The sequence below is a fragment of the Candidatus Planktophila sp. genome (assembly GCF_044232745.1).
Taxonomy (GTDB): Bacteria; Actinomycetota; Actinomycetes; order Nanopelagicales; family Nanopelagicaceae; genus Planktophila.
On record NZ_JBIILI010000003.1, the window covers coordinates 57,672 to 115,342 of the forward strand.

General features: G+C 46.1%; 54 protein-coding genes and 2 tRNA genes (2 of these 56 cut by a window edge). 40 read left to right on the forward strand and 16 right to left on the reverse strand.

The features are described 5' to 3' along the window. Positions 1-1,614, forward strand: the 3' portion of a protein-coding gene (locus AC9UGD_RS03005) for a bifunctional copper resistance protein CopD/cytochrome c oxidase assembly protein (RefSeq protein ID WP_509569355.1). 234 nt of this gene lie to the left of the window's left edge; 1,614 of the gene's 1,848 nt are visible here — the last part of the coding sequence; its start codon lies beyond the left edge, outside the window; the stop codon is at positions 1,612-1,614. After that, positions 1,614-2,759 carry an acyl-CoA dehydrogenase family protein gene (locus AC9UGD_RS03010; RefSeq protein WP_509569358.1) on the forward strand — a complete coding sequence of 382 codons (1,146 nt, stop codon included), beginning with the start codon at positions 1,614-1,616 and terminating at the stop codon, positions 2,757-2,759. Before AC9UGD_RS03005 ends, AC9UGD_RS03010 begins: the two co-directional genes overlap by 1 nt. On the opposite strand, the gene AC9UGD_RS03015 is transcribed toward AC9UGD_RS03010, so the two are convergent. After that, positions 2,749-3,291, reverse strand: coding sequence for a 5-formyltetrahydrofolate cyclo-ligase (locus tag AC9UGD_RS03015; protein ID WP_509569360.1), 543 nt, complete (start codon positions 3,289-3,291; stop codon positions 2,749-2,751). The genes AC9UGD_RS03010 and AC9UGD_RS03015 overlap by 11 nt on opposite strands. A 55-nt stretch (positions 3,292-3,346) precedes the next feature. Between AC9UGD_RS03015 and AC9UGD_RS03020 the strand changes: the two genes are divergently transcribed. From AC9UGD_RS03020 to AC9UGD_RS03030, 3 genes are read left to right on the forward strand one after another with little or no spacing between them, the layout of a single operon-like run. Further along, a complete protein-coding gene (locus AC9UGD_RS03020; RefSeq protein WP_509569363.1) occupies positions 3,347-4,261 on the forward strand; it encodes a molybdopterin-binding protein in 915 nt (304 codons plus the stop codon). A 4-nt stretch (positions 4,262-4,265) separates the two neighbouring features. After that, positions 4,266-4,835, forward strand: a complete 570-nt coding sequence (locus AC9UGD_RS03025; protein WP_509569365.1) for a GNAT family N-acetyltransferase — start codon at positions 4,266-4,268, stop codon at positions 4,833-4,835. 48 nt (positions 4,836-4,883) lie between these two features. Beyond that, complete coding sequence (locus AC9UGD_RS03030; protein WP_509569368.1) at positions 4,884-5,660, forward strand: SepX/GlpR family protein; 777 nt, start codon at positions 4,884-4,886, stop codon at positions 5,658-5,660. Here AC9UGD_RS03030 and AC9UGD_RS03035 read toward each other — a convergent pair whose 3' ends face one another. Next, complete coding sequence (locus AC9UGD_RS03035) at positions 5,661-6,932, reverse strand: dolichyl-phosphate-mannose--protein mannosyltransferase (RefSeq protein ID WP_509569371.1); 1,272 nt, start codon at positions 6,930-6,932, stop codon at positions 5,661-5,663. A 48-nt stretch (positions 6,933-6,980) separates the two neighbouring features. Between AC9UGD_RS03035 and rsmI the strand changes: the two genes are divergently transcribed. The 10 genes from rsmI to pth all read left to right on the forward strand — a co-directional run bounded on the left by rsmI (position 6,981) and on the right by pth (position 15,956). Continuing rightward, positions 6,981-7,823 carry a 16S rRNA (cytidine(1402)-2'-O)-methyltransferase gene (gene rsmI / locus AC9UGD_RS03040; RefSeq protein ID WP_509569373.1) on the forward strand — a complete coding sequence of 281 codons (843 nt, stop codon included), beginning with the start codon at positions 6,981-6,983 and terminating at the stop codon, positions 7,821-7,823. Then, on the forward strand, positions 7,820-9,388 hold the full coding sequence (gene metG / locus AC9UGD_RS03045; RefSeq protein WP_509569376.1) for a methionine--tRNA ligase: 1,569 nt from the start codon (positions 7,820-7,822) through the stop codon (positions 9,386-9,388). Before rsmI ends, metG begins: the two co-directional genes overlap by 4 nt. Positions 9,389-9,391: 3 nt before the next feature. Next, positions 9,392-10,252, forward strand: coding sequence for a TatD family hydrolase (locus AC9UGD_RS03050; protein WP_509569379.1), 861 nt, complete (start codon positions 9,392-9,394; stop codon positions 10,250-10,252). After that, positions 10,249-11,091: a 16S rRNA (adenine(1518)-N(6)/adenine(1519)-N(6))-dimethyltransferase RsmA gene (gene rsmA / locus AC9UGD_RS03055; RefSeq protein ID WP_509569382.1), complete on the forward strand. Its 843-nt coding sequence runs from the start codon at positions 10,249-10,251 to the stop codon at positions 11,089-11,091. The genes AC9UGD_RS03050 and rsmA overlap by 4 nt, the downstream gene beginning before the upstream one ends. Positions 11,092-11,112: 21 nt before the next feature. Continuing rightward, entirely contained in the window at positions 11,113-12,027 is a 915-nt protein-coding gene (locus AC9UGD_RS03060) for a 4-(cytidine 5'-diphospho)-2-C-methyl-D-erythritol kinase (protein WP_509569384.1), read from the forward strand. Positions 12,028-12,078: 51 nt separating this feature from the next. Continuing rightward, positions 12,079-12,153 (forward strand) — tRNA-Gln (locus AC9UGD_RS03065). 39 nt (positions 12,154-12,192) lie between these two features. Then, entirely contained in the window at positions 12,193-13,611 is a 1,419-nt protein-coding gene (gene glmU, locus AC9UGD_RS03070; RefSeq protein ID WP_509569387.1) for a bifunctional UDP-N-acetylglucosamine diphosphorylase/glucosamine-1-phosphate N-acetyltransferase GlmU, read from the forward strand. 4 nt (positions 13,612-13,615) lie between these two features. Continuing rightward, complete coding sequence (locus AC9UGD_RS03075) at positions 13,616-14,596, forward strand: ribose-phosphate diphosphokinase (RefSeq protein WP_509569390.1); 981 nt, start codon at positions 13,616-13,618, stop codon at positions 14,594-14,596. 154 nt (positions 14,597-14,750) lie between these two features. Beyond that, a complete protein-coding gene (locus AC9UGD_RS03080) occupies positions 14,751-15,368 on the forward strand; it encodes a 50S ribosomal protein L25/general stress protein Ctc (protein ID WP_509569393.1) in 618 nt (205 codons plus the stop codon). A gap of 18 nt (positions 15,369-15,386) precedes the next feature. Continuing rightward, positions 15,387-15,956: an aminoacyl-tRNA hydrolase gene (gene pth / locus AC9UGD_RS03085; RefSeq protein ID WP_509569396.1), complete on the forward strand. Its 570-nt coding sequence runs from the start codon at positions 15,387-15,389 to the stop codon at positions 15,954-15,956. A gap of 16 nt (positions 15,957-15,972) precedes the next feature. On the opposite strand, the gene ppc is transcribed toward pth, so the two are convergent. Further along, entirely contained in the window at positions 15,973-18,681 is a 2,709-nt protein-coding gene (gene ppc / locus AC9UGD_RS03090; RefSeq protein ID WP_509569399.1) for a phosphoenolpyruvate carboxylase, read from the reverse strand. A 118-nt stretch (positions 18,682-18,799) separates the two neighbouring features. Here ppc and mfd point away from each other — a divergent pair, with 118 nt between their 5' ends. The 8 genes from mfd (at position 18,800) to AC9UGD_RS03130 (ending at position 27,379) form a co-directional block, all read left to right on the forward strand. Continuing rightward, positions 18,800-22,270, forward strand: coding sequence for a transcription-repair coupling factor (mfd, locus tag AC9UGD_RS03095; RefSeq protein ID WP_509569401.1), 3,471 nt, complete (start codon positions 18,800-18,802; stop codon positions 22,268-22,270). After that, on the forward strand, positions 22,270-22,872 hold the full coding sequence (locus AC9UGD_RS03100) for a putative periplasmic lipoprotein (protein ID WP_509569404.1): 603 nt from the start codon (positions 22,270-22,272) through the stop codon (positions 22,870-22,872). The genes mfd and AC9UGD_RS03100 overlap by 1 nt, the downstream gene beginning before the upstream one ends. A 14-nt stretch (positions 22,873-22,886) precedes the next feature. After that, positions 22,887-23,525 (forward strand): nucleoside triphosphate pyrophosphohydrolase, encoded by a 639-nt coding sequence (locus AC9UGD_RS03105; protein ID WP_509569407.1) that lies wholly within the window; start codon positions 22,887-22,889, stop codon positions 23,523-23,525. 84 nt (positions 23,526-23,609) lie between these two features. Then, positions 23,610-24,887, forward strand: a complete 1,278-nt coding sequence (gene eno / locus AC9UGD_RS03110; RefSeq protein WP_509569410.1) for a phosphopyruvate hydratase — start codon at positions 23,610-23,612, stop codon at positions 24,885-24,887. Positions 24,888-24,896: 9 nt separating this feature from the next. Further along, a complete protein-coding gene (locus tag AC9UGD_RS03115; protein WP_509569413.1) occupies positions 24,897-25,298 on the forward strand; it encodes an FtsB family cell division protein in 402 nt (133 codons plus the stop codon). Next, entirely contained in the window at positions 25,298-25,786 is a 489-nt protein-coding gene (locus AC9UGD_RS03120; RefSeq protein ID WP_509569416.1) for a DUF501 domain-containing protein, read from the forward strand. The genes AC9UGD_RS03115 and AC9UGD_RS03120 overlap by 1 nt, the downstream gene beginning before the upstream one ends. After that, positions 25,777-26,691 carry a Ppx/GppA phosphatase family protein gene (locus AC9UGD_RS03125; RefSeq protein WP_509569418.1) on the forward strand — a complete coding sequence of 305 codons (915 nt, stop codon included), beginning with the start codon at positions 25,777-25,779 and terminating at the stop codon, positions 26,689-26,691. Before AC9UGD_RS03120 ends, AC9UGD_RS03125 begins: the two co-directional genes overlap by 10 nt. Then, entirely contained in the window at positions 26,660-27,379 is a 720-nt protein-coding gene (locus AC9UGD_RS03130) for a uracil-DNA glycosylase (RefSeq protein ID WP_509569421.1), read from the forward strand. The genes AC9UGD_RS03125 and AC9UGD_RS03130 overlap by 32 nt, the downstream gene beginning before the upstream one ends. On the opposite strand, the gene AC9UGD_RS03135 is transcribed toward AC9UGD_RS03130, so the two are convergent. After that, positions 27,372-27,824, reverse strand: coding sequence for a DinB family protein (locus AC9UGD_RS03135; protein ID WP_509569424.1), 453 nt, complete (start codon positions 27,822-27,824; stop codon positions 27,372-27,374). The genes AC9UGD_RS03130 and AC9UGD_RS03135 overlap by 8 nt on opposite strands. Before the next feature lie 84 nt (positions 27,825-27,908). On the opposite strand from AC9UGD_RS03135, the gene AC9UGD_RS03140 reads away from it, so the two are divergent. From AC9UGD_RS03140 to AC9UGD_RS03150, 3 genes are all read left to right on the forward strand, one after another. Continuing rightward, positions 27,909-27,981 (forward strand) — tRNA-Leu (locus AC9UGD_RS03140). A gap of 35 nt (positions 27,982-28,016) precedes the next feature. Then, positions 28,017-29,405: a trypsin-like serine protease gene (locus tag AC9UGD_RS03145; protein WP_509569427.1), complete on the forward strand. Its 1,389-nt coding sequence runs from the start codon at positions 28,017-28,019 to the stop codon at positions 29,403-29,405. 193 nt (positions 29,406-29,598) lie between these two features. Then, positions 29,599-30,387, forward strand: coding sequence for a Bax inhibitor-1/YccA family protein (locus AC9UGD_RS03150; protein ID WP_509569429.1), 789 nt, complete (start codon positions 29,599-29,601; stop codon positions 30,385-30,387). Between the two features lie 14 nt (positions 30,388-30,401). On the opposite strand, the gene AC9UGD_RS03155 is transcribed toward AC9UGD_RS03150, so the two are convergent. Both AC9UGD_RS03155 and AC9UGD_RS03160 read right to left on the reverse strand, forming a co-directional pair. Then, the gene (locus AC9UGD_RS03155; RefSeq protein ID WP_509569432.1) at positions 30,402-31,628 is read right to left on the reverse strand and encodes an MFS transporter; all 1,227 of its coding nucleotides are present in this window, start codon (positions 31,626-31,628) and stop codon (positions 30,402-30,404) included. Continuing rightward, positions 31,625-33,238 carry an MDR family MFS transporter gene (locus AC9UGD_RS03160; protein ID WP_509569435.1) on the reverse strand — a complete coding sequence of 538 codons (1,614 nt, stop codon included), beginning with the start codon at positions 33,236-33,238 and terminating at the stop codon, positions 31,625-31,627. Before AC9UGD_RS03160 ends, AC9UGD_RS03155 begins: the two co-directional genes overlap by 4 nt. Positions 33,239-33,255: 17 nt before the next feature. Between AC9UGD_RS03160 and AC9UGD_RS03165 the strand changes: the two genes are divergently transcribed. Together AC9UGD_RS03165 and AC9UGD_RS03170 are read left to right on the forward strand one after the other, a co-directional pair. Beyond that, positions 33,256-34,236: an ATP-binding cassette domain-containing protein gene (locus AC9UGD_RS03165; protein ID WP_509569438.1), complete on the forward strand. Its 981-nt coding sequence runs from the start codon at positions 33,256-33,258 to the stop codon at positions 34,234-34,236. Beyond that, positions 34,233-35,027 carry an ABC transporter permease gene (locus tag AC9UGD_RS03170; protein ID WP_509569441.1) on the forward strand — a complete coding sequence of 265 codons (795 nt, stop codon included), beginning with the start codon at positions 34,233-34,235 and terminating at the stop codon, positions 35,025-35,027. Before AC9UGD_RS03165 ends, AC9UGD_RS03170 begins: the two co-directional genes overlap by 4 nt. A gap of 11 nt (positions 35,028-35,038) precedes the next feature. Here the strand turns inward: AC9UGD_RS03170 and AC9UGD_RS03175 are convergent, their stop codons facing one another. Continuing rightward, positions 35,039-35,398, reverse strand: coding sequence for an NIPSNAP family protein (locus tag AC9UGD_RS03175; RefSeq protein WP_509569443.1), 360 nt, complete (start codon positions 35,396-35,398; stop codon positions 35,039-35,041). Positions 35,399-35,441: 43 nt separating this feature from the next. On the opposite strand from AC9UGD_RS03175, the gene AC9UGD_RS03180 reads away from it, so the two are divergent. Continuing rightward, positions 35,442-36,494 carry a cytochrome P450 gene (locus tag AC9UGD_RS03180; protein ID WP_509569446.1) on the forward strand — a complete coding sequence of 351 codons (1,053 nt, stop codon included), beginning with the start codon at positions 35,442-35,444 and terminating at the stop codon, positions 36,492-36,494. Here AC9UGD_RS03180 and AC9UGD_RS03185 read toward each other — a convergent pair whose 3' ends face one another. From AC9UGD_RS03185 to AC9UGD_RS03195, 3 genes are read right to left on the reverse strand one after another with little or no spacing between them, the layout of a single operon-like run. Continuing rightward, positions 36,495-37,712, reverse strand: a complete 1,218-nt coding sequence (locus AC9UGD_RS03185) for a glycoside hydrolase family 125 protein (RefSeq protein WP_509569449.1) — start codon at positions 37,710-37,712, stop codon at positions 36,495-36,497. A gap of 18 nt (positions 37,713-37,730) precedes the next feature. Beyond that, positions 37,731-38,204 (reverse strand): transcription elongation factor GreA, encoded by a 474-nt coding sequence (gene greA / locus AC9UGD_RS03190; RefSeq protein WP_509569452.1) that lies wholly within the window; start codon positions 38,202-38,204, stop codon positions 37,731-37,733. Positions 38,205-38,227: 23 nt separating this feature from the next. Next, positions 38,228-38,617 carry a DUF4307 domain-containing protein gene (locus tag AC9UGD_RS03195; RefSeq protein ID WP_509569455.1) on the reverse strand — a complete coding sequence of 130 codons (390 nt, stop codon included), beginning with the start codon at positions 38,615-38,617 and terminating at the stop codon, positions 38,228-38,230. Positions 38,618-38,631: 14 nt separating this feature from the next. Here AC9UGD_RS03195 and AC9UGD_RS03200 point away from each other — a divergent pair, with 14 nt between their 5' ends. The 6 genes from AC9UGD_RS03200 to AC9UGD_RS03225 all read left to right on the forward strand — a co-directional run bounded on the left by AC9UGD_RS03200 (position 38,632) and on the right by AC9UGD_RS03225 (position 42,869). Next, on the forward strand, positions 38,632-38,766 hold the full coding sequence (locus AC9UGD_RS03200; RefSeq protein ID WP_509569458.1) for a hypothetical protein: 135 nt from the start codon (positions 38,632-38,634) through the stop codon (positions 38,764-38,766). Further along, entirely contained in the window at positions 38,750-39,460 is a 711-nt protein-coding gene (locus tag AC9UGD_RS03205) for an SURF1 family protein (protein WP_509569461.1), read from the forward strand. The genes AC9UGD_RS03200 and AC9UGD_RS03205 overlap by 17 nt, the downstream gene beginning before the upstream one ends. Then, positions 39,457-39,756: a DUF3817 domain-containing protein gene (locus AC9UGD_RS03210; protein WP_509569464.1), complete on the forward strand. Its 300-nt coding sequence runs from the start codon at positions 39,457-39,459 to the stop codon at positions 39,754-39,756. Before AC9UGD_RS03205 ends, AC9UGD_RS03210 begins: the two co-directional genes overlap by 4 nt. Then, complete coding sequence (locus tag AC9UGD_RS03215) at positions 39,737-40,513, forward strand: isoprenyl transferase (RefSeq protein ID WP_509569467.1); 777 nt, start codon at positions 39,737-39,739, stop codon at positions 40,511-40,513. Before AC9UGD_RS03210 ends, AC9UGD_RS03215 begins: the two co-directional genes overlap by 20 nt. Before the next feature lie 120 nt (positions 40,514-40,633). Further along, positions 40,634-41,950, forward strand: a complete 1,317-nt coding sequence (gene phoH2, locus AC9UGD_RS03220) for an RNA 5'-3' helicase PhoH2 (protein WP_509569470.1) — start codon at positions 40,634-40,636, stop codon at positions 41,948-41,950. A gap of 322 nt (positions 41,951-42,272) precedes the next feature. Beyond that, a complete protein-coding gene (locus AC9UGD_RS03225; protein ID WP_509569473.1) occupies positions 42,273-42,869 on the forward strand; it encodes an aggregation-promoting factor C-terminal-like domain-containing protein in 597 nt (198 codons plus the stop codon). A 7-nt stretch (positions 42,870-42,876) separates the two neighbouring features. Here AC9UGD_RS03225 and AC9UGD_RS03230 read toward each other — a convergent pair whose 3' ends face one another. The 3 genes from AC9UGD_RS03230 to xseA are packed head-to-tail and all read right to left on the reverse strand — an operon-like array spanning position 42,877 to position 45,971. Then, on the reverse strand, positions 42,877-44,532 hold the full coding sequence (locus AC9UGD_RS03230) for a fumarate hydratase (RefSeq protein ID WP_509569476.1): 1,656 nt from the start codon (positions 44,530-44,532) through the stop codon (positions 42,877-42,879). 12 nt (positions 44,533-44,544) lie between these two features. Then, a complete protein-coding gene (locus AC9UGD_RS03235; RefSeq protein ID WP_509569479.1) occupies positions 44,545-44,748 on the reverse strand; it encodes an exodeoxyribonuclease VII small subunit in 204 nt (67 codons plus the stop codon). Positions 44,749-44,768: 20 nt separating this feature from the next. Next, complete coding sequence (xseA, locus tag AC9UGD_RS03240; protein WP_509569481.1) at positions 44,769-45,971, reverse strand: exodeoxyribonuclease VII large subunit; 1,203 nt, start codon at positions 45,969-45,971, stop codon at positions 44,769-44,771. Positions 45,972-45,996: 25 nt separating this feature from the next. On the opposite strand from xseA, the gene AC9UGD_RS03245 reads away from it, so the two are divergent. After that, positions 45,997-46,953, forward strand: coding sequence for a 4-hydroxy-3-methylbut-2-enyl diphosphate reductase (locus AC9UGD_RS03245; protein ID WP_509569484.1), 957 nt, complete (start codon positions 45,997-45,999; stop codon positions 46,951-46,953). Here the strand turns inward: AC9UGD_RS03245 and AC9UGD_RS03250 are convergent. After that, complete coding sequence (locus AC9UGD_RS03250; protein WP_509569487.1) at positions 46,950-47,372, reverse strand: hypothetical protein; 423 nt, start codon at positions 47,370-47,372, stop codon at positions 46,950-46,952. The two genes, AC9UGD_RS03245 and AC9UGD_RS03250, sit on opposite strands and share 4 nt — an antisense overlap. Continuing rightward, positions 47,372-48,517 carry a DNA recombination protein RmuC gene (locus AC9UGD_RS03255; RefSeq protein ID WP_509569490.1) on the reverse strand — a complete coding sequence of 382 codons (1,146 nt, stop codon included), beginning with the start codon at positions 48,515-48,517 and terminating at the stop codon, positions 47,372-47,374. Before AC9UGD_RS03255 ends, AC9UGD_RS03250 begins: the two co-directional genes overlap by 1 nt. 49 nt (positions 48,518-48,566) lie before the next feature. Here AC9UGD_RS03255 and ychF point away from each other — a divergent pair, with 49 nt between their 5' ends. Continuing rightward, a complete protein-coding gene (ychF, locus tag AC9UGD_RS03260; RefSeq protein WP_509569493.1) occupies positions 48,567-49,640 on the forward strand; it encodes a redox-regulated ATPase YchF in 1,074 nt (357 codons plus the stop codon). On the opposite strand, the gene AC9UGD_RS03265 is transcribed toward ychF, so the two are convergent. Next, complete coding sequence (locus tag AC9UGD_RS03265) at positions 49,637-50,989, reverse strand: aspartate aminotransferase family protein (protein WP_509569496.1); 1,353 nt, start codon at positions 50,987-50,989, stop codon at positions 49,637-49,639. The genes ychF and AC9UGD_RS03265 overlap by 4 nt on opposite strands. A gap of 63 nt (positions 50,990-51,052) precedes the next feature. Between AC9UGD_RS03265 and AC9UGD_RS03270 the strand changes: the two genes are divergently transcribed. The 3 genes from AC9UGD_RS03270 to AC9UGD_RS03280 form a co-directional block, all read left to right on the forward strand. Next, entirely contained in the window at positions 51,053-52,537 is a 1,485-nt protein-coding gene (locus AC9UGD_RS03270; protein WP_509569498.1) for a CoA-acylating methylmalonate-semialdehyde dehydrogenase, read from the forward strand. A 151-nt stretch (positions 52,538-52,688) separates the two neighbouring features. After that, positions 52,689-54,593 carry a translational GTPase TypA gene (gene typA, locus AC9UGD_RS03275; RefSeq protein WP_509569501.1) on the forward strand — a complete coding sequence of 635 codons (1,905 nt, stop codon included), beginning with the start codon at positions 52,689-52,691 and terminating at the stop codon, positions 54,591-54,593. A gap of 105 nt (positions 54,594-54,698) precedes the next feature. Next, positions 54,699-57,671, forward strand: the 5' portion of a protein-coding gene (locus AC9UGD_RS03280) for an ATP-dependent helicase (RefSeq protein ID WP_509569503.1). The gene runs 129 nt beyond the window's last position; only the first 2,973 of its 3,102 coding nucleotides appear in the window; its start codon is at positions 54,699-54,701; the stop codon falls past the right edge of the window.

Consider the following 57,671-nt stretch of genomic DNA (forward strand, 5'->3'; position numbering starts at 1 on the left):
CTCGATCTAACGACAATTAGGTCATTTATTACTCAAATAACTTTGGGACAGTATCTGGCCTTCGAAGCAGTAATTGCATTGTTTGTTTTTGCTTGTACCTTCCAAGCAAAGAAGATTCTGAGCCTTATTGTCCTATTGCTACTTTCGATTGTTGGATTGATTGCGCCGGTCTTTCAAAGTCATGCCGCATCCGGAGGTTCGCACTCTTTAGTCATTGGGTCGCTTGTAATTCATGTAATCGCCTTATCGATGTGGGTTGGCGGAATTCTCGCAATTGCATTGCTTTCACCATCTGATCGCGCAATTGCTGTCCCACGCTTTAGCCAGTTGGCATTGTGGTCAGCTATTGCCGTAGTCACGAGTGGAGCAATAAATGCATGGGCCAGGCTCAATTTTGCCTCTGCCTGGAATTCACAATATGCCTACATAGTCATAGCAAAAACAGTTGCAACGATTGCTTTAGTGGGACTTGGCTATTTACATCGCAAAAATCTTGAAGGTAAGGAATCAATCAACTGGGCTGGTTTTGCAAAGTTGCTTACTGTTGAAGCAATCATCATGGTTGTTACCGTTGCAATGGGAGCCTGGCTATCAAATACAAGTTCACCTGATCGTCCGGGCACTCAGAAATTTGATCCAGGCCTTTCAATTGTAGGTATTGCGACTCCGCCAAATCCAACTTGGTCACGCATTTTCTTAAGCTACGAACCAGATGCGCTGATGATTGGAATATTAGTTGTGATAGTGGCGCTGTATATAAAGGGCGTAATTGTTTTGACAAAGCGTGGCGATAAGTGGCCAATAGGTCGCACCATTGCATTCGCACTTGGAATTTCAGTCATTGATTTTGCTACAAGCGGTGGTTTAGGTCTTTACGCACAATTCTCTTTTTCATATCACATGCTCGCTCACATGATGCTTGCAATGGTTGCACCAATCGGCTTAGTCCTTGGAGCACCAATGACATTGGCTTTACGGACCCTGCCCCAAGGACGAACTCCATCTGAACGTGGTGTTCGTGGCTCACTTTTGGCTGCACTACATTCTAAAGTTGGAGTTTTTTACACCAACCCTGTCGTTGCATTACTAATTTTTGATGGATCACTATTTGCTTTGTATTTCACTGATTTGTTTGCAGGAATGATGCAAAGCCATCTGGGCCACTTGGTTATGAACCTACACTTTTTGGCAGCAGGATTCCTATTCTTCTTTGTCGTAATTGGAATTGATCCAAACCCACGCAAAATTCCGCATTTGGTCCAGATTGTTATTTTGTTTGCTGCTATGAGTATCCATGCCTTCTTCTCGATTGCACTGATGTCCATGACCACTTTGATTGATAAAGGTTATTTTGCATCGCTTCAGACGCCATGGCTTACAGATGTTTTAGCCGACCAAAAGCTGGGCGCTTCAATTGGTTGGGCTATGGGCGAAATTCCAATTTTGATGGCTCTAGTGGCAACTTTTATCAATTGGCGACGGGAAGACGCCCGCGAAGCCAAGAGAATTGATCGCAATACTGTGCGTCAAGCAGCTATGGGTCAGCCAGATGATCTTGCAAACTATAATCAGTACCTACAAAAGCTGGCACAACGCGATAAGAATGAGTCCTAATGGAAAACCTATTTGATCTACCGTCAGAGTACAAAGAGCTACGCGCCAGCGTTCGAGCATTGTCTGAAAAAGAGATTGCACCGCATGCTCAAGCTGTTGATGAAGACCATCGCTTTCCGCAAGAGGCTAAGAATGCTCTGATCAAAAGTGGATTATATGCAGCGCATGTTCCAACTGAATTTGGTGGCGATGGAGCAGATGCCCTAGCAACTGTTTTGATCATCGAAGAAGTAGCTCGTGCATGTGGTTCTTCATCATTGATTCCGGCGGTTAACAAACTTGGTTCTATGCCTTTAATTTTGGGTGGCAATGACGAGCAGAAAAAGCGTTGGTTGCCTCGTTTAGTAAAGGGTGAAGGATTCTCTTACTGCTTATCGGAATCAGAAGCTGGTTCAGATGCATCTGCCATGCGAACCAAGGTCGAACGCTCAGGTGATGGCTGGATACTAAACGGTAGCAAGAAGTGGATTACAAATGCAGGTGAATCAGATTTGTATTCTGTAGTCGCACAGAGTGATCCATCCCTTGGAACAAAGGGGATAACCGCCTTTATCGTTGAGAAGTCAGATCCTGGAGTTTCATTTGGTGCACCCGAAAAGAAAATGGGAATGCGTGGCTCTCCGACTCGAGAAGTTTATTTTGACAACGTTCAATTAAGCGATGATCGCCGGATCAGCGAAGTAGGACAAGGATTTGCTTTAGCAATGAACACGCTTGATCACACTCGCATCACAATTGCTGCACAAGCAATCGGACTCGCACAGGGTGCATTTGATGTCGCAACTAAATATGCACACGAGCGACATCAATTTGGTAAGCCAATCTTTGATTTTCAGGCGATTCAATTTATGTTGGCCGATATGGCGATGAATATCGAAGCGGCGCGACTGCTTACATATTCGGCCGCGATTAAAAGTGAAAATAACGAGAAAGATCTTCGCTTCTTTTCAGCAGCCAGTAAGTGTTTTGCAAGTGACATGGCCATGAAGGTAACTGAAGATGCAATTCAGGTTTTGGGTGGATATGGATATGTCACTGATTACCCAGTAGAGCGAATGATGCGCGATACAAAGTTAACTCAGATATATGAGGGCACAAATCAGATTCAGCGCATTGTTATGGCGCGCAACTTACCTAACGGTTAAAGCGCACAACTATCGAAGGCGACGCAGCTGCATCCAATGGGATGTCATGCGCTTCATGTGGAAGTTCTTCGCTGTTTAATTCACCTGCATATACCAAACCAATTTTCCAGGCAGTTAAATGTGGCAGGGCGCGATCGTAGTAACCTCCACCTTGTCCTAATCGAAATCCAGCTTGATCAATGCGAAGTGCCGGAACAATAACCACTGATATCTGTGAAAGATCTTTTAACGCATCACCAAGAGGTTCTACGATCTTCTTTTTCTTGATCAACTGATTGGGATCACCATTCCATGTGACCCAGTCCAATTGATCGCCATTGATACGTGGCAGAAGGAGTGTCTTTCCAGCTCTCAGGAATGCTTCATTGATTTCAATGGTACTTGGTTCGAACTCGTAGGAAAGATACGAGGCCACTGTTGAGGCTGCGACAATTTCTGGTGCTTTCAAGATGACATTAAAGTTGCAAGGGGTAAATTTCTGAGAACGTTCGCGACGGGCTCTTTCACGTAACGCGATTTTCTGATCTGTCATTTAAATCTCCCGTTAAATCCCAAGGATTAATCTGTTCAACAAGTAGGGTTCGATTATGTCAGAACACACACGGGTAGATGAGTTTCTAACCTCCTTACTCGCCATCTGCAAACCACTTGAACCATTTGAAATGCCGTTGCTGGATGCGCACGGGGCAACTCTTGCGGAAGATATCTATGCAGGTGAGCGATTAGTTTTGCGCTCCGGTACTCGTATTCGTTCTACGCAGATTGGATTAGCCGCTTCGATTGGTCGTGATCATCTGCCAACTCGTCCGCACCCACGTGTTGTAGTTCTATCTGCAGGCCCCGACTTAGTTGAGCCAGGTCAGCCGCTGAAAAATACTAGCGATGAGTATGAAACAAACTCTTGGCTGCTAACGACTGCAGTTCGCGAAGTAGGTGCAGTTGCATATCGAGTTCATTCAATTCCAGATGATGAAGCACAATTGCAAAAGGTCATTGAGGATCAATTAGTGCGTGCAGACCTAATCATCATTAGTGGAGAACGTAATGATGATTCATTTGATTTGATCTCACGCACACTTGCTGGCCTTGGGGCAATCACCACCGTAGATTTGGCGATCGAAGCAAGCGGTCGCCATAACTTTGGAACAATTGGTCCCGATAACACACCCGTTGTGACTCTGCCAGGCGATCCAATTGCGGCATACATTTCATTTGAACTTTTTGTTCGCCCGATGATTCGGACAATGTTGGGGGCGGCAACAATTCACCGTCCATCGGTGAAAGCAGCACTTGAAAAACCAATCGAGTCAGCATTAGGAATGCGTTCTTATATTCGAGCTATTTTGGCAGACGACGGAAAATCTGTCACGCCCCTTGCCGATCAAGATGAACAATCAACTTTGTCGGATGCAAATGCATTTATTGCAGTTGCTGAAAATGACACAAAAATGAAAACTGGCGTCCAGGTAACTGTTGTAGTTCTTGAGCGCCGATATATCTAGTCTCATGAGCACCAGCTGGCCTGCACTCTTAGAAAACGAAGAAATTTTCTTGCGGCCATTACGTTTTCGTGATCGCTTGGTGTGGAATAAAGTACGAGCAGAAAATCGTGATTGGCTTTCGCCCTGGGAGGCAACAATCCCTGCAATCAGCCAAGAAAGCTATAAAGAGCTACCTTCATACTTTGAAATGGTGAGAATTCTTAATCGCGAAGCACGCAATGGTCGCTCATTTTCCTTTGCAATCTGGCATGGCAAGAACTTGATTGGCCAAATTTCCCTGGGTGGTGTGATTTATGGAGCAATGCGCGGGGGGCACATTGGCTATTGGATAGATCGTAATTTCGCCAATCGAGGTTATACAACTGCGGCGGTTACAATGATTACTCAGTATGCCTTTGAGCTCCTGAAACTTCACCGGGTTGAGATAAATCTGAGACCAGAGAATGCTTCTAGTCGACGGGTAGCTGAAAAAGCCGGCTTCATTTACGAAGGTGACCGTCCTAGGTACCTGCATATCGATGGCCAGTGGCGAGATCACATCTGTTTTGTTAAGGAAAATTCTGAGATTAAGTAGTACTTAAATCCCATAAAAGCGCCACCCCTTCCTTTAGATTAATCCATCATGACTTCGGGACTTATCTATATTGCGATCATCGGTATGTGGGTCGCTTATTTTGCACCTCGTTGGATACATGACCGTAATGAATTTTCTGGAAAATCAGTTGAACGCTTCAAAAGCGCCTTAAGGGTCGTTGCAAATCAATCTCCACAAACTTTCACAGCTGGTGGAGCAATTCATATAGATCTTGATCGTGAAGCAAAGATTCGCCAGAGTCTTTTGCGTCGAAGAATCATTTTTGCGCTAATCGCTTTTTCACTCATCACAACATTGGTAGGTGGAGTTATGAATACGATGCCATTTATTTACGCCGCGGTTCCATTGTCTGCAATGTTAATTTATGTCGCAAATGTTCGTCGACATGTGATTGCAGATCAATTGCATAAACGCCGTGTAACTCAGCTTCACCGCCGCAGCTCTGGTGTTTCGGCAACCAACTTAGCCGAAGTTGTGCAGCCAAAGCCAAGTACAGAACATTGGATTCCATTATCTGAACGCGAACTAAAAGGTGTTGTTATTTTGCCTAAGGGATCCGCAGTAGTTCGAAATGCTTGGGAACCAACTGAAGTTCCCGTTCCAACATATGTGAATGCTCCGAAGGCCGTAACCGCAAAGCGCGTAATTGATCTGACAACTCCGGGTCAATGGAGCGAAGAGCAAGAACGTCTTGAGCGTGAAGCACTTGCCGCAGCCTCGCCATCGCGTGATCAAATCTTTGATCAACAATTAGCTGATGAAGCAGTAGAACGCTTAAATAATTCTCGCGCTGTCAACGAATAATTAAATCCACGATTCAAACCACATGCGAAGGCGCCAATCTTCGTAGGTAATAACTTGCGCCGTAAATAATGGGAGAAAATACAGGAAACACAGCACAATCAGGGCAAACAAGCCCCCCACAATTGATTGTGAGACCACTGGTTTTAAACCACTACCCAATAATAATTTAGCGCAGTAAACAATTGCTAAAATCAAAAATGGTTGAATAACGATCGCATAGAAAGCAAATACTGTGCGCTGCTGCATCGCAAACCACGGTAGATAACCTGCTGCAAGGCCAATAACAACAATGGTTGCTGCAGCATCAATTCGATGATGTATCAGTGACTTGATCCAATAACCAACTACTACTGCCACTGCAATAGTTCCTACCCACCACAAAATTGGTGTACCTAACGCTAGAACTTCTTGAGCGCAATCCTTTGCACCACATTCTTTTGGAGAGGCATAGAAAAAGGAGGTTGGTCTTCCCATTATTAACCAGCTCCAGGGATTTGCTTGGTATGGATGCGTTTGCGTTAATCCAGTATGGAAGTTAAGCATTTCGGAGTGATAGTGAAGCCATGACAAAAATGGATTTGTTGACCACTGTCGACTCCAACCACGATCAGAAATAAACCATCCAGCCCAAGCTAGTGTGTAAACAAATATAGGTAATAGACCGTATTGTGCAATCTTTGCAGCAATTGGCTTAAAAGATTTCCTGATGTCATGTGCAATCAGTATTCGATATACCGCTATTAAACCAACTATGGCCACGAAATAGACGGCGCTCCATTTGCATCCAATTGCCAATCCAAAGACGATGCCTGCCCAAATGTGCCGATTACGATGCCACAACAAAACACCCATCAGAGTGAAAAATGTTAAGAACAAATCTAATAGTGCAGTGCGTGAATGCACTAGCAATAATCCATCCAGCGCCATCAAACCTGCACCTAACGCTGTTAACAAGGGCGAATAAAACAGAACATGAACCAATCGCGCAAATAGCAGAATCAACAGGGTTCCAAAAACAGCAGAAGCAAAACGCCAGCCAAATTCATTGTCACCAAACAACTTAATTCCGCTTGCTATGAGCCATTTACCAACAGGGGGATGAACAATGAATTCGGGGTTGGTGCCATCAATCTCAACTCCATATTTCAGAAGATCTCGTGCGCCATCTACGTAATAAACCTCGTCAAAGACAAAACCTTTCGGCAATCCCAGATTGATAACCCGAAGCACAAAAGATGCAAGAGCAATCAGGATCGGAGCAATAACGGCCATAGGACAAGAGTATGGGCGTTTGCTCATAATTACTGAGAGGATTAGCCCATGACGCTCATCTTGGCAGCTACTCCATTGGGAAATCCTGGAGACGCAAGCCCTCGACTAAAAAGTGCAATAGAAAGCGCTTCAATTATTGCGGCGGAGGATTCTCGTCGCTTTCATCGCTTATGTGCCGATATTGAAGTCACTTTTACCGCACGGGTACTTTCCTTCTTTGAAGGTAATGAGGAAGATCGCACCCGTGAACTAATCTCCGAACTAAAGAGTGGTGCAACAGTGCTGGTTGTTTCAGATGCAGGAATGCCAACAATTAGCGATCCGGGTTTCCGTTTAATGCGAGATGCAATCGCCGAAGGTATTGAAGTTTCAGTTATCCCAGGCCCAAGTGCGGTCACAATGTCTGTTGCGTTATCAGGTCTTCCTACAGATCGTTTTTCATTTGAAGGCTTCCCGCCACGTACAGCCGGGGCACGATTGGCAACATTTGAAAAACTTAGATTTGAAGAGCGCACTATGGTTTTCTTTGAAGCACCACATCGTTTAGCTGATTCATTAATTGATGCTGCTAACACCTTTGGTGCAGAACGACTGGGTGCGATCTGCCGTGAAATGACAAAACGATATGAAGAAACCATCAGAGGCACCCTTGCTGACCTTTCCGCATGGGCAACAAGCAATGAAGTCCTTGGCGAAATTACGGTTGTCATTGCTGGTGCAGTTGCTGATTCGGCAGCTTTGACCGCTGCAGATATGGTGGGTCGAGTTCGCGAGTTTGAGGCTGTAGGCATGGATCGAAAGTCGGCGATCGCGACGGTTGCTGAAGAGTTTGGCATCGCAAAGCGTCTAGTTTATGCCGCGGTCGTTGATGCCAATAAGATGAGCCAGTGACTAAGTCTTTCTATCTAACGACGCCGATTTATTACGTCAACGATGCCCCTCATATTGGGCATGCGTACACAACCGTTGCAGGCGATGTTTTGACCCGTTGGCATAGACAAAAGGGCGATTCAGTTTGGTTTTTAACTGGAACAGATGAGCATGGCCAGAAAGTTATGCGCACCGCTGAACACAATAATGTCGCTCCTCAAGCATGGGTCGACAAGTTGGTTCAAGAGGCGTGGAAGCCAAATTGGGAACACCTAAATATTGCCAATGATGATTTCATCCGCACCACTGAAAAGCGTCACACCGAACGAGTACAAAAGTTTTTGCAGTCACTGAAAGACTCTGGCCATATTTATGCAGGTAAATATGAAGGCCCTTATTGTGTTGGTTGCGAAGAGTTCAAACTTCCCGGCGACCTAATTGATATTGATGGAGCTAAGTGCTGTCCGATCCACAGCAAACCAATCGAGCTAGTAAATGAGAATAATTGGTTCTTCAAATTATCTGCTTTTGTAGAACCACTTCTTGCTCATTACAGAGATAATCCTGATGCCTGCCAACCAGAAAGTGCACGCAACGAGGTTGTATCTTTTCTAGAAGGTGGCGTTTCCGATCTCTCAATTTCACGTTCTACTTTTGACTGGGGAATCCCTGTCCCGTGGGATACCGATCAAGTTGTCTATGTTTGGTTTGATGCATTACTTAACTACGCAACTGCCGTTGGATTAACAGATGCACCAGATTCTGAAGGCGGCAAAAAGTTTGCCCAAACCTGGCCAGCAGATGTTCATCTTGTTGGAAAAGATATTTTGCGTTTCCATGCAGTTATTTGGCCGGCGATGTTGATGGCTGCAGGTCTTGCTGTGCCAAAGAAAGTTTTTGCACACGGCTGGTTATTAGTCGGTGGCGAAAAAATGAGTAAAAGCAAGTTGACTGGTATTGCTCCGAAGGACATCACTGATCACTTTGGAATCGACGCCTTCCGTTATTACTTCTTGCGCGCAATTCCATTTGGAACAGATGGATCCTTTTCCTGGGAAGATATGAGTGCCCGCTACACATCTGAGTTAGCAAATGACTTCGGAAACCTCGCATCTCGCAGCGCAGCAATGGTTGAAAAGTACTGCGCAGGCTCACTTCCAGCGGTTAGTCATGATGCAGGATTAGAAGCGGCGTTGAAGGAAACAGTTGCAAAGGCTGATGCTGCAATGTGCGCACTTGATTTCCAAGGCGGAATTTTGGCGATCATGGATTTTTGTAAGCAAGTAAATGGTTACGTAACAATTAAAGAGCCGTGGATTCTTGCAAAGGATCCTGCAAATCAAGCGGTGCTCGAAGAGGTTTTGTATAACACCGCTGAATCTCTGCGTGCTCTTGCGATATTGCTACACCCAGTAATGCCACAAACCTGCGAGATCTTGTGGCAGAGCCTTGGTGCACAAGCAACGCTCGGAGATTTGTCCGCACAAAAGATTTCAGCGGTTGCAACATGGGGACAGCTACCAGCTGGTGCAACAGTCACAAAGACAACGGTTTTGTTCCCACGTTTAGAAACTCCAGCCACATAAAAAATGGCTGATCGCCACAATCGCGATATCGACAGACCTCGCGCGCCATTGCCAGAACCTTTGCCGGTTCCAACAGTAGATGCACATGCGCATATGGAAATCGTCACTGATGCAGAATTTGATTCACAAGAGGTAGCAGATGTCATTGCCGAAGCGCGATCAGTCAATGTTGATCGAATTGTGCAAGTTGGCTATTCAGCAGAACAATCTAAATGGTGCGTACAAGCGGCCGATAAATGGAACACAACTGTTTTAGCTGCGGTTGCACTACATCCAAATGAAGCTCCAGTTGTTGCAGATCTTGACGCGGATTTGAAAATCATCGAAGAGCTTGCTCAGCACCCACGGGTACGAGCAATTGGCGAAACAGGATTAGATTATTTCCGCACCCCACCCGAGCTTCGAAAGCGCCAACAGGATTCATTTAAGTGGCACATTGAATTAGCTAAGAAGACGAACAAAGCCTTAGTTATCCATGATCGTGATTCGCATGATGATGTTCTATCTGTGCTGCTAGAAGTTGGGGCCCCGGAAAAGACTGTCTTTCACTGCTTTTCAGGCGATGTCGATATGGCTAAAACCTGTATTGAGCGCGGCTACATCCTGTCTTTTGCAGGGACCTTGACCTTTAAGAATGCACCTGCTTTGCGCGATGCGGTAAAGCTTGTGCCGCTTGATCAATTATTAGTAGAAACTGATTCACCATTCTTATCCCCAGCTCCTCATCGAGGCGCAAGCAATACCCCTGCTCAAATTGCCACGATTGTGCGAGCGATGGCAGCAGAACGAAATCAAGATCTAGCAGAGCTAGCATCAGCACTTGGCGATAATGCCGAACGTATCTTTGGTTCCTTCGCACCATGACCTTGCTAGGTGCGGCACAAATCCGCGAACTTGCAGCACAGTTAGATTTAAAGCCATCTAAGTCACTTGGGCAAAACTTTGTAATTGATTCAAATGTTTGTACCAAGATTGTTCGTACCGCAGGTGTAACAAGTGCTGACATTGCCCTAGAAATTGGACCGGGTCTTGGATCCTTAACGCTTGCGATGTTAGAGGTAGCGAAATCCGTTATTGCGGTAGAAATTGATCCCCGTCTGGCACAACAGCTGCCAATCACGGTTGCACAACATTTTGATCATCCAGAAAACTTAACTGTTATAAACAAGGATGCACTGGCCGTTAATGATTTGCCAGTTGCGCCAACGGTTTTAGTTGCAAATTTGCCATACAACGTTTCGGTCCCCGTGTTGCTTCACCTGCTAGAGAAGTTTCCATCGGTACGCACAGGTGTTGTCATGGTGCAGGCCGAAGTTGCAGATCGGTTAGCAGCAAAACCTGGTGGCAAGGAGTACGGAATCCCAAGTGTTAAAGCGGCATGGTGGGCTGATGTAAAAAATGTTGGAACGGTGTCTCGATCAATCTTTTGGCCAGCCCCTAATGTGGATTCAAAGTTAGTCGGATTTACCCGTCGCGAAACAGCAGGAAGTGAAGAATCGCGGGAAAAAGTCTTCACGATTATTGATGCCGCCTTTGCGCAACGTCGAAAGATGCTGAGATCAGCCCTTTCTAGCCTTTATGGATCATCTTCCGCCGCTGAAGCGATTTTGATTAAGGCCGGAATCGATCCAACACTTCGGGGTGAAGCTTTACAGGTTGAATCTTTTTGCAAGATTGCAGCCGTTGCACCTGACATTTTCTAATTGCAGTTATAGGGTCACCGCATGCCAGTAAAAAGTGTGACCGTGCGCGTGCCTGCAAAGGTCAACCTTCAATTATCTGTTGGACCAAAAGAAGCCGATGGCTATCACAACTTGGTTTCAGTTTTTCAGGCAATTTCAATTTTTGATGATGTAACAATTAAATTAGCCGAACCTGGTGCCGGATTAACGATTGCAATATCAGGCGAGCAAACCCATGGGGTTCCGGCGGATGCAAATAATCTGGCGGCAAAAGCTGTTGCTCTGATTTCAAAAGAGTACGACTTAACTGTTGATGCACATATCGAGATCAAGAAATCGATTCCGGTTGCTGGCGGAATGGCGGGCGGTAGCGCAGATGCTGCAGCAACAATTGTTGGTATCGATTACCTCTACTCACTCGGAATGTCTCGAGAAGAAATGGTTGAGATTGCTGCACAACTGGGAAGCGATGTTCCATTTATGTTAAGTGGTGGAACTGCAATTGGCACAGGCCGTGGCGATCAATTAACCGCAGCATTATCACGCGGTACCTATCACTGGGTGCTTGCGCTATCGACACACGGATTATCAACACCAGCCGTCTATGCCGAATGTGATCGCTTGCGAGCTGAATTGGAAATTGTCGAACCGCAAACTCATGAAGGATTAATGCAAGCGCTATTGGCCGCCGATTCTCCAGCCGTTGGCAAATCTTTGGTCAATGATCTGCAAGCTGCTGCATGTTCATTGCGCCCTGCACTGCGGTTAGTTTTAGATGTTGGACAGGAATACGGGGCGCTAGGTGCAATAGTTTCTGGTTCTGGCCCAACAGTTGCATTTTTGGTTGCTGACGTTGAAGCAGGCCTTGATTTAACGGTCGCATTAACCGCCAGTGGGGTAGTGGGCAGCGTTGTGCGGGCATATGGCCCTGTGGCGGGAGCGAAAGTAATCTCCTAATCGGGGCGCAGTTGGTCACAAGCACCACCATTTATGAGGGAGAATATGCGTTCCGCCATTGTGTAGTGGCTAGCACATGGGCCTTTGAAGCCCAGGGTCCAGGATCGATACCTGGTGGCGGAGCCACTCGCCGCTCTTAACAAAGCATCCCGATAGACTTCACTCGTGACCGTACAAACCGTGATTGTCCTAGCCGCAGGCGAAGGCACACGCATGAAGTCGGCAACTCCCAAGGTTCTTCACAGCGTTGCAGGGCGTTCGCTACTTGGACATGTTCTGCACGCAGTAGATCACCTACATCCAACTGAACTTCGAATCGTTGTCGGTTCGGGCCGCGAAGCAGTGGAAGCACACATCGCACATATTTCTCCAAAAGCAACAACTGTCTTCCAGGAACACCGCGGTGGCACAGGACATGCTGCGCAGTTAGCGCTCGCAGGTAATGCCCCGAAAGGCACAGTCTTAGTTTTAGCTGGAGATACACCGTTGCTTTCAGGTGATTCATTGGCACGGTTTGTCGCAGCACATGCAGCAGGAAAATTTGCCGCATCTGTCTTAACTGCCGAACATCCAGAACCAACAGGCTATGGACGAATAATTCGTGATGACAGCGATGAATTACTGCGCATTGTTGAAGAAAAAGATGCAACGGATGACGAAAAATTCATCTACGAAATTAACAGTGGCGTGTACGCATTTGATGGAGAAAAGCTTGCGGCATCTATTGGGCAGTTAACAAATGCAAACGCTCAGGGCGAACTGTATTTAACTGATGTAATCGGAATTTTAAAATCTGCCGGTGAATCAATTGCTGCAATCATGATTGATGATTTCACTGAAACCCTTGGCGTCAATGATCGGGTGCAGTTAGCAGAAAGTGCGGCAATGCTGCGTGATCGCATCAATGATCAATGGATGCGGGCAGGTGTCACAATAATTGACCCAACAACAACCTGGATTGATTCAACTGTTCAAATTGCAAATGATGTGACTCTGCATCCAGGTACCACCCTTCTTGGATCCACAAAGATTGCATCAGGGGCCGTGATTGGACCGCGCACCACATTGACAGATTGTGTTGTTAAAGAAGGTGCTGCCGTACTTGAATCAATCGCTACCCAAACCGTGATTGGCGAGGGCGCAACGGTAGGCCCATTTACTTATTTGCGAGCAGGAACCCAGCTGGGTGATGCAACAAAAGCTGGTGCATTTGTTGAAATGAAAAATGCAGTCGTTGGTAACGGATCAAAGGTGCCACATCTGTCCTATGTTGGCGATGCAACAATCGGTGAGGGCAGCAACATTGGAGCGGCAACAATTTTCGTTAATTACGACGGAGTTGAAAAGCATCACACCACAGTTGGCGATCAGGTCCGAATTGGTAGCGACACAATGCTTGTTGCGCCAGTTTCAATCGGAGATGGTGCATATACAGCAGCTGGATCAGTGATTACCGAAGATGTTCCGGCCGGCGCAATTGGTGTTGGCCGAGCAAAGCAAAGAAATGTATTAGATTGGGTTCTGCGCAAGCGCGCAGGAAGTAAATCCGCACAAGCCGCCGAAGCACGTCAGAAGAAAGGCTAGATACATGAGCGAGATCCGTTTATCTTCTGAAAAGAGATTGCGCCTATTTGCAGGCCGCGGATTTCCCGAATTAGCTGATGAAGTAGCCGCCGAGCTTGGCATTCCATTAACACCAATGTCTGCCTATGATTTTGCAAACGGTGAAATTTTTGTTCGTTTCGAAGAATCAGTTCGTGGTTGCGACGCATTTGTTATTCAAAGTCACACAGATCCAGTTAACAAGCAGATCATGGAACAGTTGATCATGATTGATGCTTTGAAGCGCGCATCTGCAAAACGCATCACAGTAGTTACTCCTTTTTATGGCTACGCACGTCAAGACAAGAAGAGCCGCGGACGCGAACCAATCACAGCTCGCTTGATTGCCGATCTTTTCAAAACCGCAGGTGCTGATCGTTTGATGGCTGTTGACCTGCACACTTCACAGATTCAAGGGTTCTTTGATGGCCCCGTAGATCACTTGTTTGCATTGCCGATGCTTGCTAATTATGTTGGCAGCAAAGTTGATCGAACTCGTTTAACAATTGTTTCCCCTGACTCAGGCCGAGTACGTGTTGCAGAGCGTTGGTCAGATCTTCTTGGTGGCTGCCCGATTGCATTTATTCATAAGACACGTGATCCACGCGTTCCTAATGAGTCAATCACTGGCCGTGTGGTTGGTGATGTTGTAGGACAAACATGCGTAGTTATCGATGACATGATTGATACAGCTGGCACAATCACAAAAGCAGTAGATGCGTTATTTGATGCAGGTGCTGCAGATGTAATCATTGCTGCAACTCACGCAGTCTTTAGCGGTCCTGCAGTAGATCGCTTAAAGAACAGCCGTGCATCTGAAGTTGTCATCACTAATACTTTGCCAATTACAGAGGATCAAAAATTCGATAATTTGACCGTACTTTCAATTGCTCCACTTCTGGGCCGCGCAATCCGCGAGGTCTTTGAGGATGGATCAGTTACCAGCCTGTTTGATGGTCATTCCTAAGCCTCAATTTGCTTCAATGCAGGCCCAAAAGATACTGTTCGACCTGTTCCGGCGAGGGTAGCGAATAGCTTTCCGTGATCGACGGGTAAGGGATTTTTCTCCTGCTGGAACTTTGTGTACGCACCGAAGAACCAGAAAAACAGGGAGATAAAAAATGGCAGAAGTAAAGATGGTCGGAACCACTCGTACAGAATTTGGTAAGGGCGCATCACGTCGTGCACGCCGCGATGGTTTAGTTCCTGCTGTTATCTACGGTCACGGAGAAAAGCCGCTACACATCACTCTTCCTGCAAAGGAACTTGGCGTTGCGCTAAAGCAGTCAAACGTTCTTTTGGACATCACAATTGATGGCAAGAGTGAGCTAACTCTTCCAAAGGTAATTGTTCGCGATTTCCTCAAGCAGATTCTCGAGCACGTTGACCTAGTGTTGGTCCGTCGTGGAGAAAAGGTTGTTGTTTCAGTTCCTGTTCACACAGTTGGTGAGCATGATCGTGACGGAATCCTTGAGCATGTAAATAACACAATCGATGTACGTGTTGATGCATCATCTATTCCAAGCTTCCTAGAAGTTGATATCCAAGGTCTTATGTCAGGTGCTTCAAAATACGCATCAGATGTTGTGCTTCCTGCAGGCGTCGAACTCGAATCAGATCCAAAGACAATCGTTGTTCACTTGTCTGAGAAGTCAACTGCAGCTGCAGAAGAAGTAGCAGCACCAGCAGCAACAGATGCTGCAGCACCTGCTGCAGATGCCGAGAAGAAGGACGCTTAACCCTTAGGCTTTGTTGTTATGACGTGGTTGGTAGTTGGACTGGGTAATCCAGGAGATCAATACGCTGCCACACGTCATAACATCGGCCAGATGGTGATCGATGAGTTAGCTCGTCGCCATTCGATCAAGTTTTCATCACATAAATCCCGCACAGATATCGCAGCATACAAATTAGATGCCGGCACACATTCAATAATTCTTGCTAAATCTAAAAGCTACATGAATGAAACTGGCGGACCAATCAAAGCGTTGGCTAACTTCTATTCAGTAGAGCCTGAAAATATTATTGCGTTGCACGATGAGTTAGATATTCCCTTTGCTGCTATTCGTACAAAATTCGCTGGTGGCGATAATGGCCATAACGGTTTGAAATCCATGACATCCTCATTTGATGGCCCTGATTACTATCGCGTTCGTTTAGGTATTGGTCGCCCCATGGGCCAGCAAGATCCAGCTGATTTTGTCTTAAAAGCATTCTCAAAGGTTGAGCACAAAGATTTGGCAGAGTTTATTGATCGTGGCGCAGATGTTGTTGAATCCTTAATCACTAAAGGTTTAGAAGCAACACAATCTGCCTTCAACAGCTAAAAATAGATTGGCTAAATCAGCCAGTATTGCGAAGTCCTGCAGCAACACCATTAATTGTTAGTAGCAGCGCACGGCGTAAAACCGGATCTACAGTTTCACCCGCGTCACGTACCCGCTTCAACAGGTTGATTTGCAACAAATGAATTGGTGAAAGATAGGCATCACGAACCTGCAATGTTCTAGCTAAAATCTCTTGATCTCCAAGCAAACTCTTTTTCCCTGTCAGCTTTAATATTTCTGCAATAGTTAAATCAAACTCAGCCTGGATTTCATCCAAGAAATGATGAAGGTGAGCAGGTACAAGAGTTTCTACATAACGTTTAGCAAGTACTAAATCCGTCTTTGCAAGTGTCATTTCAACATTGCTAATAAATGTTGTGAAGAAATGCCAATCTTTTAACATCTGAGATAAAAGATCAGAATGTCCCGCTTCGCGTGCCGCCTTTAGCCCAGAGCCCACACCAAACCAACCAGGCACAATCTGACGTGATTGAGTCCAGCCAAATACCCAAGGAATTGCGCGCAATGAATCCAGTCCGCCTGCCGCATCTGGGCGACGAGATGGACGCGAACCCAAAAACAAATTACCAAGTTGTTCTACAGGTGTTGATGAATAGAAGTAGGCAGGTAAATCTGGTTGATCAATTAATGATCGGTATTGCTTAAAGGATGCATCGCTGAGCAACTGCATGCAATCGCCCCAAGACTTTAATTCTGTTGGAGTCTGACGTGGACCACGATTTAGAACCGTTGCCTCTAAAGATGCCGCCAATGTTAATTCAACATTTTCGCGAGCAAGTGATGGCAAAGCGTACTTATCGCTAATCACTTCACCTTGTTCTGTCATTTTTATCTGACCATCAACAGATCCCCAAGGCAATGCGATCAAAGCATCATATGTTGGGCCGCCACCGCGACCAACAGAACCACCACGACCATGGAACAAGCGAAGCTTGACGCCGTGCTTGATTGCAACATCACGCAAAGAACGTTGCGCACGGTGGATTTCCCACTGGCTGGTCGCAATTCCGGCATCTTTATTAGAATCTGAATACCCAAGCATTACCTCTTGCACATCACCCCGCAGAGAAACAACTTCTCGATACGCGGGATTACTCAGTAGCTTTTCAAGAATTTCGCCAGCAGCACGAAGTTCTGCAACAGTTTCAAGCAACGGTGCAAATCCCACAATTGCCTTTTTCTCACTTAGTGAAACTAACCCAGCATGCTGCGCGATAACTACTGCGGCAACCAAATCATCTGCACCCTTAGTCATTGAAACGATATAGGTCTCAATTGCTTCTGGTCCAAAGCGGTCAATCAAATCATTGATGGCTACAAAAGTATCCAATGTCTTTTTGCCTGATGCATCCAGTACCGAGGTATCAAAAGTTGTTGTATCAGCTAAAAGCTTGGTTAGTAGTTCGAACTTCTCATCATGTGACTTTGCGAGATATCCATCCACACCGGTGATTTGCTTCAAAACATTGTGGTGCGCATCTGAATGCTCTCGAATATCCATAGTGGCGTGATTAATGCCAAAGGCGGCTACTGTGCGAATTGTGCGCTCAAGCAAGCCTGTAGCGATTAATTCGCCACGGTGTGCCAACAACGAATCACGCATCAACACAAGATCCGCCAGCAGTTCTGCCGTGTTCGCGTAATCGCGATGGGGCACATGTGCCGCACCTTTTGCATGACGATCACGTGTAGCGGCCAATCGGTGCACGATCGCAGTTGCCTTTAAGCGATATGGCTCTTCTGCATTCAGTCGTAAAAAGCGTGGCTCAAACTCTGGAATGTTCGCAAGATCATCTGCAACTGATGCCGAGAGTTCTGGTGTTGCTCCTACAATTTTAGTCGAAACCGACAGCATCTGACGCAAGTCATTCATTGCGGCAATAGTTACACGAATCGCATGTCCAACCTGCAGCACCATGGCATCAGTTGTTACCTGCGCAGTAATATTTGGATTTCCATCGCGGTCTCCACCGATCCAGTTACCAAAAGATAATGGCTTAGCAGTTATCGGGACTTCAACGTCGATGCGCTTCATTTCCTTCGCAAAGTCATTGAGAACTTCCGGAACTGTCTTTGTGAAAAGGTCATCTAAGTAATACAAGGCATTAAGTGCTTCATCCAAAGGTTCTGGTTGGCCTAAACGAAGCTCATCGGTTTGCCACAGCAAATCAATTGTTTCCGCCAAACGATCTTGCTGCGAAGGATTTCGTGGATCATCTAATAATTCTGCAATGCTTCCTAATTTATTTAAGACCGAACGTCGTGCAGCCTCAGTTGGGTGCGCCGTGAAAACAGGTCGCACAGACATCGCGCCTACCCATTGTTCGATATCTTCTTTGCTTAATTCATGTCCAGGTGTTTGGGCCTTTAGCGCAATTTCAATTTGATCAACTGCGCGCGCTAACCACGAACCACCAGTTGCACGAGCATCAGCCAGAATACGAGCACGGTGCACTTGTTCAGCAACATTTGCTAAGTGAAAGTAAGTACTAAAAGCGCGCACCAACTGGACCGAGTCTTCGACCGACAGTTTGGCAAGAATTTCTGCGCCATTGCCTTCGCGCACAGATTTACGAACCTCTTCTACCAATGCTAAAAGTTCGGGCCCTTCTTGGCGGACAAGAGTTTGACCCAACAAATCGCCCAGTCGGCGCACATCGCTACGTAACCCTGCATCATCTGCAGCGATTGGACTCTGGCTCATTGGGCAATCCTCTCAGGTAACAGGGTCTGCTCAAAACAAATTACAATTGGGTCATCAAGCCCCTCCATTTGGACCCCCCTCCAAAAGGAAATGGGGCCTTAAGGCATTGGAGGCAGGCATGCGCGGACTTATTCCCGTCCTACCAACCTCGCCCGATGCATCTCATATTGTGGCACCGCATTCTACGTATTCGTTTTTGTTGGCCGCGCGGGCATCATCACATCCGTTGTTAGTTGTCACTAGCTCAAGTCGCAGTAGCGAAGATCTTGTTAACGAATTACGCGAACTCTACGACGATGTCTTGGAATTTCCTGCTTGGGAAACCTTGCCTCATGAGCGTTTAAGTCCTCGCAGTGACACAGTGGCAAAGAGAATTCAAACTCTGTACGCATTGAAAAGCATGCCTTCAATAAATCCAATAGTTGTAACGCCGGTACGGGGTGCAATACATCGAATCATTAGCAACCTTGGCTCTATGCCATTGATGAAATTAGAAAAAGGTATAGAGCAATCACTTGATCTTTTAGTTCGCCATTTATCATCGCTTGCATATTCCCGCACCGATTTAGTCGAACGTCGTGGTGAGTTTGCCGTTCGAGGTGGAATCGTGGACCTTTTCCTACCTTTAAGCAATCATCCAATCAGAATTGACTTCTTTGGTGATGAAATTGAAGATTTAAGTTATTTTGAGGTTGCAGATCAGCGCACCTTCGCGCCAGTTGTCGGCAGTTTAGAAATTTATCCTTGTCGTGAAATGTTATTGACGCCAGAAATTAAACACCGCGCAATTGAGGTAAAAGATCAATACCCAGCTGCTGCAGAAATGCTAGAAAAAATAAGCGAAGGTATCGCCTTTGAAGGCATGGAGTCCTTGATTCCATTGCTCATTGACGAGACAGAAACTTTGTTGTCGCGGATGCCAGCAAATACCCAGATAGTCTTTATCGACGAGCAACGAATTCGATCACGTGCTGCTGATTTGTTAGCTACCAACGAAGAGTTCTTGAATGCGTCATGGTCCAACGCTGCGTTAGGTGGGATTGCACCATTACATGATGGAATCGGAACATATATTTCATGGGACGAATTGAATAATGAAATTATTTCATGCGGTGTCACACGATCTGAATTGAGTCCATTCGGAAGCGATTTAGAAGAGGACACTGTGTTTTTGGATTACTCACCAATTGACCCAATGCGCGGAGACCTCGAACGCACAGTTGAAGTGTTGCGCGATGCACTAGAAGCACATCACACCGTTGTCTTTGCAACTCATGGACATGGAATGCTCGAGCGGTATGCCGGAATCTTTAGAGGCGCAGATCTGCCAGTTCAGATAATCGAAAAGTTAGTTGCTGCTCCCGCAAAGGGCAGCATTGCTTTAACAACTTCAATCATCACTCATGGCTTTGAAAGTGCTGAAGATCAAATCTTCTTCATGACCGAACGTGATTTAACAGGAAGCAAGGGAAGCGTAAAAGATGGCGAGCGAATGCCATCTAAGCGAAAGCAAGCAATTGATCCGTTAGAACTAAAGAGTGGTGATTATGTTGTTCACGAACAACACGGAATCGGTCGTTACGTTGAATTATTGGAGCGCACAGTTGCTGGTGTGACCAGAGAGTATTTAATTATTGAATACGCACCTGCAAAGCGTGGTCAACCAGGAGATCGAGTATTTGTTCCTACAGATGCACTTGAACAAGTTTCGAAATATGTTGGTGGCGAAGCCCCAACAGTTCATCGTATTGGCAGTGGAGAATGGCAGAAAGCAAAGGGCCGTGCGCGTAAAGCGGTTCGTCAGATTGCCGGCGAATTAATCAGATTGTATGCAGCCCGCACTAGTTCCCCTGGCTTTGCATTTTCGGCAGACACCCCGTGGCAACGCGAACTAGAAGACTCGTTTTCATACATAGAAACCCCTGATCAACTGTCAACAATTAATGATGTCAAGCAAGACATGGAACGCCCATACCCAATGGATCGCATTATTTGTGGAGACGTTGGGTATGGAAAGACTGAGATTGCAATTCGTGCAGCGTTTAAGGCGGTTCAAGATGGCAAGCAAGTTGCTGTCCTTGTTCCAACCACTTTGCTTGTGCAACAACACTCAAAGACTTTTGCAGAACGTTATGCAGGTTTCCCACTAAAAGTTGCTGGCTTGTCTAGGTTTAATACCGTTAAAGAGAGCAAAGAGATTTTGGCTAATCTGGCGTCAGGATCTGTCGATGTTGTTATTGGCACACACCGAATACTGTCCAATGATGTGCTGTTTAAAGATTTGGGATTAGTCATTGTTGACGAAGAACAACGCTTTGGAGTTGAGCAAAAAGAGTCATTGAAGAAATTGCGCACAACAGTGGATGTTTTAGCTATGTCTGCTACACCGATTCCACGCACACTTGAAATGGCTGTTACTGGTATTCGCGAAATGTCCACGATCACAACACCGCCTGAAGAGCGCCATCCAATCCTTACTTATGTTGGCCCCGCCGAAGAAGCCCAGATTGCCGCTGCGATACATCGAGAATTACTGCGCGATGGTCAAATCTTCTATTTGCATAACCGTGTAGAAAGTATTGATCGTAAAGCGATGCACTTAAAAGAACTTGTTCCAGAAGCTCGTATTCGTGTGGCACATGGGCAAATGTCTGAGGGGGAACTTGAGGATGTAATTCTTGCTTTTTGGAACCGAGACTTTGATGTTTTGGTCTGTACGACAATTGTCGAAAGCGGGTTGGATATTCAAAACGCAAACACATTGATTGTTGAACGCGCAGATCGCTTTGGGCTTTCTCAGTTGCATCAGATTCGTGGACGCGTAGGTCGTGGTCGTGAGCGTGCTTATGCCTATTTCCTATATTCAGCGGATGAACCACTTTCTGAATTAGCTCATGAGCGCTTAACAACAATTGCTACAAACACTGACTTGGGCTCTGGAATGCGGGTTGCCTTAAAGGATCTTGAAATCCGTGGTGCCGGAAACTTGTTAGGTGGCGAACAATCAGGTCACATTGCCGATGTTGGTTTTGATTTATACATGCGCATGGTGGGTGAAGCTGTTCAGGAATACAAATCTGGAATTATTGAGACAGAAGAAAAGATTTCTGAATGCAAAGTCGAACTTCCGATCAACGCCCATTTATCGTCAGAGTATGTTCCTGGAGAAAGATTGCGCCTTGATTTGTATCGTCGCTTGGCTGATGTGAAATCACCAACAGATGTTTCATCAATCGAAGCAGAGTTAATTGATCGCTTCGGAGAATTGCCTGTAGAAGCACATGCTCTACTTGGAGTTGCTGCATTGCGTGCACAAGCAAAGGCTGTGAAATTGACGGAAGTTGTAGTGCAGGGCAAATATCTGCGATTAGCGCCATTAGTTTTACCCGAATCTCGTCAGTTACGTTTAACACGTTTGTATCCAGGATCGCTCTACAAGGGTGCAGCAAGCACGGTTTTAGTGGCGTTACCCAAGGCAGCCTCATGGAATCCGTCCCAGAATGCACCCGAAATAGTGGATACTTCTCTTCTGGCCTGGGTCGTTGAGGCCGTTACCCAACTAAGCGAATTACCGAAAGCGAGCTCATAGTGAAGAAGATTCTGGCCATGTTTGCAGTAGCAGCGATTTTGCTGACCGGGTGTTCACAAGTTGGAGCAGCAGCGACTGTTGGTGGAACAAAGATCACTCAAGCAACAGTGCAGGGCAGCATTGATTCAATTCTTGCCGAACGTGCGAAGGTTGATACAACGCAAATGCAGTTAGACACAGGAGAAGCCCTGAATCGTGGCCAACTTCGCTTCCACTTGTTCAGCGCCATATTAAGAGCACTAGGTGAAGAATTAAAGATCGAAGTAACTAAGGCAGAGATAGACACTCGCCGCGCAAGCATTGTGGAACAAGTAGGTGGCGCAGCTTCTATGCCGACTGCACTAGTAAATGCAGGGATCGCTCCAGAAGATCTTGATGCATACATTGAAGCAATTTCTTTGTCAGACAAGATCAGCCAAGCACTTGTAGCAAGTGGTGTTACTGAGGATCAAGTCGGAACCGAGATTCAAAAGTTAATCGTTGCTAAGTCAAAAGAGCTTGGTGTAACAGTCAATCCTCGTTACGGAAAATGGGATGCAGACACAGCAGATATCGTTGCAGCAGATCCAGCATCATCTGCCGTAACTCCATCAGACAACTAGTACCGACTCAAGTAATGCACAATTCACAACTTCAACGCTTAGTTGAAGTAATGAACACGTTGCGTTCACCGGGTGGTTGCCCATGGGACGCAGAACAAACTCATGAATCACTTCTGAAATATCTGCTGGAAGAGTCCTATGAATTTGTAGATTCTGTGCAATCTGGAAACCGCATTGATATGCGAGAAGAACTAGGCGATGTTTTGCTGCAGGTCTATTTTCATGCCCGCATGGCCGAAGAACACCCAACAGATCCTTTTTCTATTGAAGATATTGCCCAGGGGATCGCAGACAAACTAATTCGCAGACACCCCCATGTATTTGCGGGTGTTGAAGTTCGGGATTCACAAGAAGTCCTTGAAAATTGGGAAGAGATTAAGAAGAAGGAAAAGGGTCGCACCTCACCGCTAGATGGTGTTGCAATGTCACAACCGGCATTGCCATTAGTCGAAAAATTGTTGTACCGCGCAGAAAAATACAATGTCGCTGTCTCAACTCCAAACACTGTTTCAATCGATGGCATCGCCAATGAGGGCGCGGTTGGCCAAGCCCTGCTTGCAGTAATCGCCTGGGCAAGCGCCAACGGGATTGATGCCGAGGCAGCCCTGCGTAAGGAAGCCATGAACATTGCCCAACAGATCGGCCCCGCGTAACTCACGGTAGGATTGACTTAGTTAATAGGTGCCATTTCAGCGTTGAGGTCGGCCAAAGTTTTTAATTATTTGAGGAGAAACGCAATGGCAATCATCGAAGCATTAGGTGCCCGTGAAATTTTGGACTCCCGTGGAAATCCAACGGTTGAAGTTGAAATTCAATTAGAAGATGGAACACAGGCACGCGCTGCAGTTCCAAGTGGTGCATCAACTGGTGCTTTTGAAGCAGCAGAACTTCGTGATGGTGGCAAGCGTTACCTTGGTAAGGGCGTAGAAAAAGCAGTTGCTTTTGTTAATGATGAAATTGGTCCAGAGATCATTGGTTTTGATTCACAGGATCAGCGTCTTATTGATGCCGCGATGATCGAGCTTGATGGAACAAAGAACAAGTCACGTCTTGGAGCAAATGCAATTCTTGGTGCATCTTTGGCTGTAGCTAAAGCATCAGCCGAATCAGCCGATCTTTCGTTGTTCCGCTACTTAGGCGGGCCAAATGCTCACGTGCTTCCGGTTCCAATGATGAACATTCTCAATGGTGGAGCACACGCGGATACCAACGTTGATATTCAAGAGTTCATGATCGCCCCAATCGGTGCACCAACATTCCGCGAATCTGTTCGCTGGGGCGCTGAGATCTATCACGCTCTGAAGGCTGTTCTTAAAAAGCGTGGACTAGCTACATCAGTTGGTGATGAAGGTGGCTTTGCGCCAAACCTTGATAGCAACCGAGCAGCTCTTGATTTAATCCTTGAAGCAATCGAAGCTGCAGGATTCAAGCCAGGTTCTGAAATCGGACTTGCGATGGATGTTGCAGCAACCGAATTCCACGAAAACGGTAAGTACAAGTTTGAAGGCGCTCTCAAGTCTTCTGATGAAATGATTGCGTATTACACATCTTTGGTTGATGCCTACCCAATCGTTTCAATTGAAGATCCTCTTAATGAAGAGGACTGGGCTGGTTGGACAGAAATGACCAAGGTCCTTGGTTCACGCATCCAGATCGTTGGAGATGACCTATTTGTTACTAATCCAGAACGTCTTGCAAAGGGAATCGCTGGCAACACAGCCAACGCACTATTGGTAAAGGTAAATCAAATCGGAACATTGACAGAGACAATCGATGCTGTCGAAATGGCACACCGTGCTGATTACCGCAGCATGATGAGTCACCGTTCAGGTGAAACAGAAGACACGACTATTGCAGATTTAGCTGTAGCTCTTAATTGCGGTCAGATTAAGACAGGTGCTCCAGCGCGCACAGAACGCGTTGCAAAGTACAACCAACTTCTTCGCATAGAAGAAGAGCTAGCTGAGGGTGGACGTTACGCAGGTCGTGACGCATTTCCACGTTTCAAAGCGTAAGCATTAACGATGGCACGTCGTCAGCTTCAATTTCGTCGTCGACGTACCTCTAATCGTGTTTTAGCGCTTTCAGCAATTCTCTTTATTCTTGCGCTAACTATTGCACCGCCCGTGAAGCATTACTTTACGCAGCGTGCGCAAATAAGTGCTTTGAAATCGCAACTATCTGCAGATAATGCCGCTTTGCAAAAAGCTCGCCAAGAGCTATCCCTGTGGAAGGATCCCGACTTCATTAAATCTCAAGCGCGAGAACGTCTGCACTTTGTATTGCCAGGTGAGCGTCAATACATTGTGATCGATAATTCGACGACAGACTCCAACAACACAACCACAAAGGTTGCTAGCGCACTTACCGATGGTCAACCTTGGTATGCACGATTAATCGCATCAATTAGCGAAACAGGAAATTAATGCGTGAAGTAACACAATCCGATCTTGATTGCATTCAAACTCAATTAGGTCGAACACCTCGGGACGTTCATGCGATCGCATATCGCTGTCCATGTGGAAAGCCTGCAGTGGTTGAAACTCCACCTAGGCTTGAAGATGGCACGCCATTTCCCACTTTTTATTACGCAACCTGCCCTCGCTTAACAGCTGTTATTTCCACCCTCGAAACAACTGGGTTAATGGGTGACATGAATGATCGCCTGGAAACTGATGCCGAATTAGCAGGTGCTTATCACGCAGCACATGATGATTACATTGCATCGCGCTCTGCCTTAGGAATTGATGTTCCAGAAGTAGATAACGTGTCAGCAGGCGGAATGCCCAATCGAGTTAAGTGTTTGCATTCATTGGTCGCACATTCACTAGCAGCAGGTCCTGATGTCAATCCATTAGGCGATGAAGCCTTAGCAAAGTTGCCCGAATGGTGGAAGAACAACCCATGCGAGTAGCAGCCATTGATTGCGGTACAAATTCAATTCGATTGTTGATTGCTGACATAGATGGCAGTAATTTTCGCGAAGTTGTGCGCGAGATGGAAATTGTTCGATTAGGACAAGGCGTTGACCAAACAGGACAATTTCATCCAGATGCAATTACACGCACACTTGCAGCAGTTGATAAGTTTGCAGCAGAGATCGCAAAGCGCGGGGTAGAAAAGATTAGATTTTGCGCAACCAGTGCAACCCGTGACGCTACAAATCGTCACTTGTTTGTAGACGGTGTGCGCGATCGTTTAGGTATTGAACCCGAAGTCATTAGCGGAGATGAAGAAGCAGCGCTTTCCTTTACTGGTGCGATTAAAGACTTAAACCCAACTGATGGACCATTCTTGGTAGTAGATATTGGTGGGGGATCAACAGAGTTCGTATTTGGTACATCAACTGTTGAAGCCGCTCGCAGCGTAAACATTGGTTGTGTTCGGATGAGCGAACGTCACTTTGCTAATGATCCTGCAACTACAGCACAAGTTGAATTAGCTCGTACAGATATTCAAGCTGCAATTGCTCTAGCTGCTACCGAAGTGCCAATTACCAAAGCTAAAACACTTGTTGCCGTAGCTGGAACAGCAACAACAGTTGCCGCAGCGGCATTAGACCTGGCTGAATACGATCGATATGCAATCCATCTATCCCGAATTTCAGCACAACAAGTGCATGATGCATCGACCATGTTTTTAACTAGCAATCGCGAGCATCGACTAGCACTTGGATATATGCACCCAGGACGCGTCGATGTTATTGCTGCAGGATCACTTGTTCTGTCAGAAATCATGATGGCAACAGGAGCTGCTGAGTTTGTTGCATCTGAATCAGATATCTTGGATGGAATGGCATATTCCCTTGCCAGAAATTAGTTCGATCAAGCTGCTTGATCAAAAGATCATTGCATGTAGAAAATGCCCACGACTTGTTGACTGGCGCGAAGAAGTCGCTGTCGTAAAACGTAAGTCTTATGAGAATGAGAAGTACTGGGGCAAACCAGTGCCAGGCTTTGGCCCAGACAATGCTGGCATCGTGATTGTTGGATTAGCGCCTGGTGCGCACGGCGCAAACAGAACTGGTCGGATATTTACCGGAGATTCTTCAGGGGATTGGCTTTACAAAGCTCTGCACAAGAACGGGCTTGCAACAATTCCAACCAGTAGATCCGCAAATGATGGACAACAACTTATTGACACCCGTATTACTTGCGCAGTTCGATGCGCTCCACCAGATAACAAGCCTTCAACTGAAGAGAAAATCGAGTGCTCTGACTACCTAATCAACGAGTTTGAGCTTCTAATGCCTACCGCTAGAACTTTTGTAGCGCTAGGTAGTTTTGCATGGAGTGCGATTATCAAAAGTCTTCGTGCTTTGGATCATGAAATTTCATCGCCCACACCAAAGTTCGGGCACTGCGAAAGCTTTACTTGGGTTGGACCAGATGGAAACAAGCGTTTAGTTTTGGGTAGCTATCACCCAAGTCAGCAAAACACATTTACTGGAAAACTAACTGAACCCATGCTTAATGCGATTTTCAAGAAAGCTAAGAGCTTTAAATAGCTGCGTTCTTTAGTTGAGCAATGTGACTTTCAATGTGATTTGCTGAAAGTGTCACAAGTTGCAAAAGAGTTACTGGTCCGCGTTGTGGGTGGGTCGAGATGCGTTGCCAATCTGCATCACTGGCATTCCTTAAAATCTCATAGTTCATTGCATGGGATGCTGCTAGAGATTGAAGTGAGACCGCTACAGAGCGCTTGTTGTAGTGCAAGCCTGTTGGAAACTTCTCCTCATCAAAAGGAACGATCGTAGGATTATCTTCACATAAAGCATTTGCGTACCTGACACCGAATTGAATTTCAGCATCTGCGATGTGATGGATTACAAAGGCGGCAGACCATTCACCGTCTTTAGACTGGTTGAGGGCTTGTGCAGAAATTTGCTTGCCCTCTTCATAAAATGAGATTGCAGATGAGTGGTACTTTTCAAGTAATTGTTGATGCTCCATTGCGAGATCGTATCGGTCAGATTGACGATTTAGAGGCTCAGTTTCTGCAAAAGGCCCTCATCAAGTAAACTCCCACAGTCTGTGGCCCCCATAGTCCAATGGCAGAGACAGAGGACTTAAAATCCTTCCAGTGTCGGTTCGAGTCCGACTGGGGGCACTTATAAATTTTTCCAAATTTCAATACACTTCAATATGAAGAGATTTGCAGCACTGCTGTCTACCTTAATGATTTTCAGTGGTTTTCTATCACCAGCGAGTGCGGTTGAAAATGGAACATCTGCACTTGGGGATGTAAAAGTTGTTGCTCCTCAACCAGCTGGTTCAAATACACCTTTTTGCACCGCTGCGCTTATAAGCGAATTCATCTTGGTTTCTGCTGCGCACTGTTTTACAGTAAACACAGGAGGCGAAGATTCGCCCGTAAGGACTGAACCATTTACAGTCTCGCTGCCAGGAGTAGATTCATCATCGGATGACATAAACACTCGTGTCAAGGTTATGAAAATAGTGGTGCCAAGTGGGTACAACAATATATGGAAACCAGATCAGGGCGATACTCGCACGCAAATTGATGACATAGCCTTTTTGTTTCTAGAAAAACCTCTTCTTCCAAATTATCAAATCGAAGTAGCCACCCAATTTGAAGTTAGACAATTGAAAGCAAATAACTCGCCTGTTACCAGTTATGGATATGGTCTACAAGGTAAAGATCGACAAGATGGCAAGCCATATAAAATCACCTTAAATGCTTCTAAGCGTAATGGTAATTCAATAGTGGACTATGAGAAAATGATTTCACTTGAAGAAGTCGGCGGAGCATTATGTGGTGGCGATTCGGGGGGTCCCTCATACTCTGAAATCAATGGTGTGACAAAACTAGTAAGTGACACAGTTGGAGCCGGTGGTTGTCGTGGCAATGAGCAAGCCGGAAACATTGATTTACATACTTTAGTTGCTCCATATCTTGAATTGGCAAAGCAAGAATGGGAGAGATATGCACAAGAGAATAAAATTGCGTACTCACCAATCGTTGCCTTCAACGCAATTGAACTAGGTAAAGCGCAAGAGAAAATAGTTGCAGATACAGAAAATTCAGTTATTGGACAATTGGTTCAAAGAGATTTTCAAAGCACTTGCTGCCATCACAAATCTGCAAGCATGATCTTAGAAATAAAAACGGGTGAAACCTGGAGTGAATTGATCCCCGCCTCAAAAGTACTCTTTTCGACACCCAGCGAAACAGAAGTTGGTAGAGCTTTTGTTACAGCGCAAGTTCCTATTGGTAGTTATGTTAGGTGGCATATTTTCATAAAGGGAGGATTCGACTACTACGGCGAACCCGAGAAAGTATCCATAAATAGTTTTGATGAGGCGCAATCATTACTCAAAGCTAAAGCCGCTGCCGACCTCAAAGCTAAAGATGCCGCCGCTAAAGCCGCTGCCGACCTCAAAGCTAAAGATGCCGCCGCTAAAGCCGCCGCAATCAAGAAAACGACCATCGTCTGCACCAAAGGCAAGCTCACGAAAAAAGTAACTGCGGTCAAACCTAAGTGTCCTGCTGGTTACAAGGTGAAGAAGTAGTCCTCACCAGAGTCTCTGGAGGAGTCTTTCAATCCTCCATGCATGGGTTTGACCCCCTCGAGGCGCCATTTCTAAGGTGCTTTTAAGCATGTGAGCGCGCCTATATTTCGCCTCAGACAATTCTTTTGCGTACGATTATGGTGCTTCACAACCACGGAAATTCTCCGTGGCCCTACAAAAGGAGAGAAAAGATATGCGCAGTTCAAACCCTGTTCTTGGACGGGCGTTTAATCAGCGTGGATACGCTGCATTTGATCCGAGCACAATTAACTCAGACCCAGCAGCGCTAGAGAATTTGTATAACTCACCTGCAGCTTCATCATTGCGTACAGGTCGTATGACAATTGATGATGTTGTTACACGCACTGCAATTTTATTTGCGGTACTTGTATCAGTCGGTGCAGTTGCCTGGACACTTAACCTCGGTGGCGGAGCGCTTATGCTCGGCTTCATCGGTGGACTTGTTCTTGGAATGGTAAATGCATTTAGTAAGACCGTTAAGCCAGCACTTGCAATTGCATACGCAGCTTTTCAAGGTCTAGCACTTGGCACGCTCAGCCATCTTTATAACACTGTCTATGACGGAATTGTTAGCCAGGCAATCCTGGTAACAATCAGCGCATTTGCAGGAATGCTGTTTGCATACAAGAGCGGCCGCATTCGTGTAACACCTAAGTTCACAAAGGTGTTAACGACGGCACTCATTGGCTACCTAGTTCTTGGCCTTGTGTCATTTGTTGCGTACATGTTCACAGGTTCAAGCGTTTATAACGTAGGTGGACTTGGCTTAATCATTGCAACTGGTGGAATGGTTCTTGCAGCTTTCTTCTTGATTCTAGATTTTGATTCAATTCAAAACGGAATCGCAGCAGGAGCTCCTGAAGCAGAGTCATGGAGAGCAGCATTTGGACTCATGGTGACAATCATTTGGTTGTACATGGAAGTTCTACGTGTGCTTTCAATCTTGCGTGGAAACGACTAATTAGCAGTAATTTGTTAGAGATCTTCATCGAGGGGCTTCAGGTTATGAACCTGGGGCCCTTCGACATTTCTAGTTTCAGGAATTTTGTAGGTAAGTGCAAGAGCAATGAGAAAGATAGCGGCAGAAAAGCCAAATGCTGCGCGGTATGAATACACATCTGAAATCCAGCCAATAATAATTGGCCCAAAGATCATTCCTGCATCCCCTGCCATCTGGAAGATCGCAATAACTTTGCCACCCTTACCTTTGATTACATCTCCCACCATGCTGGCAGGCGTTGTGGCAAGGAACGCGCCACCAAAGCCTAAGACGATCATGGAAAGTAAGAACATCCATGCATTAAGGGAAAATGTAAGTATCAGGACGCCAACAAAGACGATATTCGCACCAATTATCGAGGCAGCACGACGACCTTTATCATCAGAGAAACGTCCGGCTTTTAGAAGTATTGCTCCTTGGACTATTGCAGATATAGCAAAGCCATAACCCACAACGGCTGTTGTTGAATTCAATTCTTCTGTGACAAAAACAGGCAAGATAGAAGAACGCATTCCGAAGAAAACCCAGGTACCGATAAATGCTAAAACAAGTGCAATTCGATAGGCAGGCATAGCGAGTGCTTCACGAATAGTTGTCGCTTCTTCATCGCTGCTGTTCTTTACCTTTGCGCCGATGGAATCGCCCTTTAAGAAAAACAATGCAACGACTCCAGAACAAAACAACAAAATTGAGTAGACAAAAAATGGTGCTCGCAATGAAATGACAGATAACAAACCACCTATTGCAGGCCCTGCCATTCCGCCGACAATGAATGAACCTTGATATACCGATTGCGCTTGCCCACGTTGGTCATCACTGACTGCTCGCAAAATTACCGAACTTGCTGCGACCGAGAACATAGATGAACCCAAGCCGCCTGCTGCTCTAAAGAAGAGCAACTGCTCATAGTTTTGGGCAATACCAGCCAAGAATGTAAAGAGCGAAACCATAAATACACCAGTTGAAAAAACAGCTCTTTCACCAAATTTATCGACCAAGGTGCCTGAAATAAGTCCTGAGCTAAAACGGGTAATTGCAAAGGCTGAAACCATTAAACCAATTGCAGCGTTGTTAACCCCGAATGATTTTGCAAATACAGGGATGGCTGGCATAACAATGCCAAAGCCAACTGCAACAAAGAAGGATGCCGCAATAAGTATTGATACTTCGCGCGGTAGATCCCTAAATGGTGAACGAATCAAGACAGAGAATCTCCTGCAGCTTCTTCGCGCGCAGCTGCGTAATCCTTTGAAGTTCTTAGAGGTGCTTCGCGAAGCATTAAGGCGAATATCAAACCGATTGCCGTGATTGGTGCTGCTGCATAGAACACAATGTGAAATGAGTTAACAAAGGCTTCTAGTGCCGTCTCTTTGATTAAAGGAGGGAATGTTTCTAGAGCCGCGGTGTTGGTAGTTAATTCAGCAAGCTTAGAAGTATCAAAACCCTCTAGAGCTGCAGGATTACTCTTTCCTAACTCCGCAAATCCGGTAGACATGTAATGCACTACTCGATTTGTAAGAATTGAACCAAAGATTGCCGTGCCAAATACTGATCCAAGAGAACGGAAGAATGTATTGGAGCTAGTTGCAACACCCATATCTCTGAAATCAACTGAGTTCTGCAGCGCAATAACAATAGTCTGCATTGATAGTCCTAAGCCTGCGCCAACCATGACTGCATAAATCGAGATCTGCCAATATGGCGTATCAATTTGCAAACGGGTCATGAGCAATACTCCAACAGTCATGATCGAGGTTCCCATTACTGGAAAGCGCTTGTAGTGACCATGTTTTGAAATCAACTTACCCGAAACAATCGATGTCGAAACGATTCCGAGCATCAACGGGATCAACTTCAAACCAGCTTCAGTTGCTGAATATCCCTTAACAACCTGGAAGTACAGCGGCAACATAACAATTGCTCCGAACATTCCAGCACCAATAACCGCGCCTAAAAGTGAGGTAATTGAAAAGGTGTGATTCTTGAACAAGTGCAGCGGAAGAATAGGCTCAACTGCGCGCTTTTCCCACATTAAGAACACAACTGTCAGAAGTAATCCAACAACCATGTAACCAATTGTTCGTGAATCTGTCCAACCATTTTGTGGGCCGTAGATTGAAACTGACAGCAGAACTAAACAAACCGCTGTTACCATCAAAATTGCACCCAGATAGTCAATTTTGTGGTCGCGCTTAACCTTAGGGATATGCAGTACTGCCGAAGTGATAAGCAGAGAAGCGATTGCAAATGGAATATTGATGTAGAAAATCCAGCGCCATCCGGCTACGCCAAGTATTTGCTCGTGATCGGAAAAGTAACCTCCAAGTAATGGGCCGGCTACAGATGAAAGTCCCCAAACGGCTCCGAAATAACCTTGATAACGACCACGTTCGCGGGGAGGAACAATGTCACCAATGATCACAAAGGTGAGTGCCATTAATCCACCAGCACCTAGACCTTGCAATGCACGTGTAGCAATTAGCTGCTCCATGTTTTGTGAAGCACCAGCAAGTATTGATCCCAACAGAAAGGTAACGATCGCAAACTGGAAAACTATTCGTCGACCATAGATATCAGAGATTTTTCCGTACAGCGGTGTTGATGCTGTTGAGGTCAAAAGATATGCAGTCACTACCCAGGTGTAATGGTTCAAACCATCAAACTCTTCGACGATGCTCTTTAGCGCTGTCGACACAATGGTCTGGTCCAGGGCGGCAAGCAACATTCCGGTCATCAGCCCCCCCAAAATAACCATAATTTCTTTGTGTGTGTGCTCTTTTACCGATGCATTTATTGGGCTATTAGTAGACATGAAGGTAAGGTTATCGCGTGAAGTCAGTGATCGCCGAACACTTAGTGAAGACCTATCGCAAAGGCGAGGTCGTAGCCCTTAATGATTTGTCATTAGATGTTGAAGAAGGCACTGTTTTAGGCGTACTTGGGCCTAACGGTGCTGGTAAAACTACAACTGTGAGAATTCTCGCAACTTTGCTAAAGCCTGATTCTGGAAATGCAACTGTTGCAGGCATTGATGTTGTTAAAAACCCTGACAAAGTACGCGAACTCATTGGACTATCAGGACAGTATGCAGCTGTTGATGAAACATTAACCGGCTGGGACAACTTAGTGATGTTTGGTCGTTTGTATCATTTAGGTCGCCAACCTTCAATTGATCGCGCAAATGATTTATTAGAACGTTTTGATTTAACAGAAGCAGCACGACGTCCTATCAAGACATATTCGGGTGGAATGCGTCGTCGCCTCGATTTAGCAGCATCATTAATTGTTAAGCCAAAGATCTTGTTCTTAGATGAACCAACAACTGGATTGGATCCACGTGGTCGCCAAGATATGTGGGGAGTTATTCAAGAGTTGGTGAAAGGCGGTGTAACGCTACTTCTCACAACTCAGTATTTAGAAGAGGCTGATCAATTGGCAGATGAAATCGCTGTTATTGATCGCGGAACAGTTATTGCTCGCGGTACATCTGATGCGCTTAAAACTCAGGTAGGTGGCGAGCGTTTAGAAATCACCGTTGAAAATGAAGATATTACTGCCGCACAAGAAATTGTTGCTCGCATTAGTGGACACACAACACACCTTGATCTTCGAACAATTAGTGCACCTGTCTCAACCGGATCAGTTGCACTTATGGATGCGCTGCGCGCTCTTGATGAAGCAAAAATTCACCCACTAGATATTGGTTTAAAGCGCCCATCGCTAGATGATGTTTTCTTATCTCTAACAGGACATGTGGCTGAAGAAACCGTCATAGAGCCCATAAAGAAAAAGAGAGGCGGCAAGAAATGAAGTACGCAATCAGTGATGTTTTAACAATCACCAAGCGCCAGCTTTTGCAGCTTGCCCGTGTGCCCGAATTGCTAGTCTTCTCAACAATTCAGCCAGTGATGTTCGTTTTATTATTCCGCTTTGTCTTTGGTGGCTCTATTGATTCAGGTCAACCAGGGGGATATGTACAGCTATTGATGCCCGGAATCTTTGTTCAAACTGTTGCATTCACCTTAGCCTCAACAGCAATTGGTCTTGCCGAAGATATGAAAAAAGGATTGATCGATCGCTTCAGATCTCTGCCAATTTCACGCGGCGCAGTAATTATTGGTCGCACCTTTGGCGATGCGCTACTTAACATTTTGGTACTAGTTGTAATGGCAGCTGCTGGCTATGCAGTGGGTTGGCGTCCAACATCAGGCATATTGCAAACAACTTTGGCTTTCGTGTTCTTGTTTATGTTTGGGTACGCACTATCTTGGATTGGCATTTTGGTTGGCCTGTCAGTTAAAGAAGCACGCACAGTTCAAAGCGTTGGATTTTTGGTTACCTTCCCGCTGACATTCCTATCTAACGCCTTTGCACCAACTACCGGAATGCCTCGCGCGTTGCAGTACTTTGCCGAATGGAACCCTGTTTCAACAATGGTTGCGGCCTGTCGTCAATTGTTTGGCTTAAAAAATGAATTCGGTGCGACAGCGGATTCATGGCCAAGCCAGTACCCACTTGAAACCTCATTGCTGTACATGGTCCTTTTGATGGTGATCTTTATTCCGCTAAGTATTAGAAAGTATAAAAACTTTTCTAGTTAAGCGCCTCAAAATTACTGAGTTTTACCAAGGAAATGGTGATGAAATTTGGAGTCCCAGTTATTCCTAATTTCTGCAATTGCTTCGCCATCCTGACTCATAGGAAAGACGCTGCCTTCAATCTTTCCTCCTAAAAGAGTCAATAGAGCAATCAAATCCCCATTTCTCTTTACATGTTCAAAAACTCCTTCCGGTGTTTCGAACTCTTCCAAAACGGTGCAGCGAGTCTTTTCTGGATTAAAGAACATGTCATATCGAAGAGTAGATTCTTGTTGCTGTATTGCTTTCATCAATTCAGTGGCGACCAAGCAGAATTGCTCTAAATCGCCAGGTGCTATGTGAGGGAAAATCGCCACTGCACGGAAGGTATTCATGGCTCTCCTTGTAAATTGATGCAAAGGTATTTACCCTTTACTAGTGTCAGATTTCTACCCTAAAGCAAGTAAAACTATAGTCGGGCACAAAGCTGTTCGTGAAGCACTTCGAGATACACAAACTTATTCATCAGACTTGCAGGGTGATTCCGATGTTCGCGATTACCGCCAATTGCCGCTTGAAGTTGATCCACCGAGGCACCACCTATATCGAGTTGCCTTAGCGCCATACTTTGTTAAACCATCAATCGAATTATTGATTCCACAATTTCGTGCCCACACTGAACAACTGATCGCTAATTTCTTTAAACATGGGGATCTTGAAGTCGGCCAACATTTATCGCTTCCCTTGGTTATGAATAATTTAGGTGTTATCTATAGCCGCCCTCAAGACGTCGATGAATGGATTTCGTGGGGACCAGATGTCTGGACTGCAGAGTCTGAAGTACGCGACGGCAAGGTTTTGCATCGTTACCTGGATGCAATTTATGAAGAGGCGTTACACAAGGATAAAGCTGACATCTGGAACCAGATTGCACACCTTGAAATCGAAGGACAACAAATTTCTGCTGCTGAATTTAGAGGCATTGCCGGCGTGATGTTGGCGGGCGGCCGAGATACAGTTGTAAAACTCTTTACCGGAATCATGTGGCACTTTGGTAATAAACCTCAAGACCTTGAACTATTGCGCTCACATCCAGAGTTAATAAGCCCTGCTATTCAAGAGTTCTTACGATTCTTCACTCCGCTACCTGTCATGAACAGAACGGTTGTGCCAGAAAGTACTACAGCTGATCTTCCCGATGATAGGTATGTCGGAATCAGTTTTATTTCGGGCAACTTTGATGAAACAGTTTTCACTAATCCTTTTGAGATCGATTTTAATCGTGGCCGAAATCCCCATTTAAGCTTTGGCTTTGGCCCTCACACCTGTTTAGGAAACCATATTGCAGAAATCGAAGCCAAGGTCTTTCTAGAGGCTTTGTTAAGTTCGGGCAAAAACTGGAGAGTTTCTTCTGAAGATATTCGCTATCACCAAGCACCGTATACAAAAATTCCCGATCACCTTAGCGCTGTCAAGATTGTCCAAATTTAGCTATTTTGATTGGTAGTTAACACTATTCAAAACCAGTTGTACATAAGTCATGTCTGCCCACGAAAACCATGATCTCGTAAAATCTTTATCGTTACTAACATTAAAGGACTCATGCATGTTTCCGGTCCCAGCATCAGTATGTTCTAGTAAATCTAAGGCTTCTAACTTTTTGCTGATCGATGAATCGGTTAAGGCTTGAACAGCAAGTGCAATTGGCCAAACAAATCCAGTCGGTGTGTGCTGTGAGCCAATTCCTGCGGCTTTTGTACCTGAAAAGTAATAGGGATTTTTACCGGAAAGAATGAACTCTCTAGTTGCTTTATAGGATTCATCCTCAGCTGAGATACACCCTAAAAGCGGAAGGCTCAGCAAGGATGGAATATTTGCATCATCAATGAACAATGCATTTCCAAGCCCATCGACTTCATATGCAAAGCGTCCATGATTGATTGCAAACTCTTGTATACCTTTTCGAATGTCGGTACTTAAATCATTAGATTCTGGTGACTTGAGATTTTCTGGCAATAGCTCTAATTCATTCAGAAAAAAGAGATTTGAAGGAACAAGATAGCCGTACACACAGGCATCATCACTTGGACGGAAGGCGGAATAGACCATACCCGTGTATGCCGTTGGTGCTCCACGACCATTATGCGATAACGAATCATGAGGTACTTCATTGTTACGTTTAAATATGTACGACTCTGGATCATGGTGTTGTTCGCGCTTAGCAAGTTCTAACATGACTCTGAGTGCTTCCTTGAAGGAGGCATTGATATGGTCAGTACGACCATATTTTTCAATAATCATTCGTGCCAGATATAAAACTGAAGCCCATGAATCTAGCTCGAACTTTCGCTCGAACACCCAAGGAGATTGATTAGGAAAGTCTTTATGCCAGCACTCGCCATTAGGGGCAGGATTAAATGCATTTGCGTATGGATCAAGCAGGAAGAGCTCTACCTGCGTCTTGCTTAATTCAATAAGTAATTGAATTACCTCTGAATGGTTAGAATTCAACAGTGGTGCAACTTGCCAAGTTGAATCGCGTAACCACATTGCCGGAATATCACCGGTGATGATGAATGGACTCCCGTTTTCACGCCTGGTTAAACTCTTGTTGAATAATGAATCTATTGCGATCGAAACACGCTTAAATCGCGAATCTGGTACTTGAGAATCTAAGCCGGGAAATACTTCTCTGGCTGTTAAGTTCATGAACCTTAGAACTTTAGGTTAGGCGTAAAACTCGGCGGCCACAATTTCAACCGAGATCTCGCGACCATTAGGTGCTGTGTAAGAAACCTTTGCGCCAATTTCTTGATTCAGCACCGCTGAACCAAGTGGCGACTTTTCGCTGTACACATCTAGATCTCCGGATGAAATTTCACGGGATCCAATTAAAAACTTCATTTCATCTCCGGCGATAATGGCTGTAACAACCATTCCTGCGCCAACTTTTCCATCGGCGCTGGCTGGTGGAGTTCCGATGTGTGCGTTTTCCAACATCTGCTTTAGCTGACGAATACGCGCCTCCATTTTGCCTTGCTCATCACGTGCTGCGTGGTATCCGCCATTTTCTTTCAAGTCACCTTCGGCACGTGCTGCTTCAATCTTGGCAGTTACTTCTTTTCGGCCAGGACCTTCTAGCTGCGTCAGCTCGGATTGCAAGCGATCAGCAGCTTCTTGGGTCAGCCAGGTCTGTGTCATAAGGGGTAAAAGGTACTGGTTACTTACTTGACGCGACAAGTTGAAACATCAGCATTTACTGCCTGACTACGCGTAGGAACCACGCTGACCAGTTCAACTTTTTCTTTTCCTGCCGGAACTTCTACATCAATTTGTCCAACGATGTCTTTATAGAAATCACGTGCAATTACAGTGCAGATGCTTGCTGTATCCGCACTATTTCGATCAACGAAATATCGAACACTGACCGCTCGATCACTATCGACGGTAAATGAAATCAACTGAACACGAATCTGTGGGTTTGAGTGATACAACCCAGCCCATGTAACCCAGCCAACTCCAACTATTGCTGTGATTAGGGCAATGGCAATCCAGCTACGCGGCTTTTTCACGCCATAGCGGTCGTTGTAGTCAAACGGCTCTTGGGATTGCATGCCATGATTATGTCATGACTAAAGACATTGATATGGGTGCGGCCGGCTCACTAACCGTAGCCTTGCTAGTCCTGGCTTTTGCATTCTTGATGCGAAGTTTCTATAAGCGCTTCATGGGTGTAGATCGAAGCGATGACTCCAGCAAGTAAATTCCTTACCAAAGCATTACAAGCAGTTGCGGTTTTATTGCTAGCCGCAATTTTTGTTGGGCTTGGTATTTGGCAGCTACAACGTGCTGCTGAATTAAAAGAAAGTCTGAAAGTTGCAACAACAATTGATACAAGAATTGTCCCTTTAGAATCTGTTGCTACGCCTCGAGTATCTTTACCCCCATCCGCACTTAATAAAACAGTTTTTGTCACGGGGCAGTACATACAAAACTTTAGAGCTCCCAATCAGATCGATGGCGATGGAAAGCAATCTGATTGGGAAGTTGCTTTGCTACAGGTCGGTACAGATTCTGCAATATTGGTTGTTCGTGGATTGTGGGCTGAGCGTTTAAAGAATCCTGACATTCAGCAGTCGATGAAAATCGAAATTGAAGGATTGCTCGTTGCCAGCCAATATGGTGATCGTTCAGAAAATACACCGGGCGTAATCTCCCGTCTTGATAGCGCAGTTGTTACATCACTAACAGAACTAGATTTATATGATGGTTATATATTGGCCAGCAGCGAAGCGACCAGAATTGGATCACTAGATCGAACCCGAGTCACACCAGAAAAGCTGACCTCGCGAATCCCAGGTTTCTATTGGCAGCATCTTTCATATGTGGTCATTTGGTGGCTAATGGCCGCTGTTGTGCTGTTCCTGCCCTTCTATCGTCGTAGAGTTACCCCATGAGCGGTGCGGTCAAGAGATTTAGAGTTATGGCGCTGGTCGCCGGCGTTATGTCCTTATTACTGTGGTTTGTCGATCTTCCTGTGGCATACCTATTTAACAATGATGATTGGAAATCCAAGGTCGAATGGATTCCATTTGTCCATGGCTGGATCTATGCGGTGTACGTGTTAACCGCAATTCAATTTGGAACAAAAGCACGCTGGCCACTCACAAAGATTTTGTGGCTAATACTTGCCGGCACTTTGCCAATTGCATCTTTCGCTGCGGAGCGCAGAGTTGTTCGCCAGTATCCGTAAACTCATTAAGTCGCTAATTTACCCACTGTACGAGTGGCGCTTAGTTCGCTCCTTGGACTTTTCAAAGACCCCGCATCATGTGGGTGTGATTCTTGATGGAAATCGTCGTTGGGCTAAATCAAATCCAACGGTCAACGATCCACATGGCCACAAAGCCGGTGCCAGCAAGATCATTGATTTCTTGGGCTGGTGTGATGAAGCCGAAGTCAAAGTCGTTACTTTGTGGTTGCTGTCGACAGATAATTTCAAGCGCTCACAAGAAGAGATTGAAGATCTGCTAAAAGTTATTGGAAATACCGTTGACGAACTAGCGGCCACAGGTCGTTGGAACATTAAAGCCGTTGGTGCACTAGACCTGCTGCCTTCATGGCTGGCCGACAAATTGATCGCTCTCAAGCCAATTCGAAATGATGGCGTCGAAGTAAATGTGGCGATTAGCTACGGAGGTCGCCGCGAAATTGTTGATGCGGTAAAGAGCTACATGGGCGAAGAGGTAGCTGCCGGCCATTCATTAACCGATGCTGCCGCCAAGCTAACAGCCGAAGATATTTCAAAGTATTTATATACCGCCGGCCAGCCAGATCCCGAACTTTTGATCCGCACATCTGGCGAGCAACGACTTGGCGGCTTCTTGTTGTGGCAAAGCGCTTTGTCTGAGTTCTATTTTTGTGAAGCCTACTGGCCTGATTTTCGTCGGGTAGATTTTTTACGTGCCTTACGATCTTATTCCGTGAGACAACGTCGCTTCGGGTCATAAATCAAACCCTAAATTTAACTTTTGCTCATCGCGTGTCTGCGCAAAAAACCTACCCTTCAGTTCTACCTTTTATTTGTCCGAAGCACATCCGACGATCACAATTAAATCTAGGAGCAAGCATTGGCTGCAAAAGGTCAAAAAGCTAAGAAAACCTTTGTTTTAGATACCAGTGTTTTGCTCGCAGATCCCGGGGCGTTGTACAGATTTGCCGAACATGAAGTCATAATTCCAATAGCAGTTATCGGTGAGTTAGAAACCAAACGAGACCATCCAGAACTCGGCTACTTTGCTCGCGCGGCACTTCGAGCCCTTGATGATTTACGAATTACCCATGGCCGGTTGGATAAAGCGCTAACAATTACACCTGAAGGTGGCACTTTATCGGTCGAACTCAACCACACCGATCTTTCAACTTTGCCTCATGGTTTCTTGCGAGATGGCACCAATGATTCTCGCATCCTGGCCATTGCTAAAAATCTGATGTCAGATGGCAAGGATGTAGTCCTTGTTACAAAGGATCTGCCACTTCGTGTTAAAGCTTCATCCGTTGGAGTCGAAGCCCAGGAGTATTTGGCCGAACTAGTTTCCAATAGCGGCTGGACCGGCATCGAAGAGATCAATGTCAGCCATAGTGTTATTGATGATTTGTATGCCAGCGATTTTGCAGATCATGAATCCGCCCACCAACTTCCGGTGCACACCGGAATAGTTCTGCACTCTGAAAAGGGCAGCGCTCTTGCCCGAGTCACCGCCGACAAGCGATTGAAGTTGGTTCGTGGCGATCGCCAAGCTTTTGGTTTGCATGGCAGAAGCGCCGAACAACGAATCGCACTTGACCTACTTCTGGATGAGTCCATTGGAATCGTTTCCTTAGGTGGTCGTGCCGGAACCGGAAAGTCGGCCCTTGCTTTGTGCGCCGGACTCGAAGCGGTAATGGAAAAGCGCGTTCATAAGAAGGTAGTTATCTTCCGCCCTTTGTATCCAGTAGGTGGTCAAGAGCTTGGGTACTTGCCAGGATCTGAAGGCGAAAAAATGTCGCCTTGGGCCCAAGCAGTTTTCGATACTTTAGGTGCGCTGGTAAGCCAGCCGGTGATCGATGAAATCATCGACCGCGGGCTGATCGAAGTCCTGCCGCTGACCCATATCCGCGGCCGATCCCTGCACGACTCATTTGTGATTGTTGATGAAGCCCAATCTCTAGAACGAGGAGTCTTGCTGACGGTTCTGTCGAGAATTGGCCAGGCTTCCAGGGTCATCTTGACCCACGATGTTGCCCAGCGAGACAACCTTCGGGTTGGCCGCCATGATGGCGTGGTCGCAGTAGTTGAAACCTTGAAGGGCCACGAGCTCTTTGCCCATGTCACCTTGACCCGAAGCGAGCGCTCGCCGATCGCGGCCTTGGTTACTGAATTGCTGGAAGGCCCTGTCGGCACCTAACAAAGAAGCACATATCCGGGTTTGCATATGTGAGATTGCGCAAGCACATCGGGCCACAAAAACTCACTAAAACAATGTCACAGTCACATTTGGGGCATTTCGGACATTCCCCTATCTGACCTGCGGTTTTACCTATCCACAGGCTAATGAAATTCTGAGAGTTTGCGACTCTAGCGGGCTTTGATTTGCCGATGCGCCTCAACTACCGCACCATAAAGGCATTCCCCTTAAGTATCGAAGCCTCTTGTGAGGCTTAATGCCTATGGAATGAAACCGCGGGTGAGTGTCCGAGGGCTAGAGATGAATGAAAGGAGAACAGAACGTGAAGACAGCATTGTTGAATAGATCAAAAAAGTCAGTAGCGGTCTGGGGGGTAGCAACCTCCTTGCTACTAGTGGCAACCATCCTTCCTGCAGCTAGCGCTTTAGAGCTCACAATTCCTACATCTCTTGAGTCAGAGGGAAACAGAAGCGTGGGGATCATCGAGACATCCGAATCAGCGGTGGCCTTATTGGCCGAGGATGATCTAGCAGCAATCGCCTCAGGTGCCATCTTCTCCTCCGAACTTGCCTTAGTCTCTGCCGTTAGCCGCCAGGTAGAACTGGCTCGAACTCCATACGGTGCCAAAAAGGTCGCAAAATCAATTTTGCTCGACGAGTACGGCTTTAGCGAAAAACAATACAAATGTTTGAACTCGCTCTGGACGAAGGAAAGTAACTGGAATTACAAGGCTAGAAACAAGAAATCTGGTGCCCACGGAATTCCACAGGCGCTGCCAGCAAGCAAGATGAGTGTGATCTCAACAGACTGGCGCACAAACCCCGTTACACAAATTCGCTGGGGCCTTCGCTACATCAGTATTCGATATGAGACACCGTGCAAGGCTTTAGCCAAGCACAAGCGCAGTAACTATTACTAACCCCGGATCAAACTTCGGGCTTTACGCCAATTGTTAGTGGCTTGCTAGTTGAGGCAAAGAAATCATTGCCTTTATCATCGACAACAATAAATGCTGGAAAATCCACAACATCGATCTTCCAGACAGCTTCCATGCCCAACTCTTCAAAATCTAAAACCTCAACTTTTTTGATGCAATCTTGGGCAAGGCGCGCAGCTGGTCCACCGATTGATCCCAAATAAAAACCACCATGTGATGCGCAGGCATCGGTTACGGCCTTTGACCTATTTCCTTTTGCAAGCATCACCATTGATCCGCCGTGTGCCTGGAAGTGCTCAACATATGAATCCATGCGACCTGCAGTTGTTGGCCCGAAAGATCCTGATGCATAGCCATCTGGAGTCTTTGCTGGCCCTGCGTAATAGACGGCGTAACTCTTTAAGTATTCAGGCATTGGCTTGCCGGCATCCATATCAGCCTTGATACGGGCATGTGCCAGGTCTCGAGCAACAACTAATGTGCCGGTCAGCGACAGACGTGTCTTAACTGGATGCTTGGAAAGTTCAGCCAACACCGAAGCCATTGGCTGATTAAGATCGATCGCAACCACATCATCATGTAGATGCTCATCAGTTGTTTCAGGCAAGAAATGTGCGGGATCTCGTTCTAACTCTTCTAAGAAAATACCATCTTTGGTGATCTTGGCCTTTGCCTGACGATCTGCAGAACAAGAAACCGCAATTGCAATCGGCAGTGATGCTCCGTGTCGTGGCAACCTAACCACGCGCACATCGTGACAGAAATACTTGCCACCAAATTGCGCCCCGATTCCTAAGGTTCTGGTGAGCTCTAAAACCTTTTGCTCTAATTCGATATCTCTAAAGCCATGGCCAGTTGCCGCATCTCCTGATGTTGGCAGTGAATCCAAGTACTTAGTGCTGGCAAGCTTTGCAGTTTTAACCGTTGCTTCAGCGCTAGTTCCGCCGATGACAATTGCTAAGTGATACGGGGGACAAGCTGCTGTTCCAATTGATCGCAGTTTTTCATCCAGCCAATTCATAAACGATGTTGGATTTAAAACAGCCTTTGTTTCTTGATATAAAAATGACTTGTTAGCACTGCCGCCACCTTTGGCGATAAACATAAAGTTGTATTCGTCCTGGTGGTCGCTATCTGCATAGATTTCGATCTGGGCAGGCAGGTTGTTGCCGGTGTTTTTCTCTTCCCACGTTGTTACCGGTGCCATCTGGGAATACCGCAAATTTAACTGGGTATAGGCGTCATAGATTCCTTGAGAAATTGCGACTTCGTCTTTGCCAGTTGTTAAAACGTACTGTCCTTTTTTACCCATAACCAGCGCCGTACCGGTGTCTTGGCACATCGGCAGAATTCCACCAGCTGCAATATTGGCGTTTTTCAAAAGGTCGATCGCAACAAAGCGATCATTTGGTGAGGCCTCTGGATCCTTAACAATATTTGTTAACTGCTGCAGGTGCTCTGCCCGCAGGTAATGATTGATGTCATGGATAGCTTCATGAGTTAACTTTTCAAGTGCTGCTGGTTCTATCTGTAAAAACTCTTTATCACCATGCTTCACAACGCTGACGCCATCCTTGCTGACAAGGCGGTACTTAGTTGTGTCCGCCCCTAGTGGCAATAAATCAGAGTATGAAAAATTTGGCATCGCTTTTTTTCTCTACGACTCGCTACTCGGCTTTACAGCGTCAAGTTTTTTCTTAGCCCCGTCCAACCATTCCTGGCAGATCTTGGCTAACTCTTCGCCGCGCTCCCACAACTTCAATGATTCTTCTAGGGTTGCACTGCCCTCTTCAAGGGATTCGACAACGTCAGCTAGCTCATCTCTGGCTGCTTCATACGAGATCTTTTTGGAATCGCTCATGTGCTAAATCTACTCTCTCTTTACTGTCCGGTGGCTGTGGCTTGTGTCTCGCCCTTAGCAAGACGAAGGCGCAATAGATCGCCCTGCTTTAACTTCTTTGGATCGGTGACGATTTGGCCATCGGCTAACTGAACAACTGAATAGCCGCGATCCAATGTTGCTTGTGGCGACAAAGCCCGCACACGTGCTTTTATTTGCTTCAGCTCTTCTTTGGCCAATTTCAATTGATGGGCAAAGGAACGATTTGATCGATCCCGCAGCCCCGCAATTATGTCAGCCCTTGTGGTGATTAAGACATGTGGGTCCTTCATGACGGGGCGATTTCTAAAGTTAGCAATCTGGTTTGTTTCTAGGCTAATGCGATTTACCAATGTCCGGCGGGCGCGATCTCGCAGCGCTGCGATCATTGCGATCTCTTCGGCAATATCTGGAACAACGCGCTTAGCCGCATCAGTTGGAGTCGATGCTCGGTAATCAGCAACTAAATCCAAAAGTGGTGCATCTTTTTCATGGCCAATAGCCGAAACAATTGGCGTTGTACAAGATGCTGCTAAACGCACCAAACCTTCATCACTAAATGGCAGTAAATCCTCAAAGGAGCCACCGCCGCGGGTAATGATGATGACCTCTACATCCTTATTCGCTTCTAATTCGCGCAGCGCATCAGATACTTCACTAACTGCAGCAGCTCCCTGAACAGTTACTTCTCGGATTTCAAATTGAACACTTGGCCAGCGACGCTTTGCATTTTCAACAACATCTTTTTCAGCATCGGTGTTTCGACCACAGATCAAACCAATAACTTTTGGAAGCAATGGAAGTGCGACCTTACGATCTGAATCAAAGAGCCCTTCACCAGCCAGCAAATTTTTAAGCGCTTCAAGTCGTGCTAATAATTCACCCACACCGACTTGGCGAATTTCACGAGCAGAAAAAGAGAGCGAACCATTTTTGGTATAGAACGAAGGCTTTGCATATAAAACTACCCGTGCGTTATCGGGCAAAGGCTTGACGGTAGCGATCACCGATTTGTGACACATCACCGAAATAGACATGTCCACGGATGTGTCGCGCAGGCGCATAAATGCCATCATCCCGCTGCGTTCATTTAACTCGCTGATTTCGCCTTCGATCCAAATAGGACCTAGCCGATCGACATAATCCTTGATCGCTTCAGAGACGACCCGAACCGGGGCGGGGGATTCACTTGAAGTTTCGAACATGACATCAGCCTAATAGACTGACCCCATGGCTAAGAGAGTTCTACTGGCAGCGCCTCGCGGATATTGCGCAGGGGTGGATCGCGCAGTGATCACTGTTGAAAAAGCTTTGGCCCTCTATGGCGCACCGGTGTATGTGCGAAAGCAGATCGTTCACAACGTCCATGTTGTTGCTTCCCTTGAAGCAAAAGGTGCCATCTTTGTCGAAGAAACAGATGAAGTTCCAGAGGGCAAGACAGTTGTATTTTCCGCCCACGGAGTTTCGCCACTAGTTCACGAACAAGCTGCAGCTCGTAATCTAAAAACTATTGATGCAACCTGCCCCTTGGTAACCAAGGTGCACCACGAAGTGCGTCGTTTTGCCACAGAGGATTCAGAAATTTTGCTTATCGGTCACCATGGCCACGAAGAGGTCGAAGGCACCGCCGGTGAAGCCCCAGATCGTGTTCGCATTGTCGATGGCTTAGATGGCGCTCGCACAATTCAACCAACACCTGGCAAGAACTTAGTCTGGTTATCTCAAACGACTTTATCTGTTGATGAAACTATGGAAGCTGTTGCAATCCTGAAAGAACGCTTTCCAGATATTCAGGCACCGCCAAGTGATGACATTTGTTATGCAACACAAAATCGTCAAGAAGCTATCAAGGAAATTGCTCCGCAAGCAGATTTAGTAATTGTTGTGGGCTCCCGTAATTCTAGTAACTCGGTGCGGCTGGTAGAAGTTGCACTTGAATACGGCGCAAAGGCATCACATCTAGTTGATTATGCCGAAGAAATTCAGGATGAATGGTTTACGGGTGTTGAAACAATTGGCGTAACAAGTGGAGCATCTGTTCCAGAAATCTTGGTCAAGGATGTTTTAGCAACTTTGCATGAACATGGCTTTAAGGATGTTCAAGAAATCACCGCTGCCGAAGAATCACTTCTCTTTGCTTTGCCGCCAGAGCTTCGTAAAGATATGAAAGCAGCGGGCCAGGCTTAATCCTGCTGTGCAACAGCCTTAGGACGTGAGGGCTTTGCTTTTGCTTTTTGATTTAAGTACACAAACCAGCCATACACCGCGGCAATAATCAAAAACGGTGCTTCGGATGCAAGAGCGGCAATGAAATCAATGCCAACCCGTGATGGTCTAAAACCATCCAGCACCATTGTTAGTGCAAGTACGGATCCCGCAAAAGCCAAAGGGGGAGTTACCACGGAAACGTAGGTTGTTCCGGGGCGACCAAAGCGAAGCGAGCCATATAGAGCCACACAGATTGCGATTCCAGTGAGAACTCCAACACCGGTGCGAATTGTCATTTCAATGAATACAAAGAAAGCGATGAAGATGGTCTGCAGAATAACGACTCCAGGCTTTTTTAAACCAGGACCTTGAATCTGCATCTTTTGTATTGTGCTCACTATTCATCTACCTCTTCTGCATCAATGTAATCATCGCTGCCATCTAGTTCGGCGTTCTTAAGGTCCCGCACAGCGCCAGGTGCCTCAGGATACTCAATTGCTAACTTATCTTTATCGCCAGTCACACCCAAGTTATGGATTCTTTTCGCAGGTGCCAAAACTGTCTTTTCAGCAGTTGGCACTAGATCTTCATACGCCTTAGATGTTTGTGAAATCGCTTTCCCGACCGCAACAATCTTGGTGTGCAACAGTGTGATGTTCTTTAGGAAAGTACTGGCAACCTTTTGAATCTCATCGGCATTTTCCGCTAACTTGTTGCGGGTAAAGATGTATCCGATTGTACGAAGTAGCGCCATCATGGAAGTTGGAGTAGCAATAGTTACGCCTACCTTGAAGGACTTTTCAAGCAGCATCGGATCTAGTCGCAAAGCTTCAGACAATAAAGTTTCAAAGGGAACAAAGAGAACTACAAAATCAGGTGATCCTTGTGATGTGTGATATCCGCGCTTTGCAAGTGCTTCGACATGCTTGAGTAAATCTTTGGTGTGCTGTTGCAAAAAATGATCGCGCTCTTTTTGATCATCAGTTCCAAAGGCTTCTAGGAAACGCTCAAAGGGAAATTTTGAGTCAATAAACAATTGCGAACCACCAGGCATATTGACAGTCACATCTGGAATACCTGACGAGTCGGCATCTGTTGTAGAACGTTGCGCGGTGTACTCATGTCCTTCGCGCAAACCTGCGCCTTGGAGCAACAGCTCTAACTGAGCCTCGCCAAACTTTCCGCGGGTCTGCGAATTTGAAAGCGCTCCTGCAATTTTCTTAGTTTCATCAAAGATGGATTCGGATGCACGGCGCATTTCTAAAATCGTTGTGTTCAACTTTGCTTCAGCCTCGGTACGAATTCGGTTAGCCTCATTAGATTGCGTTGTTAACAGTGAAACCGATTCCTTGACCGCCAATAGTTCTGCATTTAACTTAATGGCAGATTCCGTCTTGCCGCGTTCGGCGTCCAGTTGAACTTTGTAATCTTCAAGGAGCGCCTGATTACCGGCCGAATCCTTGGATTTGAGGGAGGAAAAGAGGTATCCGATCGCAGCTCCTGCGATCAGTCCTATTAATAAGGTCACTACGTATGCGGGCATGGGCCTATCGTGGCAGGGAGCACTGACAATCCCGCGTAGGCTAAGCCCAGTGAGCCTCTCAATCGGAATCGTCGGACTGCCAAACGTCGGAAAGTCGACCCTGTTTAATGCCTTAACCAAGAACAACGTATTGGCCGCTAACTACCCTTTCGCCACCATCGAGCCCAATGTGGGAATGGTGGGAGTGCCAGATGATCGTCTAGCCAAACTTGCGAAAGTCTTTGGTTCAGAAAAATTGCTGCCAGCCGTTGTTTCCTTCGTAGATATCGCCGGAATTGTAAAAGGCGCATCAGAAGGTGCGGGCCTTGGCAACAAGTTCCTGACAAATATCCGTGACACCGATGCGATCTGCCAAGTAATCCGTGTTTTTAGCGATGGCGATGTTGTTCACGTAGACGGTCGTATTGATCCAGCATCTGACATGGAAACAATAAACACAGAATTAGCGCTCGCCGATTTGCAGACAATCGAAAAAGCGATTCCTCGTCTTGAAAAAGAGGCACGTGTAGCAAAAGAGAAGGCACCTATTTTAGAAGCGGTGAAGGCTGCTAATGATTGGTTGCAATCTGGAAAGCCGTTGTCACAAAGTTCAATTGATCGCGAACTCTTGGCCGAACTTCACTTGCTAACTGCAAAACCATTCTTGTATGTATTTAACGTTGATGCTGCCGAAATTAATGATGTAGATCTAAAGGCCAAGCTGCAGGCACTTGTTGCACCGGCTGAAGCAATTTTCTTGGATGCAAAGACCGAAGCAGAACTTGCAGAACTTAGTGATGAAGATGCATTGGAATTATTACAATCAATTGGTCTGACAGAACCAGGTCTTGCAACCTTGGCTCGTGTTGGTTTTGATACTTTGGGCTTGCAAACATATTTAACAGCCGGCCCAAAAGAAACTCGCGCCTGGACAATTCATAAAGGTGATACCGCGCCTATGGCTGCCGGTGTAATTCACACAGATTTCCAAAAGGGTTTTATAAAGGCTGAAATTGTTAGCTTTGATGACTTAATGGTTGCAGGCACAATGGTTGAAGCCAAAGCAAAGGGCAAGGTACGAATGGAAGGTAAGGATTACATCATGCAAGACGGTGATGTAGTCGAATTCCGTTTCAACGTCTAAGCGCCGCTGTAGTACTTTCCGATTTCAGCTAAAGATTTATCCAGAATTTCCAGACCCAATTTCGCATCTTCTACAGAGATATTGCACGGTGGGCACAAATGAATTCTGTTGAAGTTATTAAATGGCATTAATCCATTTTTCTTACAAGCAGCAACTAACTCATTCATGGCAGGACTTGATCCACCATACGCAGCAAGTGGTTCGTGTGTTGCACGATCACTGACCAAATCAACGCCCCAGAACACTCCAGCGCCTCGAATATCGCCAATAACCTTGTGCTTCTTTGCTAATTCAGCAAGGCCAGGACCCAAAATCGTTTCACCAATCATGGTGGCGTTTTCAAGCATTTTTTCTTCCTTCATGACATCAATTGTTGCAACCGCAGTTGCACATGCCATTGGGTGACCCATATAGGTGAGCCCACCAGCAAATACTTTGTCATCAAAGGTATGAGAAATTACATCACTGATTACGACGCCACCTAGTTGGATGTAACCAGAGGTAACTCCCTTTGCAAAGGTGATTAGATCAGGAACAACTGTTGAATGTTGGTAGGCAAACCATTTACCGGTGCGACCAAAACCAGACATAACTTCATCAGCGATCCACATAATCTTGTATTTATCGCACAATGCTCGAATACCTTCCAGATATCCCTTTGGTGGCATCAACACACCCGCGGTCCCCGGAACTGACTCGATTAAGATTGCAGCAATTGTGTTTGGACCTTCAAAGATAATTGTTTGCTCAAGATGTTCAAGTGCGCGCTTGCACTCTTCTGCTTCATCCTTTGCCCAAAAAGCGGTGCGATACAAATATGGTCCCCAGAAATGCACATGACCAAAGGCAAACTCATTAGGAAATCTGCGGGGATCGCCAGTTGCATTAATTGCCGCACCTGTATTGCCATGATACGAGCGATACGTTGAAAGAATTTTGTGCTTATGTGTGTGCATACGGGCCAAGCGAATCGCATTTTCAATCGCATCTGCGCCGCCGTTTGTGAAAAATACCTTTGCGAAATTATCGCCAGCTAATTCAACAATTCTTTGGGCAGCATCATTTCGAGCCTCATTGGCATGTTGTGGCGCAATTGTTGTTAGAACTTCTGCTTGTGCCTGTATGGCTTTAATAACTGTGGGGTGTTGATGACCAATATTTGTAAAAACTAACTGCGATGAAAAATCTAAGTAAGTCTTGCCCTCAAAATCCCAGAAGCGCGATCCTGATCCACTTGCAATAGGCATTGGCGAAATTGCACCTTGGGCAGACCACGAGTGAAAAACGTATTCGTGGTCTGCAGCGCTAACTGCCGCCTGCTTTGCTGGATCATTAATTGGTGCGCTCATCTGTGTCCTCGAACCCTTGGTAGTTAGTAGCGCCATCATAAACCTCTGAAGTAGATTGCACCTATGACCCAGATAACGCATTGGATTAATGGCGCTCTTGATACCCACACATCACAGCGCAGTGGCGAAGTTTTTAACCCAGCTACTGGAAAGGTCACCAAAACCGTTGCCTTTGCTGATGCAGCAACAGTGGATCGTGCTGTAAATGTTGCGACAGAAGCTTTTGCAACATGGCGCCACAGCTCATTAACAAAGCGAACTCAAGTTCTTTTCGCCTTTCGTGAACTAGTGCAGCAGAACAAGGAAAAAATGGCTGCACTGATTACTGATGAACACGGAAAAGTATTAAGCGATGCTGCCGGTGAAGTTACGCGTGGCCTTGAAGTTGTTGAGTTTGCCTGCGGAATCCCACACCTATTAAAGGGTGGATTTTCAGAAGAGGTTTCAACTGGCGTTGATGTGTATTCAATCCGCCAAGCATTAGGACCTGTTGCCATTATTTCTCCATTTAACTTTCCAGCGATGGTTCCGATGTGGTTCTTTCCGGTTGCGATTGCCTGCGGAAACACAGTTGTTGTAAAGCCATCTGAAAAAGATCCATCTGCTGCGATGTTTATGGCGCAGTTATGGAAAGAAGCGGGATTGCCAGATGGCGTATTCAATGTTGTTCACGGCGATAAAGAAGCGGTCGATGCTTTACTGACTCACCCAGGGATCAAATCAATTTCATTTGTTGGATCAACACCGATTGCTCGTTATGTCTATGAAACCGGAACTAAATCCGGAAAGCGTGTGCAGGCGCTAGGTGGAGCAAAAAACCACATGATTGTTTTGCCTGATGCTGACTTAGAACTTGCAGCCGACGCCGCTATTAATGCTGGCTTTGGCTCGGCAGGTGAGCGCTGTATGGCGATCTCTGCAATCGTTGCAGTTGAACCAATTGCCAGCGCTCTCGTTGCACGAATTAAATCTCGCATGGCAAACATTGTTACTGGCGATGGCACCCAAGGTTCTGACATGGGCCCGCTGGTTACAAAAGTTCACCGCGACAAAGTGGCTTCATACATCGATGCTGGAAGCAAAGAAGGTGCAACAGTTGTAGTCGATGGCCGCACCTTAGAAATTGCCGGAGATGGCTTCTGGCTTGGCCCCACTTTGTTTGACAATGTGACTCCAGAAATGTCTATTTATAAGGATGAAATCTTTGGTCCAGTCTTAAGCATTATTCGCGTTAACACATATGACGAAGCGCTCAATCTTGTTAACTCACATCAATATGGAAATGGCACTGCAATCTTTACTAACGATGGCGGCGCAGCTCGTAGATTCCAGAATGAAGTAGAGGTCGGAATGGTGGGCATCAATGTTCCGATTCCCGTTCCAATGGCGTATTACTCATTTGGTGGTTGGAAAAACTCATTATTTGGTGATTCTCATGCGCATGGCACCGAAGGTATTCACTTCTTTACGCGCGGCAAAGTTGTTACAAGTCGCTGGTTAGATCCAAGCCACGGTGGAATCAACTTAGGATTCCCACAAAACGATTAATTAAGCCTGCGTTAAGGGGCTGATTAGTCCTTATCAAGGGCTAAAAGGTAAGATTGAGCCATGATGGTCGGTAACTTGGCCTCAGCAATACCAAATCGTTGATAGAGGCAAGGCCTTATAGAGGGCTGGCTTCCTAAGGAAAGTAGTTTTCGTGGCCAAGATTCAAGAGCATCTCAAAGACCTGCCAGTAAAAAAGCGCGACAACCTACGTAACGTTGCGATCATCGCTCACGTTGACCACGGTAAAACAACATTGGTTGATGCGATGTTGTGGCAGTCCGGTGCATTTGCAGCGCACAAGGTTCAGGGCGAAGGCCAAGACCGCATGATGGATTCAATGGATCTAGAACGCGAAAAGGGAATTACGATTCTTGCCAAGAACACCGCTGTTAAGCGCGGCGACACAATCGTTAACATTATTGATACACCAGGCCACGCAGACTTCGGTGGCGAAGTAGAGCGCGGACTCGAAATGGTTGATGGCGTTATTTTGTTAGTTGATGCTTCAGAAGGTCCACTGCCACAAACACGTTTCGTTTTGCGTAAAGCGCTAGAAAAGAATTTGCCAGTAATTTTGTTGATCAACAAGGTTGACCGTCCCGATTCACGCATCGCCGAAGTTGTTGACGAGGCTTACGAATTGTTCCTTGATCTTGGAGCAAATGAAGAGCAGATCGAATTCCCTGTGGTCTATGCATCAGCAAAAGCTGGTCGTGCATCTTTGACTCGTCCATCAGATGGTGGAATGCCAGAAGAAACAAATCTTGATGTTTTGTTCGACACAATCTTTAGTGCAATTCCGGCTCCTGAGTATCACGAAGGCGCACCATTGCAAGCACACGTTACAAACCTTGACTCATCTCCATTCTTGGGTCGTCTTGCACTATGTCGCGTACGCGAAGGTGTTATTAAAAAGGGTCAGAATGTCACGTGGATAAAGACTGATGGCACAACAGAGCGCGTAAAGATTTCAGAGCTTTTGATTACTGAAGCACTAGAACGCGTACCAACCCTGGAAGCCCATCCTGGCGACATCATCGCCGTGGCAGGTATCGACACCATTACATTGGGCGAGACACTAGCTGATAATGAAAATCCACATGCGCTTCCATTAATCATCGTTGATGAACCTTCTATTTCGATGACAATCGGTATTAATACATCTCCACTTGCGGGCAAGAGCGGCAAACTGCTTACTGCGCGCCAAGTTAAGGGCCGTCTTGATGCCGAACTAGTTGGTAACGTTTCATTGCGTGTTCTCAACACTGATCGCCCAGATACATGGGAGGTTCAAGGTCGCGGAGAGCTACAGCTAGCTGTGCTTGTTGAAATCATGAAGCGCGAAGGTTTCGAACTAACTGTTGGTAAGCCACAGGTAGTTATTAAGAAGATTGATGGCAAGATTCACGAACCGATGGAGCGTTTAACAATTGATGCACCAGAAGAATATCTTGGTGTTTTGACTCAGTTGATGGCACTTCGTAAGGGTCGCATGGAGCAAATGGTTAATCACGGAACCGGTTGGATCCGTCTTGATTACAAGGTTCCATCACGTGGACTTATTGGTTTCCGTACCGAGTTCTTAACTGAAACTCGCGGTACAGGTTTACTCCACCACGTATTTGATGGTTACGAGCCTTGGTTCGGAGACATTCGTACTCGTGCAACTGGATCACTTGTTTCAGACCGCATGGGAACAGTTACTTCATATGCACTTTATGGAACACAAGATCGCGGAACTATTTTCGTAGAACCAGGCGATGAAGTGTACGAAGGTATGGTTATTGGCGAGAACTCTCGTAACGATGACATGGACGTTAACTGTGTTCGCGAAAAGAAACTTACAAACATGCGTGCTTCAGGTACAGATGAATCAGAGCGTTTGATTCCGCCTAAGAAGCTAAACATGGAAGGTGCTCTCGAATTCTGTCGCGAAGATGAGTGCGTCGAAGTAACACCTGCTGTTGTTCGTATCCGCAAGGTTGTCCTTAATGGCGACGAGCGCGCACGTGCGACTTCACGTCAAAAGAAGGCGAATCTAAACGCCAATTCATAACCCTTCAACTAAAAAGGCTCGCGTTAATCACTTAACGTGGGCCTTTTTTGTGCTCCAGCAGTCGCATCCCTAAATTTGTCGGACTCTTCAGGCAAGATGCTCACTGTGAGTAAGCAGCCTTTCAGCCTTGTACGACAGGTACTTCAGGTTGCCCCTGCTGCTCTAGATATTGAACAGCAGGCCGTTGTTGCACATCGTGGTTCACCGATTGTTGTTCAGGGTGGACCGGGTACGGGTAAGACAACTGTTTTAGTTGAAGCAGCCCTTGCTCGTATTCAAGAAGGTCAAAATCCAGATTCCATTTTGTTGCTGACTTATGGTCGCGAGCGAGCATCTGAATTGCGTGATGCGATTGCGTTGCGCACGACTAAGACGATGTTCGAACCATTGGCACGCACATTCCATTCCCTAGCTTTTTCGATTTTAAAGATGAAAGCTAAGGAAGATCCTGATCCAATTCTGCTGAGCGGTCCAGAACAAGAAAGTTATATCCGCGAATTACTGCAAGGCGATATCGAGGATGGCTTTAAAGAATGGCCCGAAGATTTGCGTAAGGCCCTGATAACCAATGGCTTTGCTCGAGAACTTCGAGATTTAATTTTGCGTGCATCAGAACGTGGAATCGATGCGGTTGAGTTAGCGAAATTAGGCACACAAGAGGGCGAGAAGTATTGGGAGCCAGCGGCGGCATTCTGGACCAGATATACAAACTCCATGATTATGCGCGAGTTCAGTGCCCAAGATGCAAAGCTTCGTATTGACCCATCTGAACTTGTTTCTCGCGCATCGATTCACTTGCATAACAATCCAGATTTGTTGGATCAACTACGCAATCGATTCACAACGATCATGGTTGATGAGTTTCAGGAAAGCGATCCAGCACAGCGCGAACTATTGGCACTTCTTGCAGGTAACGACGTAATCATCTGCGCAGATGCAGATAGTGCAGTGGGTAGATTCCGCGGCGCAGATCCTGATGGATTAGCTACAGCGCTAGATCCATACCGGGCAAAAGAAGTTGTCCTTACTCATGTGTATCGAAATGCCAAGGCAATCTTTGATGTTGGGCATGAATATGTGCAGGGATTCCGTGGATCGCCAGTAACCCGCAAGCGCTATGAAGCCAATGAAAATCAAGGTTTTGTTGGAGTTCATCGCTTTCGAAGCGGAGCAGAAGAAGCAGCTTTTATCGCCCACCAATTCCGCAGTGCGCATCTGCGCCTAGGAATTTCCTACAGCGATATGGCAGTTGTTTTACGTTCACCCGGTGTGCAAGCGTCAGCGCTGCGTCGCGCATTCTCACAGGTAGGCATTCCAGTTGCATCTGAACTTCAAGCGCTAGCTGGAAATCCTGCGGTTACTCCATTTATGTTATTAGCTCGCGTTGCAATAGGTGCTCAACCTCTTAATTTGGATACTGCTGAACGCTTACTACTGTCAGAGTTTGGTGGAGCGGATTCAATCTCGTTGCGCCGTATACGTCGAGCAATGATCACTTCGCGTCCAGAAGGCGATGAACGTTCTGGAACCCAGATGTTGCTGGATGCTATTAATGATGGCGAATTGTTTATCGAAGGTGCTGACAGTGTTCTTCGGGTTCATTCACTTTTAAAGGGCGCAAAAGCGATTGCCCGGAACAAGACAGCTTTAGCCGATGACCTATTGTGGTTTATTTGGGACAACGCCTTAACAAGTGATGGACAGAAATTGGCAATTAGTTGGCGTAATCAAGCATTGCGTCCCGGAATCCGCGGTGCCGCAGCAGATCGCGACTTAGATGCAATGATGCAGTTGTTTGAATCCGCTGCGCGTTACTCAGAACGTTTTCCATTATCTGGCCCTGCTGCCTTTATCAATGAAGTTGCACAAGAGGATATTGCTGGGGATGTTATTACCGCTAAAGGCGTGAGGCCAGATTTTGTTGAAATCCTGACCGTGCACAGTGCAAAAGGTCGACAGTGGGATTTAGTTGCAATTGCAGGTTTGCAAGAAGGAACTTGGCCCAACTTAAAGCAGCGTTCATCATTACTAGGCGCCGAACGATTAGTAGAGCGCATGCGCAACCCGGATATTCCAAGGGATCAGTTAGATGTCATAGCAGCCAATGGACTAATGCAGGATGAACAACGCTTGTTCCATGTCGCTTTAACCCGCGCCAAACAATCACTTTTTGTCACTGCGGTGCAACGTGAAGATGAAGAACCATCACAATTTTTTGAGGCAATCGAAGTCATGGTCAATAAAACCGATGACGATGAGCATGTAATAACCGATGTTCCTCGTCCAATTACTGCACCCGCATTAGTGGCGGAGTTACGTTCGCAGTTAGACGGCGCAAAGGCCAAAGAAGCGGCTGCGTTATTGAAGGCAATGAGTGCTGAAGGTATTTATCTAGCAAATCCTGATAGCTGGATCGGTTCTGTTTCACTAAGTACTGATGCACCAGTAATTGATGCCGACAAAGAGGTAATCGTTTCTCCATCAGGTGCAGAATCATTTGAGGAATGTGGTGTGAAATGGTTCTTACAAAACAATGGTGGATCTGATGGCGATAGCACGGCGCAAGTTTTGGGTTCTGCCATTCACGCCTTTGCAGCAAAAATGGTGCAAGAGCCAGGCACCAGCCAAGAGCAATTAATTGAATCCTTGCGAAGTTCTTGGAAGTTGATTGATCCAGCCAGTGGATGGGTGAGTGCAACTCATTTGGAATCTGCGGTCACAATGTTGAAAAAGTTTACGAAGTATCACTCCACAACAACAAGAGAGATTAAAGATGTTGAATTGCGATTTGATGTCAAGCTAGGAAGAGCCAGAATCATCGGAACAGTGGATCGACTCGAAGTAGAAGCCGATGGCTCTTTTTACATTATTGATTTTAAAACCAGCAAATCCCCTATCTCTGAAAAAGAAGCAGAAAAGAACTTACAGCTTGCTAGTTATCAATTAGCAGCGTCCGAAGGTGGATTTGAAGGTGGCAGCAAGAGCGCAGGCGCTGAATTGGTATACCTGGGTGATAAAGCACAAAAGGCGACGGCAAAACATCAATATGAAATTAACATTGAAGAAGTTAAGGCAAAG

Bases quoted from the DNA above. Each gene is read 5' to 3' on its own strand.
- rsmI (WP_509569373.1), top strand. From the start codon at position 6,981: ATGACGCTCATCTTGGCAGCTACTCCATTGGGAAATCCTGGAGACGCA.
- AC9UGD_RS03030 (WP_509569368.1), top strand. From the start codon at position 4,884: ATGACTTCGGGACTTATCTATATTGCGATCATCGGTATGTGGGTCGCT.
- AC9UGD_RS03050 (WP_509569379.1), top strand. From the start codon at position 9,392: ATGGCTGATCGCCACAATCGCGATATCGACAGACCTCGCGCGCCATTG.
- AC9UGD_RS03115 (WP_509569413.1), top strand. From the start codon at position 24,897: ATGGCACGTCGTCAGCTTCAATTTCGTCGTCGACGTACCTCTAATCGT.
- AC9UGD_RS03270 (WP_509569498.1), top strand. From the start codon at position 51,053: ATGACCCAGATAACGCATTGGATTAATGGCGCTCTTGATACCCACACA.
- ppc (WP_509569399.1), bottom strand. From the start codon at position 18,681: ATGAGCCAGAGTCCAATCGCTGCAGATGATGCAGGGTTACGTAGCGAT.
- AC9UGD_RS03020 (WP_509569363.1), top strand. From the start codon at position 3,347: ATGTCAGAACACACACGGGTAGATGAGTTTCTAACCTCCTTACTCGCC.
- AC9UGD_RS03080 (WP_509569393.1), top strand. From the start codon at position 14,751: ATGGCAGAAGTAAAGATGGTCGGAACCACTCGTACAGAATTTGGTAAG.
- AC9UGD_RS03130 (WP_509569421.1), top strand. From the start codon at position 26,660: ATGGAATGGCATATTCCCTTGCCAGAAATTAGTTCGATCAAGCTGCTT.
- AC9UGD_RS03205 (WP_509569461.1), top strand. From the start codon at position 38,750: ATGACTCCAGCAAGTAAATTCCTTACCAAAGCATTACAAGCAGTTGCG.
- AC9UGD_RS03230 (WP_509569476.1), bottom strand. From the start codon at position 44,532: ATGCCAAATTTTTCATACTCTGATTTATTGCCACTAGGGGCGGACACA.
- rsmA (WP_509569382.1), top strand. From the start codon at position 10,249: ATGACCTTGCTAGGTGCGGCACAAATCCGCGAACTTGCAGCACAGTTA.
- AC9UGD_RS03170 (WP_509569441.1), top strand. From the start codon at position 34,233: ATGAAGTACGCAATCAGTGATGTTTTAACAATCACCAAGCGCCAGCTT.
- greA (WP_509569452.1), bottom strand. From the start codon at position 38,204: ATGACACAGACCTGGCTGACCCAAGAAGCTGCTGATCGCTTGCAATCC.
- AC9UGD_RS03195 (WP_509569455.1), bottom strand. From the start codon at position 38,617: ATGCAATCCCAAGAGCCGTTTGACTACAACGACCGCTATGGCGTGAAA.
- AC9UGD_RS03160 (WP_509569435.1), bottom strand. From the start codon at position 33,238: ATGTCTACTAATAGCCCAATAAATGCATCGGTAAAAGAGCACACACAC.
- AC9UGD_RS03185 (WP_509569449.1), bottom strand. From the start codon at position 37,712: ATGAACTTAACAGCCAGAGAAGTATTTCCCGGCTTAGATTCTCAAGTA.
- AC9UGD_RS03150 (WP_509569429.1), top strand. From the start codon at position 29,599: ATGCGCAGTTCAAACCCTGTTCTTGGACGGGCGTTTAATCAGCGTGGA.
- AC9UGD_RS03015 (WP_509569360.1), bottom strand. From the start codon at position 3,291: ATGACAGATCAGAAAATCGCGTTACGTGAAAGAGCCCGTCGCGAACGT.
- AC9UGD_RS03255 (WP_509569490.1), bottom strand. From the start codon at position 48,517: ATGCCCGCATACGTAGTGACCTTATTAATAGGACTGATCGCAGGAGCT.
- AC9UGD_RS03135 (WP_509569424.1), bottom strand. From the start codon at position 27,824: ATGGAGCATCAACAATTACTTGAAAAGTACCACTCATCTGCAATCTCA.
- AC9UGD_RS03235 (WP_509569479.1), bottom strand. From the start codon at position 44,748: ATGAGCGATTCCAAAAAGATCTCGTATGAAGCAGCCAGAGATGAGCTA.
- AC9UGD_RS03200 (WP_509569458.1), top strand. From the start codon at position 38,632: ATGACTAAAGACATTGATATGGGTGCGGCCGGCTCACTAACCGTAGCC.
- eno (WP_509569410.1), top strand. From the start codon at position 23,610: ATGGCAATCATCGAAGCATTAGGTGCCCGTGAAATTTTGGACTCCCGT.
- mfd (WP_509569401.1), top strand. From the start codon at position 18,800: ATGCGCGGACTTATTCCCGTCCTACCAACCTCGCCCGATGCATCTCAT.
- AC9UGD_RS03145 (WP_509569427.1), top strand. From the start codon at position 28,017: ATGAAGAGATTTGCAGCACTGCTGTCTACCTTAATGATTTTCAGTGGT.
- AC9UGD_RS03245 (WP_509569484.1), top strand. From the start codon at position 45,997: ATGGCTAAGAGAGTTCTACTGGCAGCGCCTCGCGGATATTGCGCAGGG.
- AC9UGD_RS03120 (WP_509569416.1), top strand. From the start codon at position 25,298: ATGCGTGAAGTAACACAATCCGATCTTGATTGCATTCAAACTCAATTA.
- AC9UGD_RS03060 (WP_509569384.1), top strand. From the start codon at position 11,113: ATGCCAGTAAAAAGTGTGACCGTGCGCGTGCCTGCAAAGGTCAACCTT.
- AC9UGD_RS03210 (WP_509569464.1), top strand. From the start codon at position 39,457: ATGAGCGGTGCGGTCAAGAGATTTAGAGTTATGGCGCTGGTCGCCGGC.
- AC9UGD_RS03035 (WP_509569371.1), bottom strand. From the start codon at position 6,932: ATGGCCGTTATTGCTCCGATCCTGATTGCTCTTGCATCTTTTGTGCTT.
- AC9UGD_RS03105 (WP_509569407.1), top strand. From the start codon at position 22,887: ATGCACAATTCACAACTTCAACGCTTAGTTGAAGTAATGAACACGTTG.
- AC9UGD_RS03265 (WP_509569496.1), bottom strand. From the start codon at position 50,989: ATGAGCGCACCAATTAATGATCCAGCAAAGCAGGCGGCAGTTAGCGCT.
- AC9UGD_RS03175 (WP_509569443.1), bottom strand. From the start codon at position 35,398: ATGAATACCTTCCGTGCAGTGGCGATTTTCCCTCACATAGCACCTGGC.
- xseA (WP_509569481.1), bottom strand. From the start codon at position 45,971: ATGTTCGAAACTTCAAGTGAATCCCCCGCCCCGGTTCGGGTCGTCTCT.
- AC9UGD_RS03025 (WP_509569365.1), top strand. From the start codon at position 4,266: ATGAGCACCAGCTGGCCTGCACTCTTAGAAAACGAAGAAATTTTCTTG.
- AC9UGD_RS03075 (WP_509569390.1), top strand. From the start codon at position 13,616: ATGAGCGAGATCCGTTTATCTTCTGAAAAGAGATTGCGCCTATTTGCA.
- AC9UGD_RS03125 (WP_509569418.1), top strand. From the start codon at position 25,777: ATGCGAGTAGCAGCCATTGATTGCGGTACAAATTCAATTCGATTGTTG.
- pth (WP_509569396.1), top strand. From the start codon at position 15,387: ATGACGTGGTTGGTAGTTGGACTGGGTAATCCAGGAGATCAATACGCT.
- AC9UGD_RS03010 (WP_509569358.1), top strand. From the start codon at position 1,614: ATGGAAAACCTATTTGATCTACCGTCAGAGTACAAAGAGCTACGCGCC.